This is a genomic window from Burkholderia reimsis (genome assembly GCF_003294055.1).
Lineage (GTDB): Bacteria > Pseudomonadota > Gammaproteobacteria > Burkholderiales > Burkholderiaceae > Burkholderia > Burkholderia cepacia.
Genome location: NZ_QMFZ01000046.1, coordinates 1 through 57,671, shown reverse-complemented (window position 1 = coordinate 57,671; position 57,671 = coordinate 1). Strand labels below are relative to the sequence as shown.

51 protein-coding genes (1 of these 51 running past the window's edge) are annotated in these 57,671 nt (G+C 66.1%); 24 read left to right on the top strand and 27 right to left on the bottom strand.

The annotated features are described in order from the left end of the window. Positions 1-179, bottom strand: partial view of an adenylosuccinate synthase gene (locus tag DPV79_RS35525; protein WP_113047597.1) — the start only. The gene continues 1,120 nt to the left of window position 1, outside the view; the window shows 179 of its 1,299 coding nt (coding positions 1-179); its start codon is at positions 177-179; its stop codon lies beyond the left edge, outside the window. 140 nt (positions 180-319) lie between these two features. Here DPV79_RS35525 and gcvA point away from each other — a divergent pair, with 140 nt between their 5' ends. Next, positions 320-1,225, top strand: coding sequence for a transcriptional regulator GcvA (gene gcvA, locus DPV79_RS35520; RefSeq protein ID WP_059551833.1), 906 nt, complete (start codon positions 320-322; stop codon positions 1,223-1,225). A gap of 181 nt (positions 1,226-1,406) precedes the next feature. Here gcvA and DPV79_RS35515 read toward each other — a convergent pair whose 3' ends face one another. After that, positions 1,407-1,718, bottom strand: coding sequence for a hypothetical protein (locus DPV79_RS35515; RefSeq protein ID WP_048028142.1), 312 nt, complete (start codon positions 1,716-1,718; stop codon positions 1,407-1,409). A 2,549-nt stretch (positions 1,719-4,267) separates the two neighbouring features. On the opposite strand from DPV79_RS35515, the gene DPV79_RS35510 reads away from it, so the two are divergent. After that, positions 4,268-5,584, top strand: coding sequence for a replication initiation protein (locus DPV79_RS35510; protein ID WP_021163671.1), 1,317 nt, complete (start codon positions 4,268-4,270; stop codon positions 5,582-5,584). 94 nt (positions 5,585-5,678) lie between these two features. On the opposite strand, the gene DPV79_RS35505 is transcribed toward DPV79_RS35510, so the two are convergent. From DPV79_RS35505 to DPV79_RS35490, 4 genes are all read right to left on the bottom strand, one after another. Continuing rightward, the gene (locus DPV79_RS35505; protein ID WP_113047596.1) at positions 5,679-6,710 is read right to left on the bottom strand and encodes a ParB/RepB/Spo0J family partition protein; all 1,032 of its coding nucleotides are present in this window, start codon (positions 6,708-6,710) and stop codon (positions 5,679-5,681) included. Beyond that, positions 6,703-7,398, bottom strand: coding sequence for a ParA family protein (locus DPV79_RS35500; protein ID WP_011350423.1), 696 nt, complete (start codon positions 7,396-7,398; stop codon positions 6,703-6,705). Before DPV79_RS35500 ends, DPV79_RS35505 begins: the two co-directional genes overlap by 8 nt. A gap of 1,804 nt (positions 7,399-9,202) precedes the next feature. Then, positions 9,203-10,219 carry an AraC family transcriptional regulator gene (locus DPV79_RS35495; protein ID WP_113047595.1) on the bottom strand — a complete coding sequence of 339 codons (1,017 nt, stop codon included), beginning with the start codon at positions 10,217-10,219 and terminating at the stop codon, positions 9,203-9,205. Between the two features lie 124 nt (positions 10,220-10,343). Beyond that, positions 10,344-11,468 (bottom strand): MBL fold metallo-hydrolase, encoded by a 1,125-nt coding sequence (locus DPV79_RS35490; protein WP_060126011.1) that lies wholly within the window; start codon positions 11,466-11,468, stop codon positions 10,344-10,346. An 83-nt stretch (positions 11,469-11,551) separates the two neighbouring features. On the opposite strand from DPV79_RS35490, the gene DPV79_RS35485 reads away from it, so the two are divergent. Next, complete coding sequence (locus tag DPV79_RS35485) at positions 11,552-12,205, top strand: TetR/AcrR family transcriptional regulator (RefSeq protein ID WP_021163666.1); 654 nt, start codon at positions 11,552-11,554, stop codon at positions 12,203-12,205. Between the two features lie 188 nt (positions 12,206-12,393). Beyond that, positions 12,394-12,885, top strand: coding sequence for a flavodoxin family protein (locus DPV79_RS35480; protein WP_027792197.1), 492 nt, complete (start codon positions 12,394-12,396; stop codon positions 12,883-12,885). Between the two features lie 134 nt (positions 12,886-13,019). On the opposite strand, the gene DPV79_RS35475 is transcribed toward DPV79_RS35480, so the two are convergent. Further along, positions 13,020-13,604, bottom strand: coding sequence for a DUF2889 domain-containing protein (locus DPV79_RS35475; RefSeq protein WP_113047594.1), 585 nt, complete (start codon positions 13,602-13,604; stop codon positions 13,020-13,022). Between the two features lie 756 nt (positions 13,605-14,360). Here DPV79_RS35475 and DPV79_RS35470 point away from each other — a divergent pair. Continuing rightward, on the top strand, positions 14,361-15,023 hold the full coding sequence (locus DPV79_RS35470; protein WP_021163663.1) for a ProQ/FinO family protein: 663 nt from the start codon (positions 14,361-14,363) through the stop codon (positions 15,021-15,023). Between the two features lie 503 nt (positions 15,024-15,526). Further along, entirely contained in the window at positions 15,527-16,588 is a 1,062-nt protein-coding gene (locus DPV79_RS35465; protein ID WP_113047593.1) for a DMT family transporter, read from the top strand. Positions 16,589-17,142: 554 nt separating this feature from the next. On the opposite strand, the gene DPV79_RS35455 is transcribed toward DPV79_RS35465, so the two are convergent. The 7 genes from DPV79_RS35455 to DPV79_RS35425 form a co-directional block, all read right to left on the bottom strand. Then, entirely contained in the window at positions 17,143-17,733 is a 591-nt protein-coding gene (locus tag DPV79_RS35455) for a nitrogen fixation protein NifQ (protein WP_113047592.1), read from the bottom strand. A gap of 99 nt (positions 17,734-17,832) precedes the next feature. After that, positions 17,833-18,258: a TOBE domain-containing protein gene (locus tag DPV79_RS35450; RefSeq protein WP_113047591.1), complete on the bottom strand. Its 426-nt coding sequence runs from the start codon at positions 18,256-18,258 to the stop codon at positions 17,833-17,835. A gap of 268 nt (positions 18,259-18,526) precedes the next feature. Further along, on the bottom strand, positions 18,527-20,062 hold the full coding sequence (locus tag DPV79_RS35445) for an efflux transporter outer membrane subunit (RefSeq protein WP_048028125.1): 1,536 nt from the start codon (positions 20,060-20,062) through the stop codon (positions 18,527-18,529). Beyond that, positions 20,059-21,036 (bottom strand): efflux RND transporter periplasmic adaptor subunit, encoded by a 978-nt coding sequence (locus DPV79_RS35440; protein WP_113047590.1) that lies wholly within the window; start codon positions 21,034-21,036, stop codon positions 20,059-20,061. Before DPV79_RS35440 ends, DPV79_RS35445 begins: the two co-directional genes overlap by 4 nt. Positions 21,037-21,038: 2 nt before the next feature. Further along, entirely contained in the window at positions 21,039-21,251 is a 213-nt protein-coding gene (locus DPV79_RS35435; protein ID WP_027792190.1) for a DUF1656 domain-containing protein, read from the bottom strand. Between the two features lie 34 nt (positions 21,252-21,285). After that, positions 21,286-23,400 (bottom strand): FUSC family protein, encoded by a 2,115-nt coding sequence (locus tag DPV79_RS35430; protein ID WP_113047589.1) that lies wholly within the window; start codon positions 23,398-23,400, stop codon positions 21,286-21,288. Next, positions 23,397-23,876 carry a MarR family winged helix-turn-helix transcriptional regulator gene (locus DPV79_RS35425; protein WP_113047588.1) on the bottom strand — a complete coding sequence of 160 codons (480 nt, stop codon included), beginning with the start codon at positions 23,874-23,876 and terminating at the stop codon, positions 23,397-23,399. The genes DPV79_RS35430 and DPV79_RS35425 overlap by 4 nt, the downstream gene beginning before the upstream one ends. 324 nt (positions 23,877-24,200) lie before the next feature. Between DPV79_RS35425 and DPV79_RS35420 the strand changes: the two genes are divergently transcribed. The 3 genes from DPV79_RS35420 (at position 24,201) to DPV79_RS35410 (ending at position 26,091) form a co-directional block, all read left to right on the top strand. Further along, the gene (locus tag DPV79_RS35420; protein ID WP_113047604.1) at positions 24,201-25,061 is read left to right on the top strand and encodes an HTD2 family dehydratase; all 861 of its coding nucleotides are present in this window, start codon (positions 24,201-24,203) and stop codon (positions 25,059-25,061) included. A 213-nt stretch (positions 25,062-25,274) separates the two neighbouring features. Further along, positions 25,275-25,562 (top strand): DUF1330 domain-containing protein, encoded by a 288-nt coding sequence (locus DPV79_RS35415; RefSeq protein ID WP_021160733.1) that lies wholly within the window; start codon positions 25,275-25,277, stop codon positions 25,560-25,562. 58 nt (positions 25,563-25,620) lie between these two features. Further along, complete coding sequence (locus DPV79_RS35410) at positions 25,621-26,091, top strand: hypothetical protein (RefSeq protein WP_133295753.1); 471 nt, start codon at positions 25,621-25,623, stop codon at positions 26,089-26,091. 33 nt (positions 26,092-26,124) lie between these two features. On the opposite strand, the gene DPV79_RS35405 is transcribed toward DPV79_RS35410, so the two are convergent. The 3 genes from DPV79_RS35405 to DPV79_RS35395 form a co-directional block, all read right to left on the bottom strand. Further along, on the bottom strand, positions 26,125-27,825 hold the full coding sequence (locus DPV79_RS35405) for a dihydroxyacetone kinase family protein (RefSeq protein WP_113047586.1): 1,701 nt from the start codon (positions 27,823-27,825) through the stop codon (positions 26,125-26,127). Positions 27,826-28,073: 248 nt separating this feature from the next. Continuing rightward, positions 28,074-29,216, bottom strand: a complete 1,143-nt coding sequence (locus DPV79_RS35400) for a sigma-54 interaction domain-containing protein (protein WP_060219057.1) — start codon at positions 29,214-29,216, stop codon at positions 28,074-28,076. Then, positions 29,171-30,403 carry an acyl-CoA dehydrogenase family protein gene (locus tag DPV79_RS35395; protein WP_059551841.1) on the bottom strand — a complete coding sequence of 411 codons (1,233 nt, stop codon included), beginning with the start codon at positions 30,401-30,403 and terminating at the stop codon, positions 29,171-29,173. Before DPV79_RS35395 ends, DPV79_RS35400 begins: the two co-directional genes overlap by 46 nt. 173 nt (positions 30,404-30,576) lie before the next feature. Between DPV79_RS35395 and DPV79_RS43130 the strand changes: the two genes are divergently transcribed. The 5 genes from DPV79_RS43130 (at position 30,577) to DPV79_RS35375 (ending at position 35,521) form a co-directional block, all read left to right on the top strand. Further along, entirely contained in the window at positions 30,577-30,825 is a 249-nt protein-coding gene (locus DPV79_RS43130; protein WP_208866763.1) for a hypothetical protein, read from the top strand. A 46-nt stretch (positions 30,826-30,871) separates the two neighbouring features. Beyond that, complete coding sequence (gene msuE, locus DPV79_RS35390) at positions 30,872-31,432, top strand: FMN reductase (RefSeq protein ID WP_042975766.1); 561 nt, start codon at positions 30,872-30,874, stop codon at positions 31,430-31,432. Between the two features lie 36 nt (positions 31,433-31,468). Continuing rightward, complete coding sequence (gene sfnG / locus DPV79_RS35385) at positions 31,469-32,572, top strand: dimethylsulfone monooxygenase SfnG (RefSeq protein WP_059491825.1); 1,104 nt, start codon at positions 31,469-31,471, stop codon at positions 32,570-32,572. 174 nt (positions 32,573-32,746) lie between these two features. Next, entirely contained in the window at positions 32,747-33,976 is a 1,230-nt protein-coding gene (locus DPV79_RS35380) for an SfnB family sulfur acquisition oxidoreductase (RefSeq protein WP_165843609.1), read from the top strand. Between the two features lie 96 nt (positions 33,977-34,072). Next, a complete protein-coding gene (locus tag DPV79_RS35375; protein WP_113047584.1) occupies positions 34,073-35,521 on the top strand; it encodes an APC family permease in 1,449 nt (482 codons plus the stop codon). 46 nt (positions 35,522-35,567) lie between these two features. Here DPV79_RS35375 and DPV79_RS35370 read toward each other — a convergent pair whose 3' ends face one another. Then, entirely contained in the window at positions 35,568-36,911 is a 1,344-nt protein-coding gene (locus DPV79_RS35370; protein ID WP_113047583.1) for an aminotransferase-like domain-containing protein, read from the bottom strand. A 292-nt stretch (positions 36,912-37,203) separates the two neighbouring features. On the opposite strand from DPV79_RS35370, the gene DPV79_RS35365 reads away from it, so the two are divergent. Continuing rightward, positions 37,204-37,989 (top strand): sulfite exporter TauE/SafE family protein, encoded by a 786-nt coding sequence (locus DPV79_RS35365; protein WP_059814847.1) that lies wholly within the window; start codon positions 37,204-37,206, stop codon positions 37,987-37,989. Positions 37,990-38,091: 102 nt separating this feature from the next. Further along, positions 38,092-39,423, top strand: a complete 1,332-nt coding sequence (locus DPV79_RS35360; protein ID WP_113047582.1) for an epoxide hydrolase family protein — start codon at positions 38,092-38,094, stop codon at positions 39,421-39,423. A gap of 30 nt (positions 39,424-39,453) precedes the next feature. Here DPV79_RS35360 and DPV79_RS35355 read toward each other — a convergent pair whose 3' ends face one another. Continuing rightward, positions 39,454-40,101 carry a LysE family translocator gene (locus DPV79_RS35355; protein ID WP_113047581.1) on the bottom strand — a complete coding sequence of 216 codons (648 nt, stop codon included), beginning with the start codon at positions 40,099-40,101 and terminating at the stop codon, positions 39,454-39,456. A gap of 110 nt (positions 40,102-40,211) precedes the next feature. Between DPV79_RS35355 and DPV79_RS35350 the strand changes: the two genes are divergently transcribed. Then, the gene (locus tag DPV79_RS35350; RefSeq protein WP_113047602.1) at positions 40,212-41,063 is read left to right on the top strand and encodes a LysR substrate-binding domain-containing protein; all 852 of its coding nucleotides are present in this window, start codon (positions 40,212-40,214) and stop codon (positions 41,061-41,063) included. A gap of 28 nt (positions 41,064-41,091) precedes the next feature. On the opposite strand, the gene DPV79_RS35345 is transcribed toward DPV79_RS35350, so the two are convergent. Continuing rightward, on the bottom strand, positions 41,092-41,982 hold the full coding sequence (locus DPV79_RS35345; RefSeq protein WP_059677838.1) for a LysR substrate-binding domain-containing protein: 891 nt from the start codon (positions 41,980-41,982) through the stop codon (positions 41,092-41,094). 153 nt (positions 41,983-42,135) lie between these two features. Between DPV79_RS35345 and ydiJ the strand changes: the two genes are divergently transcribed. Next, positions 42,136-45,195: a D-2-hydroxyglutarate dehydrogenase YdiJ gene (gene ydiJ, locus DPV79_RS35340; protein WP_113047580.1), complete on the top strand. Its 3,060-nt coding sequence runs from the start codon at positions 42,136-42,138 to the stop codon at positions 45,193-45,195. A gap of 97 nt (positions 45,196-45,292) precedes the next feature. Here ydiJ and DPV79_RS35335 read toward each other — a convergent pair whose 3' ends face one another. The 3 genes from DPV79_RS35335 to DPV79_RS35325 form a co-directional block, all read right to left on the bottom strand. Continuing rightward, entirely contained in the window at positions 45,293-45,595 is a 303-nt protein-coding gene (locus DPV79_RS35335; RefSeq protein WP_113047579.1) for an XRE family transcriptional regulator, read from the bottom strand. A gap of 87 nt (positions 45,596-45,682) precedes the next feature. Continuing rightward, positions 45,683-46,837 (bottom strand): branched-chain amino acid ABC transporter substrate-binding protein, encoded by a 1,155-nt coding sequence (locus DPV79_RS35330; RefSeq protein WP_060064390.1) that lies wholly within the window; start codon positions 46,835-46,837, stop codon positions 45,683-45,685. A gap of 634 nt (positions 46,838-47,471) precedes the next feature. Beyond that, on the bottom strand, positions 47,472-48,371 hold the full coding sequence (locus DPV79_RS35325; RefSeq protein ID WP_021160716.1) for a DMT family transporter: 900 nt from the start codon (positions 48,369-48,371) through the stop codon (positions 47,472-47,474). 57 nt (positions 48,372-48,428) lie between these two features. Here DPV79_RS35325 and DPV79_RS35320 point away from each other — a divergent pair, with 57 nt between their 5' ends. From DPV79_RS35320 to DPV79_RS35305, 4 genes are all read left to right on the top strand, one after another. Then, on the top strand, positions 48,429-49,412 hold the full coding sequence (locus DPV79_RS35320; protein ID WP_113047578.1) for a LysR substrate-binding domain-containing protein: 984 nt from the start codon (positions 48,429-48,431) through the stop codon (positions 49,410-49,412). Positions 49,413-49,600: 188 nt separating this feature from the next. Next, entirely contained in the window at positions 49,601-50,269 is a 669-nt protein-coding gene (locus DPV79_RS35315; RefSeq protein WP_021160714.1) for a hypothetical protein, read from the top strand. A 112-nt stretch (positions 50,270-50,381) separates the two neighbouring features. Next, on the top strand, positions 50,382-50,837 hold the full coding sequence (locus DPV79_RS35310; RefSeq protein ID WP_060331573.1) for a hypothetical protein: 456 nt from the start codon (positions 50,382-50,384) through the stop codon (positions 50,835-50,837). Between the two features lie 232 nt (positions 50,838-51,069). Next, on the top strand, positions 51,070-51,579 hold the full coding sequence (locus tag DPV79_RS35305) for a hypothetical protein (RefSeq protein WP_113047601.1): 510 nt from the start codon (positions 51,070-51,072) through the stop codon (positions 51,577-51,579). A 58-nt stretch (positions 51,580-51,637) separates the two neighbouring features. Here DPV79_RS35305 and DPV79_RS35300 read toward each other — a convergent pair whose 3' ends face one another. The 4 genes from DPV79_RS35300 to DPV79_RS35285 form a co-directional block, all read right to left on the bottom strand. Beyond that, a complete protein-coding gene (locus tag DPV79_RS35300; protein ID WP_208866762.1) occupies positions 51,638-52,801 on the bottom strand; it encodes an acyltransferase family protein in 1,164 nt (387 codons plus the stop codon). 153 nt (positions 52,802-52,954) lie between these two features. Further along, positions 52,955-53,599: a glutathione S-transferase family protein gene (locus DPV79_RS35295; RefSeq protein ID WP_059491831.1), complete on the bottom strand. Its 645-nt coding sequence runs from the start codon at positions 53,597-53,599 to the stop codon at positions 52,955-52,957. Positions 53,600-53,725: 126 nt separating this feature from the next. Continuing rightward, positions 53,726-54,898, bottom strand: a complete 1,173-nt coding sequence (locus DPV79_RS35290) for a porin (protein ID WP_021160709.1) — start codon at positions 54,896-54,898, stop codon at positions 53,726-53,728. 152 nt (positions 54,899-55,050) lie between these two features. Continuing rightward, complete coding sequence (locus DPV79_RS35285; RefSeq protein WP_059487810.1) at positions 55,051-55,884, bottom strand: helix-turn-helix transcriptional regulator; 834 nt, start codon at positions 55,882-55,884, stop codon at positions 55,051-55,053. Positions 55,885-56,126: 242 nt separating this feature from the next. Here DPV79_RS35285 and DPV79_RS35280 point away from each other — a divergent pair, with 242 nt between their 5' ends. Then, entirely contained in the window at positions 56,127-57,248 is a 1,122-nt protein-coding gene (locus DPV79_RS35280) for a polyamine ABC transporter substrate-binding protein (RefSeq protein ID WP_113047576.1), read from the top strand. 11 nt (positions 57,249-57,259) lie between these two features. Continuing rightward, positions 57,260-57,671: ABC transporter ATP-binding protein (locus DPV79_RS35275; protein ID WP_113047600.1), on the top strand; the 412-nt coding region annotated here is incomplete at its 3' end.

Sequence of the window (57,671 nt, the reverse complement as noted above, 5' to 3'; positions counted from 1 at the left end):
ACGATGCCGCTCGGCAGGAGCGCGAGCTTGTATGTCTTGCCGCCGACGACCAGCGTATGACCTGCGTTGTGGCCGCCGTTGTAGCGCGCGACGAGATCGGCCTGTGCCGCCAGCCAGTCCACGACGCGTCCCTTACCTTCGTCGCCCCATTGGGCCCCCACGACCACCACGTTCGGCATGCTCCGCACTCCATGTGAGAAATTCAGACAATCGTTCGGCCGAGCCGGCCGTTTGTGTGCCATATTGGCGGAGCTTGAGCACCCGATCAAACGATTAAACCTGAACCATCGCGTGAGTAAATATCACGTGAAATGACGCAATGGCCCGACGCCTCCCTCCGTTGAATTCGCTGCGCGCGTTCGAAGCTGCCGCGCGCCACGGCAGCTTCACGCTGGCCGCCGACGAACTGTGCGTGACCCACGGCGCGATCAGCCGGCACGTTCAGCAGCTGGAGGCGTGGCTCGGACGGCCGCTGTTCGAACGCCATAACCGGCGGGTCGAGCTGACCGACGCGGGCCGTGCGTATCTCGCCGAGGTCGGTGCGTCGTTCGACCGGATCGCACTCGCCACCGCGCAGCATTTCGGCCACGCGCAGCAGCGCGTGCTGCGCGTCAGTGCACCCGCGACGTTTTCTTTGCGCTGGCTGGTGCCGAAGCTGTCGTCGTTTCAGGTCGCCCATCCAGCCATCGAGGTACGGCTGTCGACGTCGAACGAGCCGATCGACAAGCTGCGCGACAAGGTCGACCTGATTGTGCGCGGCGGCCCGCAGGCCATCGACGGCTACGTTGCCGAGGAATTCCTGTCGGAAGTCCGGCTGCCCGTATGTGCACCGAAGCTGCTGGAAGGGCGACCATTGCATACGGCCGCCGATCTCGCCGGCTTCACGCTGCTGCACGCGGCCACTTATCCCGGCATGTGGCCTGAATGGCTCGCGGCAGCCGGACATCCGAATCTCGTGCCGCGCCACTCGCTCACGCTCGAGCATTTCTACCTGACGCTCCAGGGTGCGCTCGACGGGCTCGGCGTCGCGATGGGGCCGATCGCGCTCGTCGCGGACGACATCGCCGAAGGTCGGCTCGTGCAGCCGTTCCGCGAACCGGCGCTGCCGCCGTGGCGTTACTTCACGTACGTCGCCTCCGCACGCGCGAACGACGACGCCGTCCGGGCGTTCAAGGACTGGCTGAGGGTGACCGGAAATGCGGCTGCGCCGGGCGGGCGGAGCTGACCGTGTCGGTGTGCGGGTGGCACGCGCCACAAAATACAGGAATGCGAATCAAATAACGCAAGCGACTGGATTGCGATATTGCCTTCGTCGATACCGGGATTGCTGCGTTTGATGTGCGCCATGGAACGGCGCCGCATGCGGCAAGCCGCGGATCGATCCGTGGCTTGCCGCCGGAAGACGCTTACTGGCTTGCGCCGACGCCGGCTTTTTTCTCCGCGTTCTGCAGGTTCTGCGGATAGTTCGGATCATTGGCCGCCGGCTTGTAACCGGCATCTTCGAGTTTCTTCAGCTCGGCGTTGTTCTTCGCACGCGCGGCCTTGTGCTCTGCCTTGCGCTGGGCCCTGGCCGCCTTGCGTGCCTGGCTCTTCGCTGCCTTGGCGTCCTGTGCAGCGGACGCGCTGGCGTCGGTCTGCGCAAACGCGGGAACTGCCGAGCCGAACAGGAACGCGGCTGCGGTAGCAGCCAACGTGAGTTTTCTGATCTGGATTCGCATCGCTGAACTCTCTTTTCTGGTTTATCACGGATTGGAAGACCATCGAGATACCGCCCCTGCCCCGGTCGGTTGTCATGCCGCATCCGGGACCTGTGCATCATAACCGCGTCGTGAAAAATATGGCGTCAACGTGCAACGGGGTTCGGGGATACACGTATGGGAGAAAACGAGGACGGCACTCGACCGGGATGGTCACTGACAGGACAGGAATTGTGGATCGCGCCATTGGGGAACCGGAAACCGGCGACGTACCTGCGCACTGAAGACGCGGACGATTGATGTATGGAGGTGCGATGCGAAATACCCATGACTGTTTCATAGGTGGGGATGCCGGCGCGCTCACCCTGGACGTGATCGTCATTCGGCCAATCAAGATAATCGCAGTCACAGCAGTCGAACTGTGTGTCACGTTGCCGGTCGACGTGGTTCAAGCGACAGTTCCTCCCATAAACGACCACGATTCGGTGTTACGGAGATCAAGGCAAGCACGATTGCATCGCACACAGCGTTTGCAGTTCGATACAGCAACCAATCGCTGAACTGTGACCCCAAGGGCTGCCTTAGTCGGCAAATATGGTCGCCATGTGGTCCGTATGACGAAAGGCGTCGACATTGCCTACGGTGAAGACATCGGCCCGGACCGCTTCACGATTGCGCTGACGGCATCGCGCGGATGTCACCACGGTCGTCGGGCGAACGTGATCCGCAGAAATGATGTCGCGACCAGGTGAGATCCGGCCGATTCAGCGCAGGAACGCATCGGACCGCATGCCCGAAACACAGGATTTTCATTCCGCGACCTTGGCCTCAATGCATCGTGGCGAGCATTGCCGCCCGCACAGCGTGCAGATACCTGCTGCCTCGTCAGGTCGGCGAGCTTTTACGAGATTCGAAAGTGTCGGAAGGTGAGAATGTTCGGGATCATCGCTCGAATTCGACTGCGGTGAGCTTCGTGATCCCTCCATCTTCACGTTGGCCCACGACGCATGCTGGATCGACCCAGGACCCGGCAACGCGTGCAAATGATGCCGCCCCCCTACTTGATCTCGGGAAAGCCGTTCCAGGGCCTCTCGTTGTGGATGGGAGGCACAGCATTGATTTTCGGTTGATGGAGCCAAAGGTAGAAAGTTGGACGCCCCGGGCGCGGCGAAGCGAGTTGCGGCGATTTCCTCTGTGCACAGCCGACAGGCTGGGTTTGACCGGAGACGCGAGCCGACGATCGGAGAACTTTCTTCGTAGACGAGGAGGCCTGAGTGTAAAAATTCCTTCGCCAGCCGTAGCGGATGATTTCAAACTGCTGTGAACGAAACCGAAGAGATCTATGTTTCCGGCCGCCGATCGACTTCGCTGGTCGATAACGTGCATTCGCGAGGCTACGGGGACGGTTTTTCGATCCCATAAACGGGAACCTATACCTGGAAACGGGCAGTTTCCTCCCGTTTTTCTCCCATAAGTTTCTACGTTTCAGTCGATGTGAGTATGTACTCACCTCTACTGGAAGCCTTGTTGGGCCTGGAACCTGTGCGAAATGAGGAGCCCGGCCACTGTTTCCCAAGCCTGAATTGAAGCCTTGAGGTGCCTGCAACACCATAGACGGCTACTCAATGGTAGCGGTTTATGGGGTTTGTCTTTCTGTGGACGCGCACGTGTGTTTACATCTTTTGTTAACGACGTTTACTTCTTTAACTACTTTTAGACGGCTCACAGCCTTATCCCACAAGGGTTTGACAGGTGTTCGGTACCCATTTATGGGAGCACAGGTGTAAGGGTCTGGGGTTTCAGGTCTGTGGATTTGGGGTTTGGGGTACCGGGTTGTGGGGAGTCAGGGTTGTGGATATGGGGCAAGCGTACCCGGTTATGGGAAATCGGCCACAGAACACGTTGGGTAGTCGTCTATGGGAACGTATGTAGGTAGCCTTTTATGGGGCATTTTTTTGATCCGTAGATGCCTGAATGCACAGTGATTTTTCTTGGGTAGCCGGTTATGGGGCGCTTCAAAGGTACCCGGTTATGGGTAGCATCCGGGGCCGCCTGACTGCCTTTTTCCAAATTTTCCAGTGATTGGTTCCCATGGACAGGATCGACGGCACGGACAGGTAACCTTTTATGGGGAAACCGGAGGGTTGCCGTTTATGGGAGCTGTCTGCGGCATCCATGCCATCAAGGCCGGTTGAAAGGTACCCTCCTGTGGGAATCGATGAAGGTAGCAAGTTATGGGAGGAAAACGAGACTGTGCTGCACGGCACCATGAATGTGCCCAACGATCTCGATTCCGCACATCTGTTTCCCATGGATGGTTACCTTGGCGAGGGCAAATCCCGTGCCGGGTTTCCGTGACCGGGCATGAAAGGTAGCAGCTTGTGGGAAGCATTTTGATCGAAAGGTAGATGGATATGGGGCCCCGAAAAGATCGTCTGATCGAAGATTTTCCTTTTGTATCTGAAGGTTAGCCGAGATAGTGCAAGTAAAGCAGGAACAAGGGCGTTGCCCGTCGCCGCGAAAAGGTATAAAGTCCGCTCTCAACAAGGTGACCTTATCCGGACATTACGATGCCGCGCAAGCCCGCAAGCAAAGGCTCAGACAAACAGGTTTCGCTGTTTCAGACACCCGAGCCTCCCGACTTGCTGCGCAAGGCGGTCCAGGCGATTCATATCGCGCCCAAGTCCGGGAAGATCGGGCTGCAGCAGCGCAAGATGTTCAGCTCGCTGATCAAGAACGCGCTTCGGCAGGAGGCTTTCGAGCCGGGCCGGACGAGCTTTTCGATCTCGATCGCGTCTCTCTCGCACGAGAGCGGGTTGAACAGCAACAACACGAAATACGTGAAGGACACGGTCAACTCGCTGATCAGTACCGTCGTCAACTGGGACTACCTGGCCGCGGACCGATCGACCGTCTGGAAAGCGTCAGGCCTCCTCGCCGGCGCGGAGCTCGAGCAATCGGTGCTGAAGTACAGCTTCTCCGACCAGATTCGCAGCGAATTGCTCAACCCCGAGATCTACGCATTGATCGATATGCGGATCGCCCGCGAGTTCCGGCGGTCGCACTCGCTTGCGTTGTGGGAAAACACGGTGCGCTACGAAGGAATCGGCATCACCGCGAAGATCCCGCTGCCGAAATTTCGTGACCTCATTCTCGGCCAGGACAAGGCGTCGCAGTCGTACAAGGAATACAAGCTGTTCAAGAGCAAGGTCCTGGTGCCGTGCATTCAGGAGGTGAACGAAGTTTCGGATCACACGCTCGAGCTGATCGAACACAAGTCCGGCCGGAGCGTGGAAGCCGTCCAGTTCAAGGTGACGCGCAAGCAGAGCGCCGATACGGTGGAGGACGGCGACGTCAAGAACGAAGCGCTGGTCGAGGAGGTCGCCAAGTTCGGCATTCCACGTTCGGAAGCGCGCCGGCTGATCACGCAATACGGCGTGCAGCGCATCAAGGCCGCGATTGCCTACACGCTCAATCGGACTACGAAGAAGAATGCGGCGCCGGTCGACAACGTGGCCGCGTACTTCCGCAAGGCGCTGACGCACGGCTATACGCTGGCCGACGGGCAGGGAACGGAGGCGGCCGCACCGGCGAAGGAATCCGCGCAGAGCAAGCAGGAACAGATTCGCGACAAATATCTGGCGGCGAAGGTCGAGGAAGCCGGCGCGTATTTCCGCGAACTGGAGATCGACGACCAGACCAAGCTGATCGAGCGTTACAACGAGACGGTGGCAGGCTCGAAGGATCTGACGCTGTCGCCGAAGAAGAAGGCGAGCAAACTTGCGCAGACCAGTTTCTTCCGATGGCTCGCGCTGGATACGTGGGGCGAACCGACCTCGGACGACTTGCTGGAATTCTTGCTGAAAAGCAGTCTCGCAGGCAACTGAACGAGGCCTCGCAGCCGGGTGTGCGTTGCGTGCCGGACGTCGTCGTCCGGCTTCGCGATGCAACGCGGATGCGAGGCCTTCTGCTTTTCGCGCGTTACTTTTGCGTAGCCGTTGCCAGCTCGGCAACGTACGCGTCGATGACGGTCTTCAGCTTGTCGGCGAGCGCCTCCTGGTGCGATGCGTCGACGCCCTTGAGCTGCAGATCCAGGCGGCCGTCCGGATAGGTCTTCAACTGACCGATCGCTTGCGATTCGAGCGCGAAGTCATGCCGGACGCTGTAACGGGTGCGTCCTGCCTTCTTGCTGCCGTCGCTCTGCGCACGCAGGAAATTCTCGAGATCACGAACCGATTTTTTCCGGTCGATCACGGCCGTCAGCAGCCGGTCGGCCGTCGGCTCGCCCAGGCGTTCGAAGATCAGCTTCAGGAAATACGCCGCCTGCAGGCCGACCACGTCGTTCGCGCCCGCCATCCGTTCAAGGAGTGTGTTCGGGAGTGCGTTGAGCGACAGCGTCTTGCTGATCGATGCCTTGTCCTTGCCGATTTTTTCCGCCAGCGTGTTCTGGTCGGAAAAGACCTTCTCGTCGAGGAGACGCTTCCACGCGACCGCATCGTCGAAGATCGTCTGGCGTTCGTGGTCGTGGTTCGCGCGATACGCGATCGTGTAGAGCTGCTCGGGCGTGTGATCCGTGCGGAACGTGGCGTTGATGGTTTCGTCGCCGTTGATGCTCGTCGCGCGAAGCCGGCGTTGCCCGTCGATCACGACGAGCTTGCCGGGAAACTCCGGCAGCCGCGTCACCTTGATCGGCTCGATCTGCCCTTCCCGTTTCAGCGTCAGGGCGAGCTCGTGCAGGCTCGACTCCGAGTAGAACACGCGCGGGTTGAACGGGTTCGGAATGCAATCCTTGACCAGCACCTTCTGTGGCGCGCCAAGATCGGCCGTGACGGCGGGTGCGGCCGCGGCCGGGGCGCTGGCGGGCGCCGATTCGGCGATGGCGATCGGTGCGGCCGCCGGTTCGGGCAGCCGCGTTTCGAGTGCCGCATTTTCCTGCGCGAGCCCGCGCAGCAGGCCGGCTGCGAGATGCAGGTTGCCGGTCGGCTTCTTGTCTTTCGAGGTGTCCTTAGCCATGGGCGGCTCCGGTAGCGCGCGTCGACGCGATGTATTGGGCCATTTCCGTGACCAGCTTTTCGATTTCCGCTCGGGCTTCTTTCAGGCCCTTCAGGTACCGATTGTGATGATGGATCGTGGTGCCGAGCGCAAACGTCTGACGGTAGACCTCGCGTTGCGCGATCTGGCTGTCGAGCAGATGCTCCCCTATTTCTTCTGCTCTTAGAATTTTTAAAATTTCTTCACGCATTTTAGTTTTTCCATTAACGCTATTCAGCATTAATGCGGAAGACAGATTTGGGTTGCGGACGGATCGCATCGATTCGATCATGCGGATCATCGCGACGGTGCTGTAGAGATCGGCCGGCGACGGCGACAGCGGCACAAGGCAGAAATCGGCAACTTCGAGTACCGATGCGATTCGCGGATCTTCGAGGTTGCCGGGACAGTCGACGACGATCACATCGAAGTTCGCGTCTTGCTTTTTGATTTCGCCGCCAATGCCTCGGCCGGCAGGGGCCAGCGAGAGTACCGTCATCGGCAGCGTGTTCTCGCCGCTTGTTACCCACCGGACGGACGTGCCTTGAGGGTCGGCATCGATCAGGGCGACCTTGTTGCCGCCTGCTTCGAACGCAGCCGCGATATTGACGGAGATGGTTGTCTTCCCAGTCCCACCTTTTTGATTACTGACGGCGATCTTGAAAGCCATTAAATTTCTCCACGGAGTTTTGCGTAATATATGCAGTTATTAGCGAAATGTCCAGAAAAAGCCTTCGACGGGATGTATGACTTGATGATCGATATGGTTGTCACGTGACAAGTAGCCGAATGGCTAACGAGTCAGCGATGGGCGGTGATCGAGTAAAAATAAAATTGACGATCTCGCTCGAAAATCACGTACAAAGATCGATAGAAAGTTCGACGAGCTTTAACAGTGATGACGGATTAACGCCTGGAGGCTGGCCGATTAATCTTGAGAAGTTTCCGGAAAAACTCTCAGTGACTCCAGTAGGTCGGCTTGGAGAATGTCGTCGGGAAGCTCAGTTGTCACGTGACAAGACGTAGAGATTTGGTGCTTTCCGGTGCACTCCGACACCGAAGAATCTTTGGCCAGATCGCGGTTACGACCTCGGCGAGGTCATTTCAATGTTCGATCGTTGGTTTCGCGCGACTACCTCGCAGCCGAGGTGAGTTGTCACGTGACAATCGACTCAAGAGCGGACGGTGACGACCGCTCTGGGTCGATTTTCAGCCCCGTTGCGACCGAACTCCGTTGAGAATGAACAGATAGATCGGTAAAGGAGAAGTTTGTCGCTGTTGGCTCGTCGCGAAGAGATTTTCCGGGCGGTTGTTTGCTGAGTTGTCACGTGACAACTGGAGTGTTGTTTGAGGCGCGTGCGCGTTGAGTGGCACGCTGGCCTGCGCGTCGGGTGGCACACACTGTATCGGAGAGTTTGATGCATCGATTGATCGCAGATTCCGCCCCCATCGTGGCGGGCAATCTGCATTCATACCCCCTGCAAAACGATAGAGTTCCTCACTGGGACAGCAACCCGTGTGCACATCATAAGCGTCTATGATGTGACCCCATTTAACTGGGCCGCTCAGTTGCATCTTCATCGAACGTTAGCCAGCAGGGTAGGGCGAGGCTCTGTCGTGCCTACCCCGTTCCCGCCAGCGCAGTCTCAGCCTTCACGCGATGGCCGTGCGTGCGAGGCATCGATTTGCGGCAAACTCCGCGATTGAAGGTCGCGCGATAGCTCAAACGGGCCAGATCGTGAAACAATTTCAAGAAATTCGATGCTCGTGGAAATCCTTATCCAGCAAGAGGTTGCGCAATATTCTTCATGTTGTTTCACGCAATATCGACAAGATTGCGCGTTTAAATGGGGGCGCATGGTCAATTCGTGCCCTGCATCCGGCAGCTCGTATAAAGACGCGTCGATATGTAATTATCAACACGTATTATGTAGTGTTTGAAACTTCCGTGGTCCCACCAGGTATCTGAAACAAATCGAACTCTCGCGGATCGCATACACCACGGTACGCTGTCGAGTCTCTGATCGGATGTCCGCGCCAATAGTCGGCGCGAGTTGTCACGTGACAACGCGCATTGGTTGCTCAACTCGTTGGATGACAGAGTGACGCGAGAATCCCGGCACCAAAGAGTTTGTGGCAGAGCGCCGGGGAGACCGTCAAGGGACCTGGTCGTTGAAGAGGGGACGAAGTCATCACCGGCTCATGAGAACGGTATGGGACGACCTGCTTGTATCTGCGCTTTGATCGCAAGTTGGCGAAACGTCCAACTCCGAGGGGAGCTCACGCATCGCTCGATACTAAATTGCAAGTCCTCAGGCGGCCATCAAGCCATCAGTCCTGAGTCGGCAAGAAATCGAGAGGCGCGCGTCCCGCTGCAAGCGTGTGACTCGCCCGGATCAGGCGTGAAACCGATCCAACCATTCCGCGGATACCGCCAAAATCGGCATCCTGCATCTTCGGTACAACTCCGGCGATCAGTAAGTTGCCGCCACCGACGGAACGACGTCCGTTCCGCTGCGCAGGTTATCGATATCTCTTCTCGGCGAATTACCGAACAACCGACTGTATTCGCGGTTGAACTGGGTCGGGCTCGCATATCCAACCCGGAACGATGCCGACGTGGCGTCGAGTCGCTCGGACAGCATCAGCCGACGTGCTTCGTTGAGTCGTATCCATTTCTGATACTGCAGCGGACTCATGCCAGTGAGCTGGCGGAAGTGGTGATGGAAAGTCGAACTGCTCATCTGAACCTGCGTCGCCAGATCGTCGACTCGCAGCGACTCGTCGTAATGGGTTCGCAACCACTGGATCGCCCGCGACACGCGGTTGCCCTGACTGCCGGCGGACGCAATCTGACGCAGGCGGCTGCCCTGGTCGCTCGCCAGCAGCCGGTAGTAGATTTCCCGCTCGACGTACGGAGCGAGAACTGCAATGGCGTTGGGATCATCGAGCAACGCCAGCAACCGGTTGACTGCGTCGTAGAGCGGTTCGGTCATGTCGCCGACGACGAGGCCCCGACCTGCGGGGGCATCCTCGTGATCCGGTGCGACCTGCGCCATCAGTTCGGCCATGACGCGAAAATCAAGCTTGAGCCCGATCCCGAGAAACGGCGTTTCTCGGCTGGCCTCGATGACCTGCGTTGAACCGGGCAAGTCGAGCGACGTGATCAGAAAACGGTTGGCATCGCATAGATACACATCGCCGCTCTGAATGATCCGCTTCGTGCCTTGGACGACGAGCCCGAATCTTGGCTCGACCATACAGTCCATCGGCTGCGTCGGTGTTTCCCTTCGATGGAGGCTCAGGTTCGGAATGGCCGTGGTGAGGTGGTCGACTCCGTCCGTCCACCTCGCGACGCGCTCTGCGAGTGTCGGCCGCAGGTCGCTCTCCCGGCTCTGGCGGGTCGATCGGGGAGAGACGCGGTTGAATGCAGCGAGGGGGGCGGTGTCGACCTGTTGGCAGGGGGAGTATTGGGCAGGTGCCGGATGCATGACTTCTCTACTCGGGTAATCGGGTCTACAGGCGGGCCCATCGACATGCAGGTACGCCGGAAACGAACTTCCCGGAGGCGCGGCATTGCCGCGCTCCCGGGAAAATGCGCAACGTCCGGTGGGCCTACTTCGTCGCTTGCGACGCGCAAAGCGACCAGCGGCGCGATTTCGTGGCAACGGATGGCACGCGCTCGTCCACCGTGCGCCACCACCGCTCGCCGCGATGCGGCTCGGCCAGAGCGAGGCGCTCGCCCATCCTGGGCGTCGACAATTCGACGCCACGCACGATCGCCAGCGCCGTGACGCGCTCGAACGGTTCCTGCCAGCGGTGCATCGCGAGATCGAACGTGCCGTTGTGGATCGGGACCAGCCAGCGACCGCGCAAATCGATGTGCGCCTGCACGGTTTCTTCCGGCTGCATGTGGACGTACGGCCATTGCGCATCGTATGCGCCTGTTTCGATCAGCGTGACGTCGAACGGCCCGAGGCGCTCGCCGATCGTACGGAAACCATCGAAGTAGCCCGTGTCGCCGCTGAAGAACACGCGCAAGTCGTCGTCGACGATGACCCAGGATGCCCACAGCGTGCTGTTGCCATCGAACAGGCTGCGCCCGGAAAAATGCTGGGCAGGCGTGGCGGTCAGCGTCAAGCCGGCCTCGTCGACACTCTGCCACCAGTCGAGCTGACGGATTTTCTTCGCGTCGATTCCCCACTCGATCAGGCGGTCGCCGACACCCAGCGTTGTCACGAACACACCCGTGGTGGCTGCGAGCGCGAGCACCGTGTCGCGGTCGAGGTGATCGTAGTGATCGTGCGACAGGATCACGCCGCGCAGCGGCGGAAGATCTTCGAGTGCGATCGGAGGCGCATGAAAACGCTTCGGGCCGACGCGACGAAACGGCGACGCGCGCTCGGCAAAGACGGGATCGGTCAGCCAGAATTCGCCGCGCAGCTTGAGCAGCAGCGTTGAATGGCCGAGCCGGTACAGGCTGCGATCGGGGGCCGCGTCGAGTTCCGCGCGAGTCAGCGAATCGACGGGCAGCACCCCTGCGGGCACGGTATGGCGCGGCTTGTTGAACAGCATGTTCCACGCGATGCCGAGTGTCTTGCCCAACCCCTCGACCGGCCGGGGCGCGACATTGCTGAAGCGCTCGCCATTGTGCTGCGGCGAGCCGCCAGACAGCACGCGGCCGCGTCGGGCGGCCGCAAGACCCAGAATGCGATGAATCAAAACGAGAGGCGATGCCATGTGGGTTCGTCCGGAGAATAAAGTACACTAAACAGTGTAGTTTATTTTTGGGATAAGTAAACTACGCGGTGTAAAATTTCCGAATGGATACCAGCACTCCCCCTCAGCGCCTGACCGATCGAAAGCGCGCGGCCATCGTCGACGCGGCCATCGAGGAATTTCTCGCGTCGGGTTACGACGCGACCAGCATGGACCGAATCGCCGCGCGCGCGGACGTGTCGAAACGCACGGTCTACAACCACTTTCCGGGCAAGGAAACGCTGTTCGCCGCGATCCTGCAAAAATTGTGGGATGCGACCCGAACCGGCAGTTCGCCAACCTATCGTTCTGACGTGCCGCTGCGTGAACAATTGCTCGCGTTGCTGGAGCGCAAAATGCGCCTGCTCGGCGACGAGGCATTTCTCGCGCTCGCACGTGTCGCGATCGGTGCGGCCATCCATTCGCCGGAACGCGCGCGCGACATGGTCGAGCGTCTCGGCGAGCGCGAGGAAGACATGACGGTCTGGGTGCGAACGGCCGCAGCGGCCGGACGCCTGTCGGTCACCGATCCGGTGTTTGCCGCGCATCAGCTGCACGGTGTCGTGAAGGCATTCGCGTTCTGGCCGCAGATCACGATGGGCCAGCCGCCACTCGCGGCGCCGGAGCAACAAAAAGTCGCGGAATCCGCCGCAGACATGTTTCTCGCGTACTACGCGCGACCGGAAGACCCCGACGCATCACGCGCCGCAGCGGACTGATCGTGCATCCGGTCGATCATGCGCGAAGCGAGGCCGGCACAATGCGCATGTTCGACGCGCGCCCTGGCCCGACGCGTCGGTAAACCGGCAGATCCACGGATGCGGAACCGCCTCATATGATCGCTGGCCATCCAGCAGAACCCGGCGATGCCGCCGGCTTACCTGAAGCCGAACGCGAGTGACGACGCATGAAGACACTGTTGATCGTCTATCACACGATGACCGGAGGCACGCAACAGATGGCCGAAGCGGCTGCCGGCGCGGCGCGCGAGCAATCCGGCGTCGACGTCAGGCTGCAGCGCGCGGACGCGACGAGCGCAGACGATGTGCTGGACGCCGATGCCTATCTGTTTGCGACACCTGAGAATCTCGCAGCGATGTCCGGGCTGATGAAGGATTTCTTCGACCGCTGCTACTACGCGGCGCTCGATCGCGTGAACGGCCGCCCGTATGCGGTGATGATCTGCGCGGGAAGCGATGGACAGAACGCCTTGCGCCAGATCGACCGGATCGCGACAGGCTGGCGGCTGAAGAACGTGGCGCCGGGCCTGATCGTCTGTACGCACGCGCAGACGCCGGAACGCATCCTCGCGGCCAAGACGATCGACGGCGACGATCTCGCGCGCTGCGCCGAATTGGGCGCCGGTCTTGCAGCGGGACTTGCACTGGGCGTTTTCTGATCACGCAGGCCGCCGACAGCGCCGGCCGGTCAGCGTGAGGCCGGACCGAAGTATGTTCGTGCACATGACGCGTGCACACCGGTGCGGTACCGATCCTGCGGTGCGGGCACCGGACTGGCGCGACTGCCTGGCGCTCAGCTGCCTTTTGCCGGCGTCGAAGGCCGGTGGTATTCGGGCCAAAGACGTTTCACCAGATCGCGCGATGCGCCATATGCATGGCAACTGTCGATCTTGAGCGGCTTTCCGTCGCTGTCGCGCTCCTCGAGCGATGACTTCCGCATGCCGACCATCGTCTGATAGGCCGTGGTGGCGATCGGGCCGAGCAATTCCTTCAGGTGCGTGCACGTATCGCAGGACGGCAGGCGCTTGCGAACCTCGCTGTTCCAGCCGGCGCCGATGCTCAGTCCGACGAGCGCCTGCAGCGAGTCGCCGCCACCCGGACACTGCGCATACGGATGCGACCGGAGGAACGTTGATACGGCGCGGACGATCATGTCGGCGTCGAAGACCAGTGTCACGCCGAGGTCGTGGATCGGCGACAGCGCAGCGACCGTCCGGGTGCCGCCCGGCGGGGTGAAATCGAAAGTCTTGCGATCCACGAGGCAGGCTGTTACTTCGAACTGGCCGTCGCTGCGCCGATAGCCGCGCATGTCGATCTGCCGGTGGTGTATTTCCTCGCGCGTGATGCCGTCGTGCGGGATGTCGTGTGGGGGAACCATGTATCTGCTCCGTTTCGTGCAACCGGTTCTTTTCGCCGGCAAGCGATATCTCGACGGCTGGCCCGGTGCGCAGCGAAAGGGGCCGAGGGATACCGCCGCCGACATCGATCCGGCCATACTACGCACTTTTCGGCATCTTCGTACGCGACGGGATCGATGCGGACGCAACGATTCGAGTAGGGGTATCGATGCGATCGGCGGAGGCATTCGCATGTCGCCACACACGCGCCGCTCCGTCGCCGGGCGCTTCACATTGGCGCAATCGTCGATTCACACGCAACCGACGGCGCCGCCCGGGATCGCGAATGGCGACCGAGGTTCGCGGCGCATCGATGCGGCACGATCGGGGGCTGCGCCCGAAGGCGGCATACCTCGCATGGGGCGTCGGCCAGTGCCGCCGCCGGGGCAATCGCGGCGCGCAAGATGGCCCCGATTTCCGGCGACGAGGGTGAACGACGTGACTTCCTGAGACGTATCCATATAATGCGCAACACGACCGTACGGATGCATTTCCGGTGCCCCGAATCGGGCCAATGCAGACCGGTGAGTCAACCGGCCGTCGCGCGTACCGGTATACTTCCACTCCTGCCTTGTCCGGCATCGTGGCCGGGTGCCTGAAAACAGAGTGGCGTGCGCGATGCGGCCCCGTAGTGTTCCGCCTCGGCGGCAGACGGGTCGCACGCATGGCGGCGAAGCTGGTGCGCCGCGCGGTGTGACCGCACGAACCACACCTTATATTCCTGGTGGATTGAATTTATGGGTTTTGAACAACTTGCCGAATTGCGGGCGCAGCTCGCAGCGAAGGCCAAGCAGGAGCGCAACGCGAAGCGGCCGGCAGCGCCGGCGGACACCGGCGCGAAGCCGAAGTCCGGCGACCAGCCGCAGCGTGGCGCCAAGCCGGCTGCGGCCGGCGGCAAAGCACCGCATCGCGCGAAGCCTGCATCGGCGAAGCCGTCGGCGCCGGTCGATCCGGTCATCGTTGCGATCGGCAAACTTCAGCGTAAGTTTCCGCGTGCATTCCCGAAGAATCCGGCCCCCAAAGTGCCGCTCAAGGTCGGCATCTGGGACGACCTCGCGCGCGAAGCACAGGCCGTCGGGCTCAACGAAGCCGAACTGCGCGAAGCGATGTCGACGTGGTGCCGCGGCAACCGCTACTGGTCGTGCCTCGTCGAAGATGCCGTGCGGGTCGACCTGCAGGGCAACGAAGCAGGGCGCGTCACGCATGACGACGCAGCGCGGGCGCGCCGGCTGAAGGCTCGCCGCCCCGGCAAGGGCGCGGCGCAATCGGCCAAGGGTGCGCAGCAGCAGCCGAAGGCCGAGCAGCAGGCCGAGGCGGCCGCCGAGCCGCAACCGGCGAACGTGGAAGCGCAAGCCGACGCAGTGCCGCAGGTCGAGCAGCAAACGGCTGGAAACGAGTAACCGGCAGCGCGCGGCTGCATGCCGCGCGGCGCTGACCCGCATGCACATCGCCTGCGGCGAACGACACGACTGACTGACCTGCCTCGACAGCGGCAGGTCAGGACTCCTCCCACCGGCGCCTGACGCGCCGGGTCCTTATCTATCCCGCCTCGAACAGACCCTGCGACCCGGACGAAGAAAGTTCGTCAATCGGTGCTGCATGCGCGATATCCCGACCGTGTCGTTTGCGCGTGGAAGGTACGCATGTCCTGAACGCGACGACGCGTCATTCAGTTAATTCGGTTTCCTGAAATTTCGCAATGCCGGAAGAATCGACACGGCATGTGAGCGTTCGCGCCCGTTCGTCCTGACACGTTGACGCGCGATAATCTCGCCGGGGCACGTCAGTTCGTGCGCAAGTTGACCGGTACGATGCAGCTTGCATTCAGAAAGGTACTGAACGCCAACTGCGACACAACCCGAAGCCGCTACCGGCGCCATTCAACGTCAATCCCGTCCGGATCATGCACTCGAGACATTCCGCGATTCTCGTCGCGCTCACCGCTGCCGCGCTGTTCGGCGCCGCGACACCGCTTGCCAAGGCGCTGATCGGCGCGATGTCGCCGTTCATGGTCGCCGGCCTGTTCTATCTCGGCAGCGGCGTCGGGCTCGGTATCGGTATCCTGCTTCGCCGCCTGCACAACCGTCACGCACCGGCCTCAGACGCCGCACCGCTGCAGCGCGCCGACCTGCCGTGGCTGGCCGGCGCGATCGCGGCGGGCGGGGTGGCCGGCCCGGCCTTGCTGATGCTCGGGCTATCGAGCACGCCGGCGGCGACGAGCGCGTTGCTGCTCAATCTTGAAGGCGTGCTGACGGCCGTCATCGCATGGGTGGTGTTCCGCGAGAACGTGGATACGCAGGTGTTCCTCGGGATGGTCGCGATCGTCGCCGGCGGCACGCTGCTGTCGTGGGCGCCAGGCCGGGCCGGTGTGCCGGTCGGCGCGTTGCTGATCGTCGGCGCATGCCTGTGCTGGGCGATCGACAACAACCTGACCCGCAAGGTGGCCGCGAACGATGCGATGGTCATCGCGTGCGTGAAGGGGCTGATTGCAGGGCCCGTGAACATCGGCATCGCGCTGGCGACCGGCGCGACGCTGCCGGCTCTCCCGGTCACGGCCGCCGCGATGCTGACGGGGCTCGGCGGCTACGGAATCAGCCTCGTGCTGTTCGTCGTCGCGCTGCGTCATCTCGGCAGCGCGCGCACGGGCGCGTATTTCTCGATCGCGCCGTTGTTCGGCGTCGTGCTGTCGCTGCTGATCTGGCCCGCGCTGCCGCCCGCGACGTTCTGGATCGCTGCCGCGCTGATGGCGCTCGGTATCTGGCTGCACGTTCGCGAGCGGCATGAACACACGCATACGCACGAGCGGCTCGAGCACACGCACCGCCATCGGCACGACGAACATCACCAGCATGCGCACGACTTTACGTATGACGGCAACGAACCGCACACGCATCCGCACGTGCATCTGCCGATCACGCACAGCCATGCGCATTTTCCGGACATTCATCACCGGCACCGGCATTGACCGCGCCACGAACGGCGGACGACGCGGCGCGTAAGGTAACCGTTTATGGGGCGTGCACGGCATCGCGCTCGCATCCGTTGACAGTGCCGCCGGGGCGCGGTCGCAACAACGGGGGCGAGCCGGGCGTTCGCTCTGGATCGACCGGGGCGGCAATCTGTCCGGATCGATCGGTGCGTCAACCCTGCCGCCTCAGGCTTCGCGCTTGGGCCGGTGCACGCGCGGTCAACCGGTCGTTTGTTCGGGAATGCCCGCTGCGAGCACGTCGTCGAAAAGCGTGCGGAAGTTCGCGAGCCGGAAGCGGCGACTGAACCAACTCGTCGCCGCATTGGATTTGCGGTACGGATGGAATTCCGGCAACGGGGCGCGGCGCTCGATGTGTATCCAGCCGCGAGCCGCGGTCGTGGCAGGTTTCAGCGAACCCCGGTTTTGCGTAGAAGCGAGAGGCGGCTTCGAAGCCGCACGATGGCAGGCTGGGCGGCCGCAATGCCGGCCAACGCGGCTTCTTCGGATGGCGATGCGACGAATCGAATCGGCAGCACGGGCTACGGTGGCGACTATCGCGCTTGAGGAAAGCAGAAGCCGAAATCCTCGCAGCCCGGGCACCCTGGCGCGGGGCCCGGCGGCACATCGAGCGATGCGGCCACTTCCTGCGCGAGAAATTTCTTCCAGCGCAGGTGAGCGACGTTGCGTGCGGCAAGCGCGGGGAAATAGCGATCGAGCATCGCGGATACCGCGTCGCGCCCGTCGAGCCCGAGATCGCGCCACAGATGATCGGGGCGCAGGCAGGCGTGCGCGATGATCGACGCGAGACAGCCGGCGTCGTCGCGGTCGACGGCGGGATTCGCGTCGTCCATCAGCCGCGCGTGCAGCGTCACGACGAACGCAGCGTGGGGGGATGGCAGCAGTGCTATCGCGGCCGTCGGCACGAGCGCCGCGGCGTCGGCCGCAGGCAGGCGCGGAAACTGCCGCGCCAGCAAGGCGGCCAGTTGCGGATGAGACAGGCCGAGCAGCCCGAGTTCGTCGCGGCGCGCACGTGCCGCAACGAGCGTGCCGAACAGGCACGCGTCGGGCGTGTCGGCGTTTGCGGCTGCGGACAGCAGCGACTGCAGCGCCCGTTGTCGAGCGTCATCGAACGCGGCGGTCATCGTAGGCATCGGCGCGACAGCCGCGCGGTGCGATCCGCGTGATCCGCACGAATGCGCGGTGCCGAACGGATCGCCATCGCCATCACGATCGTCACGCGTTCACTCGACGCCGACGATCACGCTCGATGCCTTGAAGATCGCGGCCGCAGCCGTGCCGCTCGCGAGGCCGAGGCGATCGACGCTGTCGTTGGTGACGATCGCGACGATCTCGGCGCCGCCCGCGGCCTTGACCACGACTTCCGAATTGACCGCGCCTTTCGTGACCGACGATACGGTGCCCGCGACGCAGTTGCGGGCCGACACCTTGCTGCCGTCGACGTCGACCATCACGATGACCGAAGACGCCTTCACGAGTGCGAACGCCTTCGAGCCGGCCGCGAGGCCCAGCGAAGCCGCGCTGCCGTGGGTGATCACGGCGACGATGTCGAGGCCGTCCTGCGTCCGGAGCGTGATTTCGTCGTTGACGGCACCGGCCTTCACGGCGCTGACCTGGCCGGCGAAATGGTTGCGGGCGCTGGTTCGCATGATGGATCTCCGGAAAATGAACCGCCCGACGGGCGGCGAGTAAAAGACGGGAAAAGTGCGGACGAGTTTACCTTCAATGCCGGCCCGATGCGGCTCGGGTTTGCGATGCCCGGCATTCCGGTTGCGCACGGTCGCGCGGCTGCCCGGGGTGCCATTCGTCGGACGCTTCCGGCGAGCCCAGGCTGGCCGCGCGCGCGTCACCCGGCAAGTCGATCAGCGGATGGCGCGCGTATCGCGGCAAGCGCGCTTCCCGTTCTTCACCGGCAGGTTACTCGGCTGCGGTCACGGCGGCAGAGGCCGCCGATGCACCGCTTGCGGGTGCCGGCTTCGGCGTCTGTTTCGATATCTGTTTCGACGCGTCGGATGCGGATGCCGCATCGTCATCCCATCCGCCGCCGAGCGCGAGGAAGAGCCGCACCTGGTCGGCCGCGACCTGGCCTTCGGCTGCCGCCACCTGCGCCTGCACGCTCGTCAGCGTGCGCGTCGCGTCGAGGTCGGAGATGAACGACTCGCGGCCGGCCATATAGAGACGATGCGTTTCGTCGGCGGAACTGCGTGCCGATTCATAAGCCGTGCGCAGTGCTTCCGTGCGCTGCACGTCGGCCGCGTAGGTCGCGAGGCTCGACTGCGTCTCGCGCAGCGCGTTCAGCACGACACCGTCGAAGTGCGCGAGCGCGCCGCCCGTCGCGGCTTCGGCTTCGCGCACTCGCGCACGCTGGCCGTTGACGGGGAACGACCAGCTGATCAGCGGGCCGAACGACCAGCGATTCGTGTTGGACGAGAACAGGTCGGCAGCGACACCGACCGAGCCGGCCGACGCACCGATGCTGATCGACGGGTACAGCGCGGCGGTCGCTACCCCGATGCGCGCGGTCGCGGCGGCGAGCTGCCGCTCGGCTTCGCGCACGTCCGGGCGGCGGCGCAGCAGCGCGGCACCGTCGCCGATCGGAATCGGCTGGCGCAGCTTCGGCAGGCGCTCGCATTCGGCGACGGCCTTCGGCAGGTCGGCCGGCGAGCGCGCGAGCAGCGCGGCGAGCTGGTATTGCGCGACCTTGCGGCGGCCTTCGAAGCGCGGGATGTCGGCGGCGAGGGTGCGCACCTGCGTCACGCCGCGCGTCACGTCGGTCTGGTTGCCGCGCCCGGCATCGCGCAGCCGCTGCGACAGCGCGACGCGCTGCTTCTGCAGCGCGAGCGACTGCTTCGCGACGGCCAGCTCGTCGCCGGCCGAGCACGATTCGACGTACGCGCGCACGACGTCGGCGACGACCGTGATGCGTGCCAGGTCGCCGGCGGCCCTGACGGCCTCGCTGTCCGCGCGCGCGGCTTCGACGCCGCGCCGCAGCTTGCCGAAGAGGTCGATCTCGTACGACACATTGATGCCGACCGCGCCTTCGTTGACGACCGGCAGCTTGTTCTCGAGCAGGTATTGCTCGGCCGATTCCTGCGCGCGCTGCACGGCGGCTTCCGCGCCACCCGAGAAGCCGCCCTGCTGGCTCGCGACTTCCAGCGCCGCGCGCGAGCGCGCGAGGTTGGCCGCGGCGACGCGCAGGTCGGTGTTCGACTTCAGTGCATCGCGCACGAGCGCGTTGAGCACGGGATCGTCGTAGAGCTGCCACCAGTTGCCGGGCACGGCGTCGCGCGACACGAGCGTGCCGTTCGCGTCGTCGAGCGCGTGGTTCGCGAGCGGCGCATTCACGTACGCCTGCTGCGGCAGCGTGTAATCGGGGCCGACGGACTTGCACGCGCCGAGTGCCAGCGCAAGCGGTGCGAGCGTCGCGGCGAGGCGCAGACCATGCCGCTTCATTGCGATGCTCCTGCTGCGCCAGCGGCCGTGGCGGAAGCCTGCGATACCGGCGCGACGGCCGACGCCGTGCCGGCGCCTGCCGGTTTCACGTTGTCGTTGCGGCGCGTGTCGGCTTCGCGCATCGAGACGGTCGCGGTGCGGCCCGCGATCATGCGGAAATCGTCGGGCACTTCGTCGAGCACGACGCGCACCGGCACGCGTTGCGCGAGCCGCACCCAGCTGAATGCCGGGTTCACGTTCGGCAGCAGGTTCGCACCCTGCGTGCGGTCGCGATCCTCGATCGCGGCGACGATGCTCTGTACGTGGCCGCGCAGCGTATGCGGTTCGCCCATCACGATGATGTCGACCGGCTGGCCGATGTGGATGCCGCGCAGCTTGGTTTCCTCGAAGTAGCCGTCGACGCGGAACGAATTGCGGTCGACGACCGACAGCACCGCGCGGCCGGCCGGCACGTATTCGCCGATGCGCGGCGCGCGGTCGTTCAGGTAGCCGTCTACGGGACTGACGATCGTCGTGCGCTGGAGGTTCAGCTTCGCGGTGTCGAGCGACACCTGCGCATCGGCGACGGCGGCTTCACCCTGTTCGACGCGCGTGCGGCTTTCCTCGACCTGTTCGCTCGCGACCAGGTTGCCGAGCTGCAGGTTGCGCGCGTATTCGCGCTTCGCCTGGGCGAGCGTCGCGCGGCGCTGGGCGAGCGTGGCTTCGGCGAGGCGCTCCGCGAGCGTGTAGCGGGCCTGGTCGATCACGAACAGCACCTGGCCGCGCTTGACCTCCTGGTTGTCGGCGACCTGCACCGACGTGATGAGGCCCGCCACGTCCGGCGCGACCTGGATCACGTCGGCGCGCACGTGACCGTCGCGGGTCCACGGCGAGAACATGTAGTAGTTGACGATGCGCCACAGCACGACGGCCGCCACGACGACGACGATCAGGGTAAGCAGGATTTGCCCTGCCGAGAGCCAGGTTTTTTTCACGGTTAGCTAGCCACGAGATGGTGGGAAACGATCACGACGGCGGCAAACACGAACACGTAGATGCCGAGGTCGAAGATCGAACGGTGCCAGACGAGGCGGTAGAAGCCGACGCGCTCGAGCACGGCGCGCACGACGATGTTGATCAGGTAGGCGATCAGCATCAGCACGAGCGGGGCCGGCACGAATACGCCGAAGATGTCGATTTCGCCGATCATGGTCGCGGTCGGAAAGACGGATGGGAAAGCGGGATCATGCGCGTGCTCCGTCGGGTGCCTGCGGCGGCTGCCCCGCCGCGGCCGGATACAGCGACAGGCGCAGGCCGACGAGCGCGTGCAGCGTGTCGCGCAGCCGGCGATGCGTGGCGGGCGCGGCGCCGTGTTCCGCCGGCGTGGCGCCCGGCAGGTTGCGGCCCGCGACGCGCTGCAGCGCGTCGTCGATCGTCGCGAGCAGCGCGGGCGGTGCCGGCTGGCGGGCGTTCGCGGCCGCGCAGCGTGCGTAGTGGTCGGTGACGCCGGCCAGCACGCGGTCGATCGCGTCGGGCACGTCGCCTGACAGCCGGCGGCGCGAGCGGCGCAGGTCGAGCGCATTCAGTGCGATGCGCAGGTCGCGGAAGCTTTCGATCGACGGATGACGGTGGTCGTCGGACGCGCCGAGGCGCGGCAGCAACTGCGTGACGCGGTCGAGCATCCGTGACGCGTGATTGCGCTGGTCGTCGAGCGGCTGCGTCGACGCGGAGCGCACGACGTCTTCCCAGCCCGAGCGCAGCAGGCGCCGCACCGCGAGCTCGGCGCCGAACGGCCGCGTCGCACGCGTCCACACATACGCGAACAGTAGCCCGGCGACGCCCGCGAGGTTGCTGTTCAGGAACACGAAGAAATCGGCGTCGTACGCACCCTGGATGCTGATGAAGGTGGCCGTGTTCACGGCGACGAGCATGGTCACCATGTTGAACTGCGGGCGCGGCAGCAGCGTGCCGATCAGGATGAACGGCCCCGCGAACATCACGACGAGCATCGCGAAATCGTGCACGTGCGGCAGCACGACGAACAGGTACAGGCCCGCGAACACGACGCTCGCGGTCGTCGCGAGGAAGAACTTGAACACCAGCGGCGCCGGCTCGTCGAGCGCGGCGAAGAAGCTGCACGACACGGCCACGAGCGTGACGGCCGCGGCGCCGTCGTGCCACCCGGACGCGATCCACAGCCAGCTCGCGAACACGATCGCGGCGGCGACGGTCAGCGTCGAGAACAGCATCATCCCGCGATCGAAGAAGCGCTCGGTGCCGCCGAGCCGCCAGTGCCGGTAGCGCGGCTGCCAGACGCCCGATTCGTTGCCGATCAGCGCGCGCAGCGAGCGGCAGTCCTGCCAGATGTCGATGACCTGGCGCAGCCGCCACAGCGCGTTCGACAGCAGCGCGCCGTCCCAGCTCGCGAGCGCGTCGTCGGCCGGCTGCAGCGCGGCAATGCGTTCGCGCAGGCGTTCCGCGACCGGGTCGTCGGTCATGTCGCCGTCGTTGCCGGCCTTGACGGCCGGCAACGGTGCGTCGAACCATTTCGCGGCATCGGCAAGCAGGTCGTCCAGCCCGGCCGGCCGGATATGCAGGTCGCGCATCAGCGCAATCAACGGATCGGCGAGCGACGACATCAGCGGCAGGAACAGCTGCATCCGGCCCGCGAGCGCCTGCGCACGCGCGAGGATGCGCGGATGCGCATGGTCGTAGCTCAGCTGGCTCAGCAGGAATTCGAGGCCCGTGATGGTTGCCGCGAGTCGTTGCCGGCACGCGGACAGCGCCTTGCCGGCAATGTGCCCGGACAGCGTCTCGCGGCCGTAGAACGCGGCGTCCTTGAACCATGCGTCGGTACGCTCGATCAGCGTCGGCGCGAGCCGGTTCGGGAAGATGGCGCTGCCGACCACGCTCGCGCAGACGATGCCGAGCACGATCTCCTCGGTACGCGCTATCGCGACGTCGAACACGGTGGACGGATCGGTCACGGTCGGCAACGCGACCAGCGGCATCGTATAGCCGGCGAGCATGAACACGTAGCTGCGCGCGGTGCGGTCGGAGATCGCGAGGTAGAGCAGCGTGCCGCACCAGGTGGCGACGATGATCGCGAACAGCAGCGGCGTCTCGACGAACGGCGGCACGAAGAAGATCGCGGCCGCCGCGCCGAGCGCGGTGCCGAGCGCGCGATACAGCGCCTTCGAGCGTGTCGCGCCGACGAACGGGTTCGACACGATGTAGACGCTCGCCATCGCCCAGTACGGGCGCGGCAACTGGAAATACAGGCCGAGGTACAGCGCCAGCATCGACGCGGCGAACGTCTTGCCCGAGAACAGCCAGTCGCGAAGGCTCGGATAGGTCATGACGTGGCGTTGCCGGTGCGGGATGCGCGCGCGGCGGGCGTGGGCGATTCGGATGCATTGAATGCGTCGAGCACGCGCAGCGTCGCTTCGAGATCGGCGCGCGTGACCTCCTTGAGCACCTGCGCACGCAGCACGCGCAGGTCTTCCTCCATCTTCGCGGTGACCGCGCGGCCGGCGGCCGTCAGCGAGATCGTCTTCGCGCGGCGATCGTGCGGATCCTCGTCGCGGCGCGCAAGGCCGGCCGCGCACAGCTGGTCGAGCAGGCGCACGAGCGACGGCCCTTCGATGCCGACGTGTTCGGCGAGCGTGCCTTGCCGCACGCCTTCGCCGAGGCGCCCGGCGATCAGCAGCGGGGTCGCGCAGGCCTCGGACACGTTGTACGCGTTCAGTACGCCGTCGCTGGTGCGGCGCCACTTGCGCGCGGACAGCACGAGCAGGCTGCTGACGGCGAGGCGGAGGTCGTGCAGATTGGTCATGGGCGAGATGATAGGGGCAAAATAATTCGATAGCAAACTATCGTTTTTGTCACCCGTATGACACGTCGTGGCCGGCCCGTCTGAAGCAATTTAGGCGGCGTGCCGGCGGTGGTCAAGCCGCAAGGATGTCGGCCCGGCCCGCGCGCGGCGACCGCGATCGAATGATCAGACGAAATCCGTCCGGCGCGGCCACGGGGAGGGGGAGGCAGGTTCGAAGCCGGGAATCGGGAAGGGAATCGGGAAGGGATTCGGGAAATCCGGCTTCGCGAAACGGTGCGCGGCGTGCATATTGAAGCCGTTGCAAGCCTCCCGGAGATTCCGCACGTGTCCACCCCATCCTCGCAGCCGTCCGCCCCGGCGTCGCTCGACGCGTGGCTCGGCAAGACCGAAACGCTCGGCGACGACATCACCGCGTTCCCGCTGAACGCGCTGGCCGCCACGCTCGACCGCCCGTCGCCCGGCGACGTCGTGCCGCCGATGTGGCACTGGCTCTATTTCCTGCCTGTCGCGCCGCTGGCCGAAGTCGGCCCCGACGGCCACCCGAGGCGCGGCGCTTTCCTGCCGCCCGTGCCGCTGCCGCGCCGCATGTGGGCCGGCGGCCGTCTGACATTCCATGCGCCGTTGCGCACCGGACGGCGCGCGATGCGCGAATCGACGATCGTGAACCTCGAGGACAAGACGGGCCGCAGCGGCCGGCTCGTCTTCGTGACGGTGCAGCACCGGATCGAGTGCGACGGCGTGCTGTGCGTCGAGGAGGAGCACGACATCGTCTATCGCGATGCGCCGCAGCCGGGCGCACCCGCGCCGAAGCCGATCGCGGCGCCGGCAGGCGAGGCGTGGTCGCGCACGGTCACGGCCGACGCGGTGCTGCTGTTCCGCTATTCGGCGCTGACCTTCAATGGCCACCGCATCCACTACGACCGCAGCTACGTGACGCAGGAGGAGGGTTATCCGGGGCTCGTCGTGCACGGCCCGCTGATCGCGACGCTGCTCGTCGATCTCGTGCGGCGCGAACGGCCCGATGCCGTGCTCGCGAGCTTTGCGTTCCGCGCGGTGCGCCCGACGTTCGACGGGGAGCCGTTCACGCTGTGCGGCAAGCCGTCGGACGACGGCAAGACGATCGAGCTGTGGGCGAAGGATCGCGACGGCTGGCTGACGATGCAGGCCACCGCGACCGTTGCGTGACGGGCACCGTTCGGTTCGTCCGCGACGCGGCAGGAGCCGTACGCGGACGACCGCTGGTGCCCGCCGCAGCTGCTCGGGCGGGCATGCGCGCGGGCCCCGGCGCTTGTCGCGAAACCGCTGTAAGCTGCGAGCAGGCCGCATGCCGTCGTGCCGGACGGTGCGGCGCGCGGCCGGCCCTTCCACCTTCCACGCATCGCATCAGGAGCACGTATCTTGGCCACCTACATTGTGTTTACACGTGAAAGCACGCAGGACCAGCACGAACTCGACGTCTACCAGAGCAAGGTCGGCGCGACGCTCGCCGGGCATCCGGTCAAGGTGCTCGCCGCTTACGGCCCGCAGGAAACACTGGAGGGCGAAGGCCCGGAAGGTGTCGTGATCGTCGAGTTTCCGTCGAAGGAAGCCGCGCACGCGTGGTATCACGGCCCCGAATACCAGGACGTCGTCCAGCATCGTTTCAAGGGCGCGCGCTATCGCGCCGTGCTGGTCGAGGGCGTCTGAACGACCCGCATCGGGCGCTTCCGGCGGCGCGCTGCGACGCCGGGCGCCCGGCACGCCCATGAACACATCGAACCCCGCCACTGCGACCGTCCGACCGCCGATGGGCCGCGCCACGACCGTGCTGCTCGCGATCAGCGTCGTGCTCTATCTGGTCGCCATGTTCACCGCGCCGTTCCGCACGGGCGCACCCGATCCGCATCCGTGGGCCGACGGCTGGCAGGTGCTGCTGACCGGCTGGATGGGCCTTTTCTTCGGCATCTTCGCGTGGCTCGCGAACCCGCTCGTGTTCGCGGCCTGGTGGCTGATCGCGAAGCGCCGGCGCACGCAGGCGGTCGCGCTGGCCGGGCTCGCGCTGCTGTTCGGGTTGAGCTTCCTGACGCAGCATCGGATCGTCGTCAATGAAGCCGGCGGGGTCGAGCCGGTTCATCTCGATGCAATCGGCTACTGGTGCTGGCTCGCGGGTTTCGGCGCGGCCGCAATCGGCGCCGCGCTGTTGCCGGGGCGAACCGGGACGCGCGCGGCAGGTTGATGCGGGCGGCCCGCACCAGCCTGCCGCCACCGCTTATCGAACGTGCGGCTGCAACGCGCGCAACCAGTACGACACCGCCACCGCACCGCCATCCGGCGTGCCGATCGCGCGCTCGCCGAGATAACTTGCACGCCCCGCGCGCGGCGTCATTTGCGTGGTTTCCTGGGCACCGTGCTCGGCGGCTTCGACCGCCGCCGCCCATGCGCCCGCGGGATCGCGATCGTTGTCGAGCGCCCGTTCGAATGCCGCGACGGCCGGCACCAGCGCATCGAGCATCGTCCGGTCGCCGGCGTGCGCGCCGCCCAGTTCGCTGATCGAATCCACCGCGCCGTGGAACGCCGCGGCCCAGTCGCGCGCCGACGGCTCGACGACATCGGCCAGCCGGCGGGATGCGCGCAGCAGCGCGGTCGCATAGAACGGCCCCGAACTGCCGGCGATGGCGCGGCGCAACGCGGCGCCGAGCGCCGCGAGTACGCCGGCCGGCGAGCCGTATGCGGTTTCCGGCAGCGCGAGGATCGCCTGTGCGGCGCGCAGCATGCTCGCACCGAGATCGCCGTCGCCGGCGGCCGCATCGAGGTCCGTCAGCGTCTGCTCATGATCGATCAGCGTCTGCGCGACCGCGTGCAGTGCCGGTTGCAGGCGCGCGGCCCACGCGCGGCCGGTCGCATCGAGCGGCGGCAGCGGCGCTTCTTGCGCAGCGGCCGCGGCCACGCGGATCTGCGTATTCACCGCGCCGCCGCCCGGCCATGCGCGCGCCTGCGTCGGCGCGTCGAGCAGCACCGCGCGTTCGTCGTTCAGCCGCAGCACGGAAATCGAGCAGCCGGGCATGTTCAATGCCGACAGGAACGTGCCGGCCCACGCGCGTGAGACGACGATGCCGCGCCGCGTCAGGTTGTCGTGCGCGGCGCGCAGCACGATGGCGAGTTCCATGTCCGGCGTCGCACCGAGGCCGTTGACGAACAGCGCGACGCGTTCGCCGCGGTCGAGCACGAGATCGGCGACGATGCTCGACAGCAGCGTGTCGGCCAGCGCATCGGCCGGCAGCGGCGCGCGGCGTTCGACGCCTTTCTCGCCGTGGATGCCGAGGCCGAGTTCGATCTCGTGATCGCCAAGGCTGAAGCCCGACTTGTCGGCGCCGGGGATCGTGCAGCCGTCGAGCGCGACGCCCATCGTGCCCAGCTCGGCCGCCGCGTCGCGCGCGATGGCCGCGACGCGTGCGAGCGGCAGCCCGCGCGCGGCAGCCGCGCCGGCGAGCTTGTGGATCAGCACGGTGCCGGCGATCCCGCGCCGCTGGCCGCGCTCGACGCGGCCGCGCAGCGAGACGTCGTCGGCGACGATCACCGTTTCGACCGGAATGCCTTCCGCGCGCGCGAGCTCGGCGGCGAGCCCGAAATTGAGCCGGTCGCCCGTGTAGTTCTTCACGATCAGCAGTGCGCCGTTCGGGCCCGCGCTGGCGCGGATCGCGGCGAGCACCGCGTCGGTGGACGGCGACGTGAACACTTCGCCGCAGACGGCCGCGCTCAGCATCCCTTCGCCGACATAACCGCCGTGCGCGGGCTCGTGGCCGCTGCCGCCGCCGGAGAGGACGGCGACGGGGCGCTGCGCCGGCTCGGGCAGCGGCTGGCGGACGAGCACGTGCTCGTCGCCGAGGATCGCGACATGCGGCGACTGTCGCGCGATGCCTTCCAGCATTTCTCGGACGACATCGGACGGGCGGTTGACAAGCTTTTTCATGGCGACGGGTTCCGGACGGGTGAACGAGGCACGGCCGGGCCCGCACGGGCGCCGGACGGCCTTTCGTGTTGCGGAGGATCGTGCGTGCGCCCTGTCGCCGGGCCCGGGCGGTCATGCAACGGACGACCGGATGCGGGAGGGGAACGAGGCGCGCGCCTCGCGCCACGATACATCAGGTTCGAACCTTGCCGCACGGATCGCGGCGCGAAACGCACCGGAGCGGGGCGGCGGCGTGCTCCCATGCGCGGCTACTTCATTGCCGCGATCTCCTTCGCGCGAATCAGCCTGGCGCGCAGCACGTTGCGGCTGATGCCGAGCAGCCGTGCGGCCTGGATCTGGTTGCGGTGGCTGAAATCGAACGCGACACGCATCACGGTGTCCTCGATGCGCTCGAACAGGTTGCCGTGATCCTCGTCGAACAGCGCACGCAGCGCGCGTTCGAGTGCAGCCTGCGCGCCGGTTGCCGGGCCGGGTTCCTGCGCCTGTGCATGCTCGGCGGCGGCCGTCACGTCGGGCGCCGCCAGATGCAGGTCGGCCTCCTGCAGTGCGTCGTGGCGGCTCACGAGCAGCGCGTGATGGATCACGTTCTCGAGTTCGCGGATATTGCCGGGCCAGCCGTATGCCTGGAGCCGGCGCTCGGCGCGCGGGTCGATGCTGCGCGGCCCGTAGCCGAGGCGGCTTCGGTAGTCGTCGAAGAAGTGGCGGGCGAGCGGCAGGATGTCGCCGGGGCGTTCGCGCAACGTCGGCACCGCGAGCTGCACGACGTTGAGCCGGTAGAACAGGTCGCCGCGAAACTGCCCGTGCGCGACGGCCTGCTGCAGATCGACGTTGGTCGCGGCAACCACGCGCACGTCGATCGGCACGCCCGTGCGCGAGCCGAGCCGCACGACCTCGCGCTCCTGCAGCACGCGCAGCAGCTTGACCTGCATCGACAGCGGCAGGTCGCCGATCTCGTCGAGAAACAGCGTGCCGCCGTTCGCGGCTTCGAACCAGCCGGGCTTCGCGCTGAACGCGCCCGTAAACGCGCCTTTCTCGTGGCCGAACAGTTCACTCTCGACGAGCGTCTCGGAGAAGGCGCCGCAGTTCACCGCGACGAACGGCCCGTTGCTGCGGCGACTGAGGCCGTGCACGTGCCGCGCGATCAGTTCCTTGCCGGTGCCGGTCTCGCCGACGATCAGCACGTTCGCGTCGCTCGGCGCGACCAGGCGAATCCGTTCGAGGAGCGCGACCGAGCGCGGATCGACGAACACCTGCGCGCGGGCGCGAATGGACGTCGCCAGCGCGGGCCGGTCGGGCAGCGTGAGGACGGGCGCGGCGTCGGGCCACGCATCGGAAGGGGAGCGGTTCACGAGTAGAAGCCCGGCGTCGGCCAGGTTCGCTTGAGCGCCCATTCGCCGATCTCGCGAATCTTGTACGCGAGCGGATCGTGGAGCGTATGGGTGCGCAGGTTGCGCCAGTGCCGGTCGAGCCGCAGCGCGCCATGCGTCGCGCGTGCGCCGGCGACGTCGAACATGCGCGTGCAGAGATCGAGCCCGGTGCGGGTGGCCGACACCTTTGCAGCGGCCGTGGCGAGCGCGACCTCGCCGCGCTCCGCATGCGTGAGCGCCGCGTCGCGCGCCCACGCGGCGTCGAGGCGATCCGCCGCGCGGTCGGCGAGCACGCGCGCGGCTTCGAGCCCGACCCAGAATTCGCCGTACTGGCCGAGGATGTACGGATCGTCGCCGGTGCTCGCGACCTGCGCGCCGGGCCACGGCCGCGCTTCGTGCAGCGTGTAGTGCCGCGCGTCGCTGAACGCGGCTTCGGCGATGCCGAGATACACGTTCGTCAGCACGAGCTGCGCGACGAGCGGGCGCAGGCACGCGAACGGCGTCGACAGCGGGCCCGGGTCCGTCAGCAGTTCGTGTTCCTCGACGCGCACCTTCTCGAACGTGACCGTGCCGCTGTCGGTCTGCCGCTGGCCGATGTTGTTCCAGTCGTCGGCGATCGAGATGCCGCTGCGCTGCGTCGGCACGGCCGCGATCAGGAACGCGCGCGTCTGCGCGTCGTGCGCGGACGCGATCAGCATCTGCGAATCGAGCGCCCCCGAACAAAAACTCTTCTGGCCGCTGAACTCGTGCCATGCGCCGCGCGAACGGCTGACCGTGCGTTCGTCGAGCGGATTCAGCGCATTGCCCCAGAACCACTGCTGGCGCGCGGTTCGCTCGAACCACGACTCCCACTGCGCGGGCGTGCCGAACAGCCGCACGGTCGCGAGCATCAGGTGATGGAAGCCGAACACGTGCGCGAGCGAACTGTCGGCGGCCGCGAGCACGCGGACCGCGTCGAACGTCGTGCGCCAGCTTGCGCCGAGGCCGCCGTAGGCGGTGGGGATGCTCAACGCGAGGAGGCCGCTGTCGCGCAACTGGTCGCGCTCGGCCTTCGGCGTGCCGCCCTGCTGGTCGCGTTCGGCCGCAGTTCGTGCAAAGCCGGCCGCCAGGCGCCCGGCGGTTTGCAGCGCGTCGGGAGGGGCCGGTTCGTCGCGGGACGGCGCGACGACGCGCAGGCTTTCCGCGCGGGGCGATACGGAAATGGATGTCATGGCGATGAATGCGTCGGGTCGCTGCACGAAAACGGCCGGGCTGCATCGGGCGTTGCCGACCGGGTGCTGCGTGATCAGCAGAGTGTTCAACGTTTTGCGCAACGCGGGAAACATCGATTTCTGATAACCAATGCCGGATTGCTGCGCTGGACGCCGCGCGCCTGCCGGAATCCGTGCAGAAGCGGAAAAATGCGCCCGCCGCATACCGCGCTGCTGATTACGCAGCAGTGCATCAGCAGCGCTGTTTCCCCCAGTTCATCGTGCTGCGGAATATGGTTGTGATGCCGTGGCTGGCACGCTTATCAACGTGTGTCGATCGGCGGGTGTGCCACGACAGGCCGTCGATCGCGATGCATTTCGTCATGCAGATGATCGATTTTCATCGCCTTCGTCGAAATGGCACGCTCCTTGCTGACCCATGACGTGGCGGGTGCATCGGCACCCGATTCGACAATGGGAATGCAACCGATGAGCAATGCAATCAACGTGGTCGCGATATCGGGCGGCCTGCAGCGGCCGTCGCGCACGCTGGCGCTGACCGACGCGATCGTCGCGGCACTCGGCGCCGCGCTGCCGATCGACACGCGGCTGATCGAACTCGGCGAGATCGGCAGCCGGCTGGCCGGCGCGCTGACGCGCGCGCAGGTGCCGGCCGACCTCGACGCGCAGATCCGTGCGATCGAGACGGCCGATGCACTCGTCGTCGCGAGCCCCGTGTATCGCGCGTCGTACACGGGCCTCTTCAAGCACCTGTTCGACCTTGTGCATCACGAGGCGCTGGTCGACGTACCCGTGCTGCTCGCCGCCACCGGCGGCAGCGAGCGTCATGCGCTCGTGATCGACCATCAGCTCCGGCCGCTGTTCAGCTTCTTCCAGGCACGCACGCTGCCGATCGGCGTGTATGCGTCCGAAAGCGATTTCGACCAGTACCAGATCGCGAGCCCGGCGCTGCGTGCGCGCATCGCGCTCGCCGTCGATCGCGCGGTGCCGCAGCTGCGCCCGCATGCGCTTTCCGTCGCGGCCGCTTAGGCCGCCTGCGTTTTCCCTTCCGACCAGGACACACTCATGAGCCATACCGACCCTTCCGCCGACGGCGTCAAGTTCGCCTACTGGGTACCGAACGTCAGCGGCGGCCTCGTCGTCAGCACGATCGAGCAACGCACCGACTGGAGCCTCGAATACAACCAGCAGCTCGCACGCACGGCCGAGGCGGCCGGCTTCGAGTACGCGCTGAGCCAGATCCGCTTCACGGCCGGCTACGGCGCCGAATACCAGCACGAGTCGGTGTCGTTCAGCCAGGCGCTGCTGCATGCGACGACGAAGCTCAAGGTACTCGCCGCGATCCTGCCGGGGCCGTGGCACCCGGCCGTGGTCGCGAAGCAGCTCGCGACGATCGACCACATCTCGAATGGACGCATCGCGATCAACGTCGTGAGCGGCTGGTTCAAGGGCGAATTCACCGCGATCGGCGAGCCGTGGCTCGAGCACGACGAACGCTACCGGCGCTCGAAGGAATTCATCCAGGCGCTGAAAGGCATCTGGACGCAGGACAACTTCACGTTCAAGGGTGATTTCTACCGCTTCAACGACTACACGCTGAGCCCGAAGCCGGTGCAGAAGCCGCATCCGGAGATCTTCCAGGGCGGCAGCTCGCGCGCGGCGCGCGACAACGCGGCGAGCGTGTCGGACTGGTATTTCACGAACGGCAATACGCCGGAGAACCTGAAGGCGCAGATCGACGACATCCGCGCGAAGGCGGCGGCGAACAACCATCGCGTGCGCATCGGCGTCAACGCGTTCGTGATCGCGCGCGATACGGAGGAAGAGGCGCAGGCTGTGCTCGACGACATCATCCGGCACGCGCACGTCGAGGCTGTGCACGCGTTCGGCGATGCGGTGAAGCAGGCCGGCAAGGCCTCGCCGGAGGGGGAGGGCAACTGGGCGAAATCGACGTTCGAGGATCTCGTGCAGTACAACGACGGCTTCCGCACGAACCTGATCGGTACACCGCAGCAGATCGCCGAACGGATCGTCGCGCTGAAGGCGATCGGCGTCGATCTCGTGCTCGCGGGGTTCCTGCATTTCATCGAGGAGGTCGAGTACTTCGGCCAGCGCGTGCTGCCGCTCGTGCGCGAACTCGAGGCGCGACGGCAGGCGGTTGCCGCGTGATGCGGGGGCCGGTGCGCGGCGGGCACGAACGCGTGCCGCGCGCCGGCCGATCGAAGGGGCGACACCGGCGGTTCTCGCGGGTCGACCCGGTTTGACGTTTCGGATATCGAAACAGGGGGGCGGCGGATGCTTCCCGGCGCCGCCGGCCGGTTCATGAGCTTTGCCGGAATCGACATGTCTACGGAAATCATCGAAGAAAACGTGCAACCGCAAGCGGGCGCCACGCCCGTTCCCGTCATCGGCTCGGATGCCGAGGCGCTCGACGTCGCGCGTCAGGTCGCGGCACGGCTGGCCGAGCATGCCGCGTTGCGCGACCGCGAGCGGAAGCTGCCGTTCGACGAGATCGAACTGTTCTCGTCGAGCGGGCTGTGGGGCATCACCGTGCCGCGCGAATACGGCGGCGCGGAGGTGTCGAACGTGACGCTCGCGGAAGTGATCGCGATCGTTTCAGAGGCGGACCCGTCGCTCGGCCAGATCCCGCAGAACCACTATTGCCTGATCGAGGACATCCGCCTCGAGGGCAGCGATGCGCAGAAGCGCTTCTTCTTCGATCTCGTCCTGAAGGGCACGCGCTACGGGAACGCGTTTTCCGAAGCCGGCGGCAAGAACGTGCTCGATATCCGGACGCGCGTGCATCGCGACGGCGACACGTTCGTGCTGAACGGCCGCAAGTTCTATTCGACCGGCACGCTGTTCGCGCACTGGATTCCGGTACTCGCGCTCGACGAGTCGGACCAGGCCGTGCTCGCCTTCGTGCGGCAGGGTGCGCCGGGGCTGACCGTCGTGGATGACTGGAGCGGCTTCGGGCAGCGCACGACCGCGAGCGGCACGGTGATCGTCGAGAACGTGCGCGTGAGCCCGTTCGAAATCTTCCACACGCAGCGTTCGTACGATCGCCCGACCTTCGCGGGCCCGTTCGCGCAGATAACGACCGCCGCGATCGACCTCGGGATCGCGCGCGCCGCGCTGCAGGACACGATCGCGTTCGTGCAGCAGCATGCGCGCCCGTGGATCGACAGCGGCGTCGAGCGCGCGAGCGAGGACCCGCTGACGGTCGCGCAGATCGGCGACATCGCGTACCGCGTGCACGCGGCCGAAGCGCTGCTCGCGCGCTCGGGCCGCTTCGTCGATGCGGCGAAGCGCGGGCCGGGCGAGGAAACGGTTGCGCAGGCCGCGATCGCGGTGGGCGAGGCGAAGATCGCGACGACCGAGGTGGCGCTGCTTGCCGCGAGCAAGCTGTTCGAGCTCGGCGGCAGCAAGTCGACGCTGGCGAAATACAACTTCGACCGCCACTGGCGCAACGCGCGCGTGCATACGCTGCACGACCCGGTGCGCTGGAAGTATCACGCGATCGGCAACTACTACCTCAACGGTGTGAAGCCCGCGCGCCATTCCTGGAACTGACCGGCTCGCGCCGGCCGCCGTCACCCCCTCACCCTCACCACTACCGCCGCGGACAGCACGCACGCGGCGCCGCTTCATTCCTGACGAGGTCAATCGATGAGTCATCCAGCAAGCCCCGCGCAGGCACTGCCCGCGCAGCATGCCGTACCGCCGGCGGGCGGCCTGCGGCGCAACTACCTGAGCCTGCCCGAACTGATTGCGCAGTCGATCGGCCTCGTCGGCGTGTCCGGCGGGATCGGCGTGCTGATCCCCGCCGTCTTTGCGACGGCCGGCAACGGTACGTGGCTCGCGTACCTGTTCGCGATCGTCGCGCTGCTGTTTGCGTCGTGGAGCATCTCGGTGTTCGCGCGCGATTCGGCGTCGCCGGGGGCGCTGTATGCATACGTGTCGGCCGGCATCGGGCCGGTCTGGGGAGCGATCTGCGGCTGGTCGCTGCTGATTGCCTATGCGGTGGCCGCCGCGGGCATCCTGCAGGGGACGATCAACACGTTTCTCGTGCTGGGCCGCGAGACCGGGCTGCTCGGCGGCGCGACGCCGCTCGGCGCCGTGCTCGGGCTCACGGTCGTCACCGCGTTCGCCGCGTGGTACATCGCGTTTCGCGACATCCGGCTGTCCACGCGTTTCACGCTGTTCGTCGAACTCGCGACGCTGTTGCTGATCGCCGTCGTCGTGATCGGGACGATCGCGTTCGGCGGGCATCCGGTCGATCGCGCGCAACTGACGCTCGAAGGCGTGAAGCCGACCCAGCTGCAGCTCGGGATGGTGCTCGCGTTCTTCAGCTTCACGGGGTTCGAGAGTGCAACCGTGCTCGGCGCGGAAGCGCGCGACCCGTTCCGCGCGATTCCGCGCGCGGTGCTGATCAGCGTCGTCGGGCCGGCGATCCTGTTGGTGATCGGCGCGTACGGGATGGTGAGCGCGTTTCATGGGCAGACGCCGCCGCTCGACCGGGTCGACGGCCCGCTCGCGGTGCTCGCGCATCGGCTCGGCGCCGGCTGGGTCGGCGTGCTGATCGACGCAGGCGTGGCGTTGAGCTTCTTCGCGGCGTTCTTTTCGTCGATCAATGCGGCGGCGCGGATCGTCTATACGTTCGGGCGGCAGGGCGTGCTGCATGCGTCGACGGGTCACGCACACGAGCGCAATGCGACGCCGCACGTCGCGGTGGCGCTGATCGCGGTGCTGGCGCTGGTCACCGCGCTGGTATTCACCGCGCGCGGCACCGCGCTACTCGACTCGTATGGCTATCTCAGCTCGATTGCCACGTATGGCTGGCTGCTTGCATACGTGCTGGTGGCGATCGGCGCGCCGCTCTATCTGCGCCGCCAGCGCCGGCTTCGCGCGCGGCATGTGGCGATCAGCGTCATTGCGGTCGTGCTGCTCGCGATTCCGCTGGCCGGCAGCGTGTATCCGGTGCCGGAGGGCGTGTATGCGTGGCTGCCTTATGTGTTCGTCGCGCTGCTGGCGATCGGGCTCGGGTGGTTCCTGGTGCTGCGCGTCCGGTTTCCGGAGAGGCTGCGCGAGCTGGAGGCCGAGTTGCTGACGAAGTGACGGGGCGCGCCGTCGGACTTCGACGCGCCGGTCGGCTGGACGGTGCTTATTCGGTCAAGTCGAAATCTTCCTCGCGGCCGTTCAGTATCGCGGTCAGTGTCCGCAGCCCGGCATCGAGCTGGTCCATGGTCGGCGCGGCCAGTGCGAGCCTTACCGCGTTCGGTGCATGGCCGGACGAGACGGCAAACGTGGTCGACGGCGTCAACCCGATGTCGCGCCGGGCCGCGGCCGCGACCAACGCCTGTGAGCGCCAGTGCGCCGGCAAGGTCAGCCACAGGTGGTAGCACTTGCCGTTGGTCCGGATATCGAAACCCGCGAGACGATCGATTGCCAGCGCCTGGCGCTCGCTCGCATCGATGCGCTTGAGTTGCGCGAGCTCGGCCACGGTGCCGTCGCGCATCAACCGCTGCGCGGCCGCGAATGCGAATCCCGAGGCGGTCCACCCGCCCGAGCGTACCGATGCCATGACGCTTTCGCGTAGCCGCGGCGGAGGCACGACGAATCCCAGGGTCATGCCGGGCGTGACCTTCTTGGACAGGCTGTCAATCACGATGCAGGCGTCCGGAGCGAGCGCGGCCAGTGGCGGTTCGTCGCCGAGGAAGCCGTACACGTTGTCCTCGATGACGGGAATGTCGAGCTTTTCGACCACGCGTAACAGTTCGGCGCGACGCGCGGTGCTCATCGTCATGCCCAGCGGGTTCTGGATGGCCGGCTGGATATAGATTGCCGACAGCCTGGCTTCACGGTGCGCCTTTTGCACTGCGTCGGGACGCACGCCGTCGTCGTCCATCGCCAGCGGTACCAGCGAGATGCCGAGTTTGGCGGCGATGCCCTTGATGAACGGGTAGGTCAGCGCTTCCACGCCGCAGCGCCCGCCTGTCGGAACGACCGCGGCCACGGCTGCGGCAATGCTTTGCCGCCCGTTGCCGGTAAACACGAGCTGGTCCGGCGACGGCGACCATGCCGGTTGCGACAGATAGGCGGCGGCTACGTTTCTGATGGCCGCGGTGCCGATACTGGTGGCCTCGCGCAGCGCGGCATCGAGTTCCGCCGGTCGGTGCAATCCGCTCAGGCTGCGTGCAATCAACGCCGTTTGATCGGGGACGCTCGGATAGTTGAACTCGAGATCGATCCGTACGCCACGCGGTTCCCCGGGCGCCGCCGCACCACGCCGCGTCTCGCCCGACACGAAGGTGCCGCGGCCGACTTCACCTACCACCAGCCCGCGTCGCAAGAGCTCCGTGTAGACCCGGCCCGCCGTCGATGCGGCGATTGCATGCTGGTCGGCGAAAAGACGCTGGGGAGGCAGGCGATCGCCGGGCGCCAGTGTGCCGTCGGCGATTTGCGCGGCAATCGCGTCGGCCAGTTGCAGATACTCGGATTTGGACATGGATTGCACCGATAACAATGATTATTGCACCGAGGTCAATATTCTTATTGCACTGAGATATACGGTGGTGCATTCTGATTTCGTCGAGTCGATTGTACCGGGGCTGCAACGCTTGTACGACTCGGGCGGCAGGCAGTGCACCTGACCGGCGCACTGCATCGTCCCGGCATACCCATTGGAGAGGCAGTATGCATGGAACACGTTCAACCCTGATCGCTCGCATGGCGGCGGCGCAGCTTCGAGCCGGCTCGCGGCAGCCCGCCGTGTGGCGTTCCGTGTCGGCGAGTCGGCCATGACGGCCGCACCGGTCGCGGTGGGGCTGCAACTGACGCTGACCACTATCCTGATCGCGTTCGCGGGCGTGTTCGTGATCGCGTTCATGCGCGGCGCGTTCGGCGGTGGATTCGCGATCATCGGCATACCGCTGCTGTCGCTCGTGATGGACCCGGTGACCGCCGGCGGTCTGCTCGCTCCGCTGTTCATCGCGATGGATCTGTTCGCGCTGCGGTACTGGAAGCCTTCGACATGGTCGAAGCCGGATCTCGTTCTGCTGCTGCCCGGGCTCGTGATGGGTATCGGATGCGGCTATCTGGCATTTCGGTTTCTCGACCATCGGGCCATCGAACTCCTGATGGCGGCGGTCACGCTGATATTCGTCGGCCTGTGGGTGGCCGGCGGCGCGCAGCTGACGGTCCGTCCGCGTTCGCGACCGAAGGCCGTGACCGCCGGTCTCGCGTCGGGCGTCACGACGATGGTCGCGCATTCGGGCGGGCCGCCGCTCGCGATGTACCTGCTACCGCTCGGTCTCGGCAAGGAGATGTACGCGGGAACGACGAGTCTTTTCTTTACCGTGGGCAACGCGCTCAAGGCGGTGCCCTGGATGCTGATCGTGCGGCCGACCATGAACGTCTGGGCATTGATGGCGGTCTGCCTGCTCGCCGTTCCGGCCGGCGTGGTATTGGGCTGGCGGCTGCACGGCAGGCTGGACCAGCGCCTGATCTATCGGATCTGCTACGGATTGCTGGCGGTGACCGCGCTGAAACTCTTCTGGGACGGCGTTTCCGGCTATCTCGCGTGAAGCGGGCGCACTGACGCCCGTTCCCGGTGCCGGTGCGAAGTCCTTGCGAATGACAGGTAATCAGTAGTGCAGATTTAGTTTACCTGACCAACAGGAGTGTGTATGTCGACTGATACTTCTTTGCGGACGCCGTCGCGGCGTCATTTCATGGGCGTAGCCGCGACCGCCGCGGTGGCAGGTTCATTGAGCCGCCTCACGTTTGCCGAAACCGAAACGAGCCGGGCCGTCGTGGGCGTTGCCCGACCGGCCGGCGGCGACGCGTCCGCCGTGCGCCCGCTGCGGGTGCATGCGCCGGACGTGCAACTTGCCGAGCTGCGGCGGCGGATCAACGCAACGCGCTGGCCCGAACGGGAAGCGGTCGCCGACGCATCACAGGGCGTGCCTCTCGCGACGATGCAGAAACTCGCGCGCTATTGGGCGACCGACTACGACTGGCGCAAGGTCGAAGCGACGCTGAACGCACTTCCGCAGTTTGTCACCCGGCTCGACGGGCTCGACATTCATTTCATCCACGTTCGCTCGAAACATCCGGATGCGTTGCCCGTCATCGTCACGCACGGATGGCCCGGCTCGATCATCGAGCAACTGAAGATCATCGGGCCGCTGACCGATCCGACGGCCTTTGGCGGCACGGCATCGGACGCGTTCGACGTGGTGATTCCATCGTTGCCGGGCTACGGGTTCTCGGGCAAGCCCGCTGCGACCGGCTGGGACCCCGTGCGCATTGCGCGCGCGTGGATCGTCCTGATGAAACGCCTCGGATACCGGCGTTACGTGGCGCAGGGTGGCGACTGGGGTAATGCCGTGACCGAGCAGATGGCGCTGATCGCGCCGCCGGAACTCGTCGCGATTCACACGAACATGCCGGCCACGGTGCCGGACGATATCGCGAAGGCACTCAAGTCCGGTGAGCCCGCGCCCGCCGGTTTGCCGCCGGACGAACGGCACGCGTACGAGCAGCTCGATCGTTTCTACAGGCACGGCCTCGGTTATGCGCAGGAAATGGCGAACCGCCCGCAGACGCTGTACGGCATCGAGGATTCACCGGTCGGGCTCGCCGCATGGATGCTTGACCACGACGCGAGCGGCCTCGCGCTCATCGCGCGCGTTTTCGATGGCCATACCGAGGGACTGACGCGCGACGACGTGCTCGACAACGTCACGCTCTACTGGCTGACCCGCACGGGCGTCTCGTCGGCGCGCCTGTACTGGGAGAGCAAGCTCGAATTCTTTGCGCCGAAGCATGTGACCATTCCGGTGGCCGTGAGCGTGTTTCCGGATGAAATTTACGCCGCGCCGAAGCGTTGGGCGCAGGCCGCATATCCGAAACTGATTCACTACAACCGGTTGCCCAGTGGCGGGCATTTCGCAGCCTGGGAGCAGCCGAATGCGCTGTCGGAAGAACTGCGTGCGAGCTTCCGGTCACTGCGCTGAACGCATTCGCCCGACCGTATGATTCGCGGATCACGCCACACCCGCCATCCTCGACGCATCGACCACCATCTGCACGCCGAGCCCGCCGAGGATGAGCCCCATCGCCCAGCGCTGGGCGAGCAGCAGCGTCGGGCGCCCGTGCAGGAACTTCGCGATGCTGCTGGAACAGATCGCCACCGTCCCGTTCGCGCAGGCGAATGCGGCGATCAGCAGCGAACCGAGAAACAGCGACTGGCCGAGCACGCTGCCGTTCCGGTAGTCGATGAACTGCGGCAGCAACGAAATGAACAGCATCGCGAGCTTCGGGTTCAGCACGCTGGTCGTCGCGCCCATCGCGAGCAGCCGCAGCGGCCGCTCGCTGGGCAACGCCCGCACCTCGAACGGCGAGCGGCCGCCGGGCCTGACGGCCTGCCATGCCAGATACAACAGGTACGCCGCACCGATCACGGCCAGCCCGCTGCCCGCATAGGGCACGCTCATGAACAGCGTGGTGATGCCGAACGCCGCGCCGAACATGTAGAACAGGTACCCGATCATCACGCCACCGAGTGAAATGAGCCCCGCCGTGCGGCCCTGCGCGATCGAGCGCGACATCACGTAGACCATGTTCGGCCCGGGCGTGACCGCGAGCATGCCGCCGATGACGAGAAACCCGTAGAGCGATCCGGACGTATGCATGTCTGACGATTCCTGCAACGAGTGAGTGCTGACGGGAATCATTGTCCGATCGTGGAGGCGAACAGTAAAACGGGATAAACTGAATCGATTGATCAGTTTTTCTGAATATGATGAAAAAGCTCGACCTCGATGTGCTCGCGATGGTGGTGGCCGTCGCCGAATCCGGATCGTTCGCTCAGGGCGCGCAGGCCGTGCACCGGTCGCCGTCGGCGGTGAGCATGCAGATCAAGGCGCTCGAAGACGCGCTCGGCAAGCCGCTCTTCATCCGCGACACGCGCAACGTGACGCCGACCGGCGAAGGCACGATGCTTGCCGAATACGGCCGCCGGATGCTGGCGATGCGCGACGAGGCCTGGGCGTCGGTCGTGCGCCCGGAGATTCGCGGCCGCGTGACGATCGGCGTGCCCGATGACTACATTTCGTCGCTGCTGCCGCAGGTGCTCGGCAAGTTCGCCGCGATGCATCCGCGCGTGGAAGTGCGCGTGATCGGCCAGCCGAGCAGCGCACTCGTGCCGATGCTGAAGGACAACACGGTCGACCTCGCGTGCCTCACGCGGATCAAGGGCGTGACCGGCGAGCTGATCCGGCTCGAACCGCTCGTGTGGGCCGGGTCGCCGAAGCGCAACGTGTGGGAGGAGCGGCCGCTGCCGGTGGCCTTTTTCACGCACGGCGGCAGCATGGCGCGCGATCACGCGGTCAAGGCGCTGAACCGGCGGAAGATCCCGTACCGGATGTCGTACGAGAGCCCGAGCCACCTCGGCCTCCTCAGCATGGTGGAGGCCGGGCTCGCGGTCGCGCCGCTGGCGCGCTGCTGCATTCCCGATCATCTCGTGCAGCTGTCGGAAAGCCACGGGCTGCCGCCGCTGGGCGAACTCGAGGTCGTGCTCGCGCGCAGCGCGCAGTCCGCGCGCCCGCCCTGCGACTACCTGGCCGAGCAGATTCTCGGCGAATGGCGTACCTGAACGCGGGCAGCCCGCCGGCGGCCGTGTTTCAGCACGACTTCAGCAGCCATTCGCGGAACGCGACGAGCGACGGCAGCGTCTCGTTCCCCGGCGGATAGACGAGGTAGTAGCTGCGCTGGCTGGTGATCGCGTCGCCGATCGACACGAGTTCGTTGCGGCCCAGCTCGTCTTCCACCAGCACCTTCGGCACCAGCCCGATCCCCATCCCGGCCCGCACGGCCTGGATCAGGTGCGACGTCAGCTCGAAGCTCGGGCCGATGCGCATCTGCCGATGGTCGAGCCGATAGTGCGAAAACCACTCGGCCCACGCCTGCTGGTTGCTCGTCACGCCGAGCAGCGTCTGTTTCGCGGCCCACGCCGGCGAACGCGCGTCGGCCTTGCGGCGGCTGCCGGGGTCCGGCGGCGCGATCGCGATCAGGAACTCGTTGTACAACCGGTGCGCGTGCAGGCCCGGCCAGTCGCCCGCGCCGACGGTGATGGCCGCATCGAGGTCGTCGTTGAGGAAATCGATGGTGCCGATCCGCGAATGGAGGTGCACGGTCACGCCCGGATGCGCGGTGTAGAAGTCGTGCAGGTGCGGCAACAGCCATTTCGAGCCGAACGTCGGCAAGGTGGCGAGCCGCAGCGTGCCGGCGCCCGCCTGGTGGGACATCGCCTGCAGCGTCGCGCCGCGGATGCGCCCCAGTGCGCCGCTCAGCTCGGCGAAGTAGCGGCGCCCGACCTCGGTCAGCTTCACGGAGCGGCCCTCGCGCCGGAACAGCGGCACGCCGAGTTGATCCTCGAGCGTCTGGACTTGCCGGCTGATCGCGCTCTGGCTCAGCGACAGCTCCTCGGCCGCGCGCGTGTAGCTTTCATGCCGCGCGGCGGCCTCGAACACGAGCAGCAGCGACATGGACGGGGTGAGGCGACGGTAATTCATGAGTTTTATGCAATATTTGCCGGGCGAGAATTCGTTTGTTTCTCGCGGAAATTCCAAAGATACTGGAATTCCCGGTCGCGCGGAAACTTGCCAAAAAATCATGTTTCGGAGCGCGCGAACCGGCCGGCTCCACCCACACTGCGCTTTTGCCCCATGTCGATCGCCTCGTTGCCCCGTCCCGCCAGCCCGCCCGCGAATGCGTACCGTGACTTTCTCGCCGCGCTGCGGGCCGCCGGATTCGCCGGGGAGATCCGCGCGGACCATGCGAACCGGACGGTGCAGGCCACCGACAACTCGATCTACCAGCGCCTGCCGCAAGCGGTGATCTGCCCCGCGCATGCCGACGACGTCCAGCTGCTGGCACGGCTGCTCGCCGAGCCCGCGCATCGCGACGTCGCGGTGGCCGCGCGCGGCGGCGGCACGGGCACCAACGGGCAGTCGTTGACCGACGGCGTGGTCGTCGACCTGTCGCGGAACATGAACCGGATCCTCGAAATCGACGTCGAGCGCCGCTGGGTGCGCGTGCAGGCGGGCGTCGTCAAGGATCAGCTCAATGCGGCGCTGAAGCCGCACGGGCTGTTTTTCGCGCCGGAACTGTCGACGTCGAACCGCGCGACCGTCGGCGGGATGATCAACACCGACGCGAGCGGGCAGGGCAGCTGCACGTACGGCAAGACGCGCGATCACGTGCTCGAACTGGATTTCGTGCTGATGGGCGGCGAGCGGCTGCACAGCGACGCACTCGATGACGAAGAACTGGAGCGCCGCTGCGCGCAACAGGACCGCATCGGCAAGGTGTACCGCACCGCGCGACGCATCAGCGACGACAAGGCCGCGCTGATCGAAGCGAAGTTTCCGAAGCTCAACCGCTGCCTGACCGGCTACGACCTCGCGCACCTGCGCGAACCCGACGGCCGCTTCAACCTGAACAGCGTGCTGTGCGGCGCCGAAGGTTCGCTCGGCTTCGTCGTCGAGGCGAAGCTCAACGTGCTGCCGATCCCGAAGTATTCGGTGCTGGTCAACGTGCGCTACGCGGGTTTCATGGATGCGCTGCGTGACGCGCGCGCACTGCTCGCGCACGAGCCGCTGTCGATCGAGACGGTCGACTCGAAGGTGCTGATGCTCGCGATGAAGGACTTCGTGTGGAGCAGTGTGGCCGAGTATTTCCCGCAGGACGACGCACGTCCGACGCTCGGCATCAACCTGATCGAATTCAGCGGCGACGACGCGGACGACGTCGACGCACGCGTGCGCGCATTCGTCGACCATCTGCGCACCGATGCCAGCGTGGAGCGCCTGGGCCACACGCTTGCGGCCGGCGACGACGCGGTGAAGCGCGTGTATGCGATGCGCAAGCGCGCGGTCGGCCTGCTCGGCAACGTGCAGGGCGAGGCCCGCCCGCAGCCGTTCGTCGAGGACACCGCGGTGCCGCCCGAGAACCTCGCCGCATACATCGCCGAATTCCGCGCGCTGCTCGACGGCCACGGGCTGCAATACGGGATGTTCGGCCACGTCGACGCGGGCGTACTGCACGTGCGCCCGGCGCTCGACATGAAGGACCCGAAGCAGGCGGCGCTGGTGCGGCCCGTGTCGGATGCGGTGGCCGAGCTCACGCAGCGCCACGGCGGCCTGCTGTGGGGCGAGCACGGCAAGGGCGTGCGCTCCGAATATGCGCCGGCGTTCTTCGGCGAGCTGTATCCGTCGCTGCAGCAGCTGAAGGCCGCGTTCGATCCGCACAACCAGTTCAATCCGGGCAAGATCGCGACGCCGCCGGATCACACGATGCGGCTGCTGAAGATCGACGAAGTGCCGACGCGCGGCGACCACGACCGGCAGATCGACGAGCGCGTGTGGCAGAGCTACGGCACGGCGATGCACTGCAACGGCAACGGCGCGTGCTACAACTTCGATCCGGACGACGCGATGTGCCCGTCGTGGAAGGCGACGCGCGAACGCGTGCAGTCGCCGAAGGGGCGTGCGTCGCTGATGCGCGAATGGCTGCGCCTGCAAGGGCAGGCCGGCGTCGACGTCGTCGCGGCCGCGCGCGTCCGGCAGCCGTTCCTGCGCGGCCTGGCCGCGCGCTGGCGCAACAGCCGCGCGGCGCGCAACGGCGAGGCCGATTTCTCGCACGAGGTGTACGACGCAATGGCCGGCTGCCTCGCGTGCAAATCGTGCGCCGGGCAGTGCCCGGTCAAGGTCAACGTGCCCGAATTCCGCTCGCGGTTTCTCGAGCTGTATCACCAGCGCTACCTGCGGCCGTTACGCGACTACCTGATCGGCTCGCTCGAATTCACGATGCCGTGGATGGCGCGCGTGCCCGCGCTGTACAACGGGCTGATGCGCGCCGGCTGGGTGCGCACGCTGCTCGAGCGGCACGTCGGCATGGTCGACAGCCCGCTCCTGAGCCGCTTCGATCTCGCCGCCGTGATCCGCGAATGGCGCGTGGAGCCGGCCGACCCGCGGGCGCTCGCCGCGCTGAGCGACGCGCAGCGCGCACGCAGCGTCGTCATCGTGCAGGACACGTTCACGCGCTATTTCGATACCGAGCAGCTGGCGACGCTGATCGAGCTGGCGGCGCGCACGGGTTTTCAGGTGTGGCTCGCGCCGCTCGCGCCGAACGGCAAGGCGCTGCACGTGCAAGGTTTTTTGCGCGCGTTCGAGAAGGCGGCGATCCGCAATGCCGGGCAGCTGGCGGCGCTGGCGCGCTCGGGTGTCGCGCTGGTCGGCCTCGATCCGGCGATGACGCTCACGTATCGGCAGGAATACCTGAAGGTGACGGGGCTCGCCGATGTGCCGAAGGTGGCGCTGCCGCAGGAATGGTTGCTGCAGGCGCTGCCGGAAGCGGACGCGGGCGGCGTGCCGCGCGTCGCCGGTTCGTACCGGTTGCTGCCGCACTGCACCGAGAAGACCAATGCGCCCGACAGCGGCAAGCAATGGGCACAGGTGTTCGCACGACGCGGGTTGCGCTTGCAGGTGCAGGCAACCGGGTGCTGCGGGATGTCGGGCACCTACGGGCACGAAGCGCGCAATCTCGAGACGTCGAAGACGATCTATGCGCAGTCGTGGGCGGCGCACGTCGATGCAGCGGATGGGGAAGGCGAGGCGCTGGCGACCGGCTATTCATGCCGCAGCCAGGTGAAGCGGATGTCTTCGAAGCAGGTGCGCCATCCGTTGCAGGCGCTGCTCGATCACGTGCGGGCGGCGGGAGGATGATCGGGCGTCGCATGGCGCGGTGCCCGTGAGACGACTTCCGTTCCGGCATCGAGCGGCAAGCGGCAAGCGTTGAGCCGCTGTCGACGCATGCCCGCGCTCAGGCGTCGGTCTTCGTCGTTTTTCTGGAACGCGGCTTGTCCGCCGCAGGAAATACGCCGCCGCCGCGCGGCCGTTTCGGTTCGATCCGCATCTGCCGGATCACGCGCCGGAAATCGATCTCGTGCGCGGCCAGCGTGCCGATCAGTTTCGCGATGACCGCGAGGTGGGACGGGACGGTGCCCTTGCTCGAATAGTTCGTGATCGAACTTTCGTTCATCCGGATCAGGTGGGCGAACTCGCGCGCCGTCAGCTGTGCCTTCCTCAACTCCTGTTGGAATTCCGCATACGCCATTGCGCACATGATGCTTCGTCTCCGTGAATCAGAAATCGGCCCGCGCGGCGCCGGTGCCGACGAGTGGCGTTCCCGTCGTGCCGGCGCCGCGGCGGGTTACATCTTCACCTGGTCGAGGAAGGTCTTCTTGCCGCTCTTGTAGCCGTAGATCGAGATGATCCCGTGCGTCAGGTCGCCCTTCGCATCGAAGGTCGTCGTGCCGATCACGCCGTCGTACTTCGTCGCCGGCATCGCCGCGAGGATCTTCGCCGGATCGGTCGAGTTCGCGCGCTTCATCGCGTCCACAGCGATGTAGACCGCGTCATACGCGAACGGCGCATCGAACTTGATGCCCTGGTTGAAGCGCTTCTGGTACTTCGCGAGGAAGTCCGCGCCGCCCGGCATCTTCTCGAGCGCGGCGCCCGCCTGCGAGCACAGCACGTTGTCGGCCGCCGGGCCGGCCAGCTCGGCCAGCGAGTCGGTGCACACGCCGTCGCCGGACAGGATCTTCGCGCGCAGGCCGAGCTGCTTCGCCTGCTTCGCGAGCGGGCCGCCGGTGGCGTCCATGCCGCCGTACATGATCGCGTCCGGGTTCTCGCCCTTGACCTTCGTCAGGATCGCGCGGAAGTCGACGGCCTTGTCGTTGGTCGCGTCGTGCGACAGCACCTTCAGGCCGAGCGCCTTCGCCTTCTTCTCGAACTCGTTCGCGAGGCCCTGGCCGTACGCGGTCGAATCGTCGATCACCGCGACGCTCTTCACGCCCTTCGCCTGCGCGTAGCTCGCGAGCGCCGGGCCTTGCTGCGCGTCGGTCGCGACCACGCGGTACGTCGTCTTGAAGCCTTGCTGCGTGTAGGTCGGGTTCGTGGCCGACGGCGAGATCTGCACGATGCCCGCGTCGCTGTAGATCTTCGACGCCGGGATCGACGTGCCCGAGTTCAGGTGGCCGATCACGGCGACGACCTTGTCGTCGACGAGCTTCTGCGCAACCTGCGTGGCCTGCCGCGGGTCGGCCGCGTCATCCTGCGCATCGAGCTGCAGCGTGATCTTCTTGCCGCCGATCGTCAGGCCCTTCGCGTTGATTTCCTCGACCGCGAGGCGCGCACCGTTCTCGTTGTCCTTGCCGAGGTGCGAGATGCCGCCCGTCGTCGGTTCGACGCTGCCGATCTTGACGACCTGGTCGGCCATCGCGCCCGACGCGGCCGCGAATGCGGCGGCAGCCAGTGCGACGGTGACCAGGGGTTTGCAGCGCATGCCGACAGTGCTTCGTTCCATCTGCCATCTCCGATTTGAATGATCGTTCTATTGGACGTCTCGACCGTCCGACGGCGAGGCCGGGGCGATCGGACGAGTCTCCATACCCATCATGGGCTTCACTTGCATCGCGTCCTGCCCGTCGGCGTGATGCCCGGATGAGCGGGCCGGGGCCTGACGGCGTGCAATTCGTATGAATATATATGAAGCCGATTTTGCGCGCTGCAGCGAATCGCGCCACGGGGCGGGCGCGGCAAGGCCTGCGCCCGAAATCCGGAGGCGCCGGACGCCGGAAATCGTGCGCCGCGGCACGCGATGGATTGCGATTCGCTGTCGACGGCCTTACGGCCGCATCCATTATTCGGCCGATGGCCGGGGCGAAGCCATGGACACTGATGCGCGGTCAATCCGGAACTGTTCGGTCGATTTGTCTGCACAGTTTGGACGGTTGTAAACGCGCATCCGGTTGAGCTGCCGGGTTTCATCGGGATCGATGCCCCTATTGATGCAACTAACGGTCAAGCCCGGGCGGCGCTGGCGAACTGGCGCGAGTCGACAGTCCGCGCCATCCGATCGGCTTAGCAGGTGCCGGGGTTCATCCGACCGGTGCGTTTGACGAGCGTCGGGCTGACTGTGGCCCGATGCGGCGTTGCGCCTAAGCGCGTCCGCGCAACGCCACGAAGATCACGCCGGCGATCGCCAGCAGGCCGCCGCACACCGTCTCGATCCCGGGCCGCTCGCCCGTCAGGACCATCGACAGGGCCGTCGCGACCGCCGGCGTCAGATAGAGGAAGTTGGCGGCGCGCGCCGCGCCGAAGTAGCCGAGTGCGAAGGTCCAGGTCGCGTAGCCCAGCGCGGCCGGGAAGATGCCGAGCATCAGGACGGCCAGCGTCGTGTCGCGCGACCCGCTGCCCAGTGCCCCGAGCGCGCCGGGCAGCCATGGCGCGAGCAGCAGCGCGCCGGCCAGCAGCGTGTAAGCGGTGCAGGCCAGCGCGCCGTATACCGGAATCAGCCGCCGCTGCAGCACGAAATAGCTGGCCGAACACAGGGCCGCGCCGAGAATCAGCGTGCTGCCCGCGCCGAGGACGAGGCCGCCCGGTTGCCCGCGCGCGATCACCGCGATGCCGGCGAGGCTGACGAGCGAGCCGAGCCAGCCCCAGCGATTGAAGCGCTCGCCGAGAAACACGGCGGCCAGCAGGGCCGTGAAGATCGGCAGGGTGTTCACGATGAAGCTCGCCGCGCCGGCCGACACGGTCTGCTCGCCGGTATTGAGCAGCGCGTTGTACAGCGCGATGCCGAGAAAGCCGCACAGCAGGAAGCGCAGCGCATCGCTCCGGGTCGGCACGCGCGGCCGCCGCGCCACCAGCCACGCGACGATCAGCACGGCCGCGGTGGCGAAGCGCGCCGCCGCGAGCTGAAGCGGGGTCAGGCCATGCAGGCCGATCCGGATGAACGGGAAAGCGGACGCCCACGAAACGATCGTGAAGGCGACCGCGCCGGCCGCGACCAGCGGCTGCCGCGCAGTGCGCGACGACGGTGTGGAGAGTGTGTTCATGCGGTGATGATGCGGCGTCGCGAGATGTTAAGCTAGCGCACAGATCAGCATCCAGATATGAAGATGATTCACAGCTCGAGCCGGCGGCCGGCCGGCGCTTCAGCCCGCGCGAAGCGTGGCGCGGCGTTGCCCGCCGCCGCGCCGGCGCCGGCTTCGCGGCCGCCGCTCGCGAGCCTGGAGACGGTGTGCACGGTCGCGCGCGAGGGTTCGTTCCTGGCCGCCGCCGACGTCTCCGGCGTGACGCACGGCGCGATCAGCCGGCGGGTGGCCGCCGTTGAAAACTGGCTCGGCCTGAAGTTGTTCGAACGTCATGCGCGCGGCGTGCGCCTGACGCCGGACGGGCAGCGCTTCGTCGGCCGGATCGAACAGGCGTTCGCGATCATCGACAGTGCGGCCGACCAGTGGCGTTCGCCGCGCGCGCCGCGACTGGTCAGGATGAGCGTGGTGCCGGCGTTCGCGCAGCTGTGGCTGTTCGAGCGGCAGCATGCGCTCGAGAGCGAGGCACCCGCGTTGCAGATCGAACTCGGCATCGATCTTCGCAACGTGGATATCGCCGGCGGCGAAGCGGACCTGTCGGTCCGGTACGGGCGCGGCAACTGGCGCCAGCTCGAAACCCGTGCGTTCATGCCGGAGCGGCTCTATCCGGTCGCGCATCCGCGGCTCGCCGCGCAACTGGCTGCGGAGCGCCGCCGGCGCGGCGATGCCGCGTTGCTCGACATGCCGTTGCTGCACGATTCCGATGTGACCGGCTGGCGCACGTGGTTCGATGCGTTGGGCGTGCCGTTCAAGCCGCGCGTGCAGGACCGCCGGTTCGAGGATTACAACCTCGTGCTGGCCGCGGCCGAGGCCGGGCTCGGCGTGGCGCTGGCGCGCGTACCGCTTGCCGACGCCTATCTCAAGCGCAGCGAACTCGTGCGCGTGAGCCGCCACGAGGTCGATTCGGTGCTCCGGTATTACTTCGTGCACGCGAAGGGGGAGAATCGGCCTGAGGTGCTGGCGTTGATGGAGCGGATGCGGGCGGCGGTGGCGGCCGGCAACTGAGCGAAATGGAAATGGTCGTGGCGACCCGCCGCGGCGGGCCGGCTGGTGCGAAGGACGCGGTGTGCGATTCGAGGCACTAGGCCGGCGCCGCCGGATCGACGACAATGCGTCCGCGAAAAACGATGAGGTGGAGAGATGAACGAAAATCGGAAATGTATGCATCCGTGCGGGTGCAAGCGAGGTCAACAATGAACAGGCCGGACAAATCGTCGAAAGCGCGTGCAGCGCTCGACCAGCTTTTTTCGGGCATGGCGCCCGCGGACGAGACGCGCGCGTCGCGTCCCGGCAACCCGTTCGAAGCGAACGCAAACGAGGCATCCGCCGGCACGGGCGTGCGCGGCGGGATCGAAGTCACGCTGTCGACCCGGATTCAGCTGCGCGGTTATCCGAATGCGGACGCATTCATGAAGCGCATGGCCGAAGCGTGGGGGCTGGATTGGGGGATGTACGACAGCGTCAAGGCCATCGCGACGCTGCCCGCCGGATGGCGAGCGCGCCGGCTTCCGGAAGTCACGCAGATCGTCGACGGGCACGACGTGCTGCGCGCGGAGAGCAGCCTGCAGGGCGGCGAGATGTCGTACCTGAAAGTGCATCCGCGGTACTACATCGACGCACGCAAGGGGTTCGGCTGGGGCAAGTCGTCGAAGGCGTCCGACGATCCGGATCTCGACGGCCCCGACTGGAACTGCTTCGTGGTCGATCGCGAGAAGTCCGTCGAAGTGCATGAATTGACGACCTCGTCGCTGAAAGCCGACATGGACAACGCACGGGCGACCTTGCTGAAATGGCTGGACGAAAACTATCCGAAGCATCGCGATCCGTTCGCTTACTGGACGGATTGCGAACGGGCGTCGTGATGTTGCGTGGCTGCCCGGTTCGGCATCGCGGGCACATGCTGCCCGGCCGGCGCCGGAGCGGAGGCGGCACACGCTGCTTCGATTCCTCGGCCGGTTGCGCCGGGGGCGCCAGTTGAAACGCGCCAGTGTCGTCCCGATTCTCTGGGCGGCGTTCGCCGCGGCGGTCGGCTCGACCGTCGTCGAGCTGCTGCTCTGGCCGATCGCCGGCGATGATGCCATCGGGAACCTGCTGCGCGACGCACGCCTCACGGCCGCCATCGTGATGGGGCGCCGCGTGCTCGACGCTTCCGCCGGCTTCGATCCGCTGGTCATGGCGGTGGCGACCTTCGTGCATCTGGTGCTGTCGCTGGTCTATGCGGCCGTGCTGGCGAAAACGATTCGCACCCTGTCGCTCGCGGCCGCGCTACTCGCAGGCGGCGCGTTCGGCCTCATCCTGTACGGCGTCAACCTGTACGCCTTCACAGCGATCTTCCCGTGGTTCGTTCCGGTCCGTGGTGCGATCACGCTGGTGGCCCATCTGGTATTCGGGATCAGCGCGGCGGCGGCCTGCCGCTTCGCGAGGCGCTAGGCCGGCGCCAGCCGCCAGCCGCGGCATCGACTGTCGAAGGTTCCCGCGTCGGTCAATCGCACCAGACCCCTGGAATAAGCACGCGCGCCGCATCGTTCAGCAGGCAGGAGACCTTGTACGAAGCGGCGGCGCGTTACCGCCGCGTGGTGAATCGTGCGTGAGCAATCCGATGTGTCGGGCGCCGTCAGCGGCGCCACGCGATCGAGTGGTCGGGGGCAATCAGGAGCCGATCATGTGCAACTTGTTTCGAGCCGGGATAGGTATCGTCTGTCTCGGCTGTTCCGCGGCGGTCTTCGCGCAAACGTACGACGATCTGGCGGACGACACGGCCAACTGCCGTGCAGTCGTCGCGCGAGCGAACATCGACGGCACGGACCAGCAAATCGTGGGGCGTGCGTGCCTGCAGGACGACGGCACATGGCAGTTCGTGCAGAGTCCCGATGGTAGTGTTTTATGGTATCCGGCGGTGGACTACCCGTATGCCGACCTGGGGTACTGGGGGCCGCCGCTTTTCATCGGCGCGGGCGTGAGCTTCGTCTTCATCGATCGTTTCCACCACTTCCACCATTTCCACCATTTCGATCCGGTCGTTCACGTCGACGGGATCGAACATCGCCGCTTCGGCGTGCCGATCGGTGCAGGTTTTCACCATGGCGCGTTCCCGGTCGGCGCGCGTCGCGAATTCGGCGGAATGCATGCGTTCGGCGGCATGGGCGGGGCGGGGGGCATGCGGCGACATTAGGCGCGCATTTCCGGCTTGATCGTGCGCCTTCTTCCTGCTGCGCCAGGCATCGGTGCGCTTACAGGATCGACGCGAGTCTCGGCACGCGGAGCAGGAGGCCGGCAATCAGGTAGCACGTGACGCAGGCGACGCCGCCGGTCACGGCGAATTTCAGGAACGGCGACGCCGGCACGGTTCGCCATACGAGGGCGATACCCACCAGCACCGGGGGATGGATGATGTAGATCGTGTACGCGCGCCGGGACAGCGACCGCCATGCGCCCGTCAGTCGATCGAAGCGCCGCTGGAAACGGCTGGCAAGAAACAGGCTCGTTCCCCACGCGACCAGCGGCTCCCAGAATGCGTAGATCACGTCCTGCGGGCGGCCGCGCAATGCAGGAACGTGCTTGGCGAGCAGGTAAGCGACCGGCAGGACAGGGAGTGCCAGCAGTGCGATGCGCCACCACAGTCTGACCTGCCGTGCCGGCAGGTGCTCGATCCAGTGCACGCGCGCGGTCCGGCACCCGGCTGCGTACAACACGACGTAACTCGCGAAGTAGCCGAGCTGCAGCCCCCATACGTTGGTACCTACCGGCCATCGCGACCGCAGCGCGAGTGCCGCGATACCCGTGAGCAACGCCGCGGCGGCCAACGTCCTGTCGGACGGAAAGGGGTTGCGGGCGGGGCGGTTCGTATCGCGCGCCACGGTGCGCCGGCAGGCGATGTGCCAGAGTGCTGCGGCTGCGCTGAACATCAGCAGCGCCTCGGCGAACCACATCGGGCCGTTCTCGAACGTGCCTTTGCGCCACAGGCGGCCCAGCGTATCCGCGAACGGGTGGCCTGCGCCCGATTGCGCCAGGGCGATCGTTGCCGGGCCGATCACGAAGCCGTACACCAGCAGAGGCAGGCCGAGCCTGATGAACCGGTCGGCGAGGAAACGGGCGGCGCCCTTGCGATCGATGGACGGCGACGTGTAATAACCGGCCAGGAAAAAGAACAGGCCCATGAAAAAGGCCTGGTTGATCGCGCAGAAGAGCGTCAGCAGTGCGGATTCCACGGACGGCCCGGCAGCCACCTCGTGGTAGTACCACCCGCCGAGCGCGCCGTATGTGATCGCGCAGTGGTGAAAGACCACCAGCAACGTCAGGCACGCGCGCAACGCGTCGAGGCCGGCGTTTCGATGGACGGCTGCCGCCGTGTCCTGCTGAAAAGCGAAGTCGACCGGGACGTCCTGAGCGCTCATCACGTTGCCTGCGTGGTTGGTCAGCGATGACCCGCCTGGCGACGATCCTGGTCGCGACGACGCATGCAAATCCGGCGGGCGTACAGGTCGGCACCCTACACCGTTGTTCTTACAACCATCCAACAAGCCGCCTGCCGTTGGCGTGGCGCACGCTCAGTCGAGCTTGCCGCGCAGGTCGTCGAACGGAATCATCACGTGCGTGCGATACGCGGGCCGCGCTTTCAGCCGTTCGTACCATGCTTGCACGTGCGGCAGGTCCGGCCGGGCGATGTCGAGCTCGAAATAGCGATACAGATGCGTGCCGGCCGCGATGTCGGCGAGCGTGAGCGTGTCGCCCGCGAGAAACGGTTGCCCGGCCAGCACCGCATCGAGCGTGCGGAAGTATTGCGCGCACTGCGCGATGCTTTGCTCGACGCGCGCCGTGTCGCGCTGCTCGGGCGGCGTCCGGTAGAAGCCCCGGAACACGCCGTTCAGGAACGTCGGCTGCAGCGTGGTTTGCGACCAGTCCATCCAGCGGTCGGCGCGCGACTGTTCGGCCGGATCGTCGTGCCAGAAACCGGGGCGCCCGTAACGCGCGGCGAGGTAGCGCAGGATGCTGTGCGATTCCCAGACGACCGTGCCGCCGTCGTCGATCACGGGCACGCGCCCGTGCGGGTTCATCGCGAGAAAACCGGGCGTGTCGAGCACGCCGAACTGCCCGCCGGCCGGCACGTGCCGATGCTCGAGCGCGAGCTCGTCGACGAGCCACATCACCTTCTGGACGTTGAATGCATTGCGGCGCCCCCATACGGTCAGCATGCCGGCCTCCTTGTGTCGTGCGGAACGTGAACGCGGACAGTGTAAACGCCGCAGGCGCGCACCGCGGTGCGCGCCTGCCGGTTGTCGTCCGTCGTCCGTCGCTGTCGTCGCCTGGCGGCGATGCGATCAGAACTTGTGGCGAATCCCGACGATCGCGAGTTCCTGCGTATCGGTGCCGGAGTTCACGCCGTACGAGCCGACCGACGCGGCGGCCTTCACGACCGCGCCGTTCGCGTTGAGCGTGTTGCCGCTCGCCTTCTGGTAGCCGAACAGCGCATACAGGTCGGTGCGCTTCGACAGCGCGTAGTCCGCGCCGAGGTTGACCTGGTTGTAGTGCGCGGAAGACGGGCCCGTCAGCGACGTGTAGTTGTAGCCGACACCCGCGCGCAGCGCCGGCGAGAACTGCCAGTTGAAGAACGCGGAGCCGTTGTTGAACTTCGCGTTCTGGCTGAACGCCGACAGCGTGTCCGCGCCGTACTGCGTATTCGAATACGCGAGGCCGAAGGTGGCGGGCCCGGCCACGTACTGGCCGGCCACACGCACGATCTGGATCGACTTCGCGCTCGAGAAGCCCTGGTTGATCACGGTGTTGAACAGCGTGTCCGAGCTGCTCGACCACGTGCGCACGCCGTTCGCGACCGAGGAGCCGCCGTTCGCGTAGAAGAAGCCGGCGCCGAGCGACAGCGGGCCGTTCGCGTAGCTTGCGCCGAAGCTGTACGTGCGGCCGCTGCCGGTGGCGCCCGCGACGCCGCCGAAGCCGTACAGGCCCTCGAACTGGAAGCCCGAGATCAGCGGGCTCGTGTATTTCACCGAGTTGCTGACGCGCAGGCTGTTGTCGTAGTTGTCGAGGTCGCCCGGCGTCGCGAACACGCCGCCGAAGTAGTTGTCCTGAGTAAGGCCCTGCACGAGGTCGACGACCGGATCGTACTGGCGGCCGAGCGTGACGGTACCGTACGTGCTGCTTGCGAGGCCGACGACGGCCTTGCGGCCGAATTCGCGGCTGCCCTGGCCGAGTGCGCCCGTGCCGATGTTGAAGCCGTTCTCGAGCTGGAACAGCGCGGCCAGGCCGCCGCCGAGATCCTCGGTGCCGCGCAGCCCCCAGCGGCTGCCGGACAGGTTGCCGCTGCTGAACTTGACGAGGCTCGACGCATTGCTGCCGTTCGCGTTCTGGGCATTGTGCACGTAGGCGATGCCCGCATCGGCGATGCCGTACAGCGTGACGCTGCTTTGCGCGTGGGCGCCGGCGGCGAAGAGCGCGGCCGGCAGCGCGAGCAGTGCGAATGAACGGACTGGTTTCATTGTTGGATTCCCCCGTTGGTCGATTGGTCTGACGAGTCGGTGAACGATACGGACAGCGCATCGTCGAGGGAACCAATAAATTGTCGGATCGTTATGAGGCGGCGCGGAGATGGATGCGCGCGCAACCGGCCGGCGGCCGGTGCGTGGGGACGTTATGCGTCGTGCCGCCGCGACGCGTTTTTCAGCACGAGCGTCATCAGTTGCCGGCGCGAATCGACGCCGAGCTTTGCGAAGGCGCGCTTCGCGTACGTGTCGACGGTGGACGTCTTGAGCCCCATCGATTGCGCGATGGCCGCCGAGGTCATGCCCTGGATGAACGATGCGCATACGTGCATCTCGCGCGCGGTCAGGCGTTCGTGCCATTCCGGCAGCCATTGCGCGACGAGGTCGGGATCGAGCTCGTCGCGCGGCGCGTCGTCCGCGGAGATCGCGCCGAGCAGGCGCTTGTGCGTGGACGCCAGCGGCAACACGACCTGTGAAAGCTGCTTCAGCAGGCTCAGTTCCTTCAGCGAAAACGGCGGCAGCCGCCGCGAGCGCGCGATCGAGATCGAATAGCGCGTGCCGCCCGTCACGCCCGCGATCACGCATTCGTCGTGAATGTCGCCGGCGTCGAAGAACAGATGCCGGAGTTCGCTCGCCACGCGCTGCGCGGATACCTGCAGCAGCTGCACGTCGTTTTCGGTTTCGATCGCCGCGTACGTTGCATCCTCGCTCGCGTAGCTGCGGTAGTAGTGGCGCATGACCTGCGCGATCAGCTCGGGCTCGCGGCCGAAGCTGCCGATCCAGCCGACGTTGCGCCGGCCCGACGACGGGCCGCGCTCGTAGTCGAGATGCACGGCGTCGAAATCGACGTAGCGCACGAGCGTGTCGTAGACGGCGCGCATGAACCGCGGCGTCCCGACGGCCTGGGCGATGTCGCCCAGCGTTTCGGTCACGAACGCAACGTGGCTCAGCGGGAGATCGGGGGCGGGCAGCGCAGCGTTCATGACGTCGGGTGTCGAGGAATTTCCGGTGGCGCTACAGGTATCACGAATATTTTCGACTGCCTACACGGGAATCTACCCAAACGGGGCCGGTCGACGTCGCCGTTTGTCCCGGTTTTCAGGACTGACGCTGCCGGCCGCGATCTCTACATTGCCTCTTGTGCCGAACACCGCCTGACGGCGTTGACGCGAATCCCGACCCGGACCGGGCGCAACGGCCGATCGCCATCACAAGGAGAATCCCCATGCGTATCCGTATCCGTCGTCAACCGGCGTTGCGCGTCGCGCTCGTCACGTCTTCGGCGCTGGCCTGCGCGGCCAGCCTGCCCGCCCATGCCGGCGATGCCAACCTGAACGTGTACAACTGGTCGGAGTACGTCGCGAAGGACACGGTGCCCACTTTCGAGAAGCAGTCGGGCATCAAGGTGCGCTACGACAGCTACGACAGCGACGATACGCTGCAGACCAAGCTGCTCGCGGGCAGCTCGGGCTACGACATCGTCGTGCCGACGTCGAACTATCTCGCGCAGCAGATCCAGGCCGGCGTGTACCAGAAGCTCGACAAGTCGAAGCTGCCGAATCTCGCGAACCTCGACCCGGTGCTGATGAAGATGGTCGCGAAGGCCGACCCGGGCAACCAGTACGGCGTGCCATGGGCGTGGGGCACGACGGGTATCGGCTACAACGTCGAGGCAGTCAGGAAGCGGCTCGGCGACAACGCGCCGACCGACAGCTGGGCGCTGCTGTTCGACCCGGCCAACGCGGCGAAGCTGAAGGGCTGCGGCATTTCGCTGCTCGACGCGCCGGACGCCGCGTTCGCGGCGGCACTGCAGTACCTGGGCAAGGACCCCGAGAGCAAGAACCCGGCCGACTACCAGGCGGCCTACGACGTGCTGAAGAAGATCCGCCCGTACGTGACGCAGTTCAGCTCGGCCGGCTACGCGGACGACCTGGCGAACAACGATGTCTGCGTCGTGCTCGGCTGGTCGGGCGACGTCGGCGTCGCGCGGCGGCGCACGCTGGACGCGAAGCGCTCGTACGAAATCCGCTACGTGAATCCGAAGGAAGGCGGCCTGCTGTGGTTCGACGTGATGGCGATCCCGAAGGATGCGCCGCATCCGGAAGCCGCGCTGAAGTGGATCAACTACATCGAGGAGCCGAAGACCAACGCGGCGATCACGAACGAGATCTTCTACCCGAGCGCCAACAAGGCCGCGCGCGCATTCGTGACACCGGTGATCGCGCAGGACCCGAGCGTCTACCTGTCCGATGCCACGATCGCGAAGACGTCGCTCGCGATGCCGCGAAGCGCCGACATCGCACGGATGCAGAACCGGCTGTGGCTGCAGCTGAAGTCGGGCGGTTGAGGGAGGCGACGATGATCCATACGCTCCCTGCCGCGTCGGTGGCGGCCGGCATGTGCCGCGATGCGGACGCCTTCGTGCGCATCGAAAACGTCGTGAAGAAATTCGGCGACAGCACGGCCGTCGACAACGTGAACCTGACGATCGCGAAGAACGAGCTGTTCGCGCTGCTCGGCAGCTCCGGCTGCGGCAAGTCGACGTTGCTGCGCGTGCTCGCCGGGCTGGAAACGGCCACCTCCGGCAAGATCTTCGTCGACGGCGAGGACCTCGCGTCGCTGCCGCCGTATCGCCGCCCGGTGAACATGATGTTCCAGTCGTACGCGCTGTTCCCGCACATGACGGTCGAATCGAACGTCGCGTTCGGCCTGAAGCAGGAAGGCACGCCGAAGAACGAGATCCGGGAACGCGTGGCCGACGCGCTCGCGC

Coding starts and splice junctions, on each gene's coding strand:
- gcvA (WP_059551833.1), top strand. CDS start 320: ATGGCCCGACGCCTCCCTCCGTTGAATTCGCTGCGCGCGTTCGAAGCT.
- DPV79_RS35515 (WP_048028142.1), bottom strand. CDS start 1,718: ATGCGAATCCAGATCAGAAAACTCACGTTGGCTGCTACCGCAGCCGCG.
- DPV79_RS35510 (WP_021163671.1), top strand. CDS start 4,268: ATGCCGCGCAAGCCCGCAAGCAAAGGCTCAGACAAACAGGTTTCGCTG.
- DPV79_RS35505 (WP_113047596.1), bottom strand. CDS start 6,710: ATGGCTAAGGACACCTCGAAAGACAAGAAGCCGACCGGCAACCTGCAT.
- DPV79_RS35500 (WP_011350423.1), bottom strand. CDS start 7,398: ATGGCTTTCAAGATCGCCGTCAGTAATCAAAAAGGTGGGACTGGGAAG.
- DPV79_RS35495 (WP_113047595.1), bottom strand. CDS start 10,219: ATGCATCCGGCACCTGCCCAATACTCCCCCTGCCAACAGGTCGACACC.
- DPV79_RS35490 (WP_060126011.1), bottom strand. CDS start 11,468: ATGGCATCGCCTCTCGTTTTGATTCATCGCATTCTGGGTCTTGCGGCC.
- DPV79_RS35485 (WP_021163666.1), top strand. CDS start 11,552: ATGGATACCAGCACTCCCCCTCAGCGCCTGACCGATCGAAAGCGCGCG.
- DPV79_RS35480 (WP_027792197.1), top strand. CDS start 12,394: ATGAAGACACTGTTGATCGTCTATCACACGATGACCGGAGGCACGCAA.
- DPV79_RS35475 (WP_113047594.1), bottom strand. CDS start 13,604: ATGGTTCCCCCACACGACATCCCGCACGACGGCATCACGCGCGAGGAA.
- DPV79_RS35470 (WP_021163663.1), top strand. CDS start 14,361: ATGGGTTTTGAACAACTTGCCGAATTGCGGGCGCAGCTCGCAGCGAAG.
- DPV79_RS35465 (WP_113047593.1), top strand. CDS start 15,527: ATGCACTCGAGACATTCCGCGATTCTCGTCGCGCTCACCGCTGCCGCG.
- DPV79_RS35455 (WP_113047592.1), bottom strand. CDS start 17,733: ATGACCGCCGCGTTCGATGACGCTCGACAACGGGCGCTGCAGTCGCTG.
- DPV79_RS35450 (WP_113047591.1), bottom strand. CDS start 18,258: ATGCGAACCAGCGCCCGCAACCATTTCGCCGGCCAGGTCAGCGCCGTG.
- DPV79_RS35445 (WP_048028125.1), bottom strand. CDS start 20,062: ATGAAGCGGCATGGTCTGCGCCTCGCCGCGACGCTCGCACCGCTTGCG.
- DPV79_RS35435 (WP_027792190.1), bottom strand. CDS start 21,251: ATGATCGGCGAAATCGACATCTTCGGCGTATTCGTGCCGGCCCCGCTC.
- DPV79_RS35430 (WP_113047589.1), bottom strand. CDS start 23,400: ATGACCTATCCGAGCCTTCGCGACTGGCTGTTCTCGGGCAAGACGTTC.
- DPV79_RS35425 (WP_113047588.1), bottom strand. CDS start 23,876: ATGACCAATCTGCACGACCTCCGCCTCGCCGTCAGCAGCCTGCTCGTG.
- DPV79_RS35410 (WP_133295753.1), top strand. CDS start 25,621: ATGAACACATCGAACCCCGCCACTGCGACCGTCCGACCGCCGATGGGC.
- DPV79_RS35405 (WP_113047586.1), bottom strand. CDS start 27,825: ATGAAAAAGCTTGTCAACCGCCCGTCCGATGTCGTCCGAGAAATGCTG.
- DPV79_RS35400 (WP_060219057.1), bottom strand. CDS start 29,216: ATGGGCGCTCAAGCGAACCTGGCCGACGCCGGGCTTCTACTCGTGAAC.
- DPV79_RS35395 (WP_059551841.1), bottom strand. CDS start 30,403: ATGACATCCATTTCCGTATCGCCCCGCGCGGAAAGCCTGCGCGTCGTC.
- msuE (WP_042975766.1), top strand. CDS start 30,872: ATGAGCAATGCAATCAACGTGGTCGCGATATCGGGCGGCCTGCAGCGG.
- sfnG (WP_059491825.1), top strand. CDS start 31,469: ATGAGCCATACCGACCCTTCCGCCGACGGCGTCAAGTTCGCCTACTGG.
- DPV79_RS35380 (WP_165843609.1), top strand. CDS start 32,747: ATGTCTACGGAAATCATCGAAGAAAACGTGCAACCGCAAGCGGGCGCC.
- DPV79_RS35375 (WP_113047584.1), top strand. CDS start 34,073: ATGAGTCATCCAGCAAGCCCCGCGCAGGCACTGCCCGCGCAGCATGCC.
- DPV79_RS35370 (WP_113047583.1), bottom strand. CDS start 36,911: ATGTCCAAATCCGAGTATCTGCAACTGGCCGACGCGATTGCCGCGCAA.
- DPV79_RS35365 (WP_059814847.1), top strand. CDS start 37,204: ATGACGGCCGCACCGGTCGCGGTGGGGCTGCAACTGACGCTGACCACT.
- DPV79_RS35360 (WP_113047582.1), top strand. CDS start 38,092: ATGTCGACTGATACTTCTTTGCGGACGCCGTCGCGGCGTCATTTCATG.
- DPV79_RS35355 (WP_113047581.1), bottom strand. CDS start 40,101: ATGCATACGTCCGGATCGCTCTACGGGTTTCTCGTCATCGGCGGCATG.
- DPV79_RS35350 (WP_113047602.1), top strand. CDS start 40,212: ATGAAAAAGCTCGACCTCGATGTGCTCGCGATGGTGGTGGCCGTCGCC.
- DPV79_RS35345 (WP_059677838.1), bottom strand. CDS start 41,982: ATGAATTACCGTCGCCTCACCCCGTCCATGTCGCTGCTGCTCGTGTTC.
- ydiJ (WP_113047580.1), top strand. CDS start 42,136: ATGTCGATCGCCTCGTTGCCCCGTCCCGCCAGCCCGCCCGCGAATGCG.
- DPV79_RS35335 (WP_113047579.1), bottom strand. CDS start 45,595: ATGTGCGCAATGGCGTATGCGGAATTCCAACAGGAGTTGAGGAAGGCA.
- DPV79_RS35330 (WP_060064390.1), bottom strand. CDS start 46,837: ATGGAACGAAGCACTGTCGGCATGCGCTGCAAACCCCTGGTCACCGTC.
- DPV79_RS35325 (WP_021160716.1), bottom strand. CDS start 48,371: ATGAACACACTCTCCACACCGTCGTCGCGCACTGCGCGGCAGCCGCTG.
- DPV79_RS35320 (WP_113047578.1), top strand. CDS start 48,429: ATGAAGATGATTCACAGCTCGAGCCGGCGGCCGGCCGGCGCTTCAGCC.
- DPV79_RS35315 (WP_021160714.1), top strand. CDS start 49,601: ATGAACAGGCCGGACAAATCGTCGAAAGCGCGTGCAGCGCTCGACCAG.
- DPV79_RS35305 (WP_113047601.1), top strand. CDS start 51,070: ATGTGCAACTTGTTTCGAGCCGGGATAGGTATCGTCTGTCTCGGCTGT.
- DPV79_RS35300 (WP_208866762.1), bottom strand. CDS start 52,801: ATGAGCGCTCAGGACGTCCCGGTCGACTTCGCTTTTCAGCAGGACACG.
- DPV79_RS35295 (WP_059491831.1), bottom strand. CDS start 53,599: ATGCTGACCGTATGGGGGCGCCGCAATGCATTCAACGTCCAGAAGGTG.
- DPV79_RS35290 (WP_021160709.1), bottom strand. CDS start 54,898: ATGAAACCAGTCCGTTCATTCGCACTGCTCGCGCTGCCGGCCGCGCTC.
- DPV79_RS35285 (WP_059487810.1), bottom strand. CDS start 55,884: ATGAACGCTGCGCTGCCCGCCCCCGATCTCCCGCTGAGCCACGTTGCG.
- DPV79_RS35280 (WP_113047576.1), top strand. CDS start 56,127: ATGCGTATCCGTATCCGTCGTCAACCGGCGTTGCGCGTCGCGCTCGTC.